The following is a 40668-nucleotide window of genomic DNA, read 5'->3' as shown; positions in this document are numbered from 1 at the left end:
CCCCCGATTTTGCATTTGCGTCCCACTCTCATTCCAGCTCACTTGTCTGAGGATTATTGAGGAATGGCGGAATTCCAAGGATTCGGAGTTCTTGTCAGTGGGACGGAAATGCAATTTCGCCGGTATTGCACTTGCGTCCCGAATTCGAGTGGGACGGAAATGCAGAATCATTGATTTTGCACTTGCGTCCCAATCCTGAGCCACCAATCCTGAGCTGCTATGGAGCCGTATCGAGGCCTCTGCGGCTCCTGATCATGCGGCGCCACGGGCACTTGACGGTCGTTGGCGGAAGAACACGTCATGTGTTCGGATCTTTGGGTATTCGGCGGGGTGGAGGTTTCGGTGCGGCATGCTGGCGAGCCCACTGGTTTTGACCGCACGCCTGCGTAGGTTGGTGGTATGAGTGAAACGCCTGATATCAATGACGCAATCAAAGATTTTCCGCGCCGCAAGGCCCGTACGCTGCGGTTCTCCTGCGGCGCCCCCCGTTCCGCACGCGTGATCGGCGACGGCTCGCGCGCCTTGTTCCTGCGCTCGGACGGCCCCGAGGATCTGGTCACCGCACTGTGGATGAGCTGGTTCGACGCCGCCGGCGAGCATCACGAGACCAAGCTCGCCGACCCGCGCGACCTGCTGGGCGCGGTCGCCGACAGCGAGGACGTGCCGGCCGAGGAGCGGGCCCGCCGCGAACGCGCCCGTGAGGGCGGCACCGGCATCGTCGGCTACTCGGTCTCCGACGCCGGCAATCGCGTGGCCTTCACCATCAACGGCCGTCTCTATCTGACCGAGATCGGCGAGCAGGCCACGGACGGCGCGCCCGTCGCCCGAACCCGCGAACTGGCCGGCGCCTGGCTGGACGAGGACCCGCAGATGTACGCGCCGGTGCTCAATCCGCGCATCTCCCCTGACGGCACGCATGTGCTGTACACCACCGGCTCCTACCTCATGCTGGTGGATATCGGCGATTGGCCTGACGACGCGGCGGATGCCGACGATGTCATCGTCGAGGAGCCGGCAGGCGAGGTGGCCGACGGCGTGGAGGTCGAATCGGATGCCGTCGAGGAGGCGCTGAGCGAGGGCCTGTACGGCGAGGATGACGAGGATGCCGACGTCGCCATTGACGCGGCGGATGACGACGCTGTGGCGCTCGACGACCGCATCACCGCGATCTATGGCGTCTCCGTGGAGGACGAGGACGGCAATCCGGCCGAAAACACCTGGAAGATCGGCCTTGCGGAGTTCGTGGCCGGCGAGGAGATGGACCGTTACGACGGTTTCTGGTGGTCCCCGGATTCCCAGCATGTGCTGTTCGAGTCGTTCGACACCGCCGACGAGCCGATCTGGTACATCAGCGATCCGGCCGATCCGGAACAGCCGGCCGTCGGCCGTCGCTACCCGCGTGCGCTGACCCGCAACGCCGACGTCTACCTCACCGTCATCGCGCTCGCGTTCGACGAGGATGACCGGTACGTCGGCATCACCGCCAACGCGGATGTGGAATGGGACCGCGAGGCTTACGAATACGTGGGCGCCGTGAGCTGGAGCCGCGGCCATGACCCGCTCGTGCTGGTGCAGAACCGCCGTCAGACCCGCGATCAGGTGTTGGAGGTGGCCGTTGCCGCCGCCGAAGCCGACGATTTCGCCGCCGCCGATGATTCCGTGGAGTCCGCTGAGTCGGCTGATTCCGCCGATTCCGTCGCCGATCAGCCAGCGGCATGGCCAGCGCTCGGCGCGACCCGCGTGCTGGAGGAACACGCCAACGACCAGTGGATCGATCTGGTCGCCGGCACCCCCGCCTTCACGCCGGACGGTCGCTTGGTCTGCGCGCTCAACGACATGGAGGCCGACACCAACCGTCTGACCGTGGACGGCCGCCCGTTCACCCCCGCCGGCTGGAACGTGCGCTCGGTGCTGCATGTGGATAACGCCGGCGTCGTCGCCGTGGTGCAGCGCGAACCCGATCTTGCCGGGCCGATGCCGGACGTCTGGCAGGCGCGCGGCGGTGAGCATGATGCCCGCAGCTTCGACGTGGTGCTCTTCGACTTCGACGACGCCGTGCCGCCTACCCCGTACACCACGCGCCCCGGCGTGTGGACCGCTTCGTGGGGCTCGCGAGGCGTGGTGCTTTCCGGCCGGGATATGGACCACATCCGTGCGCAGATGACGCACAGCGTCGGCGACGGCCTGTCCGCCGACATCGCCAATGACGCCGACACCCCCGGTTTCACGCCGAACGTGCACTTCACGCGCCTCGGCGAGCACCGCCTGTACACGGCAATCGTCGCGCCGAGCCCGTCCAGCCCGTACGCGCATGCCGAGAAACTGCCGGTGCTGATGAAGCCGTACGGCGGCCCCGGTTTCCAGCAGGTGGTGGATTCCCAGTCGTACTACTACGAGAGCCAGTGGTGGGCCGATCAGGGCTTCCTCGTGGTCACCGCGGACGGCCGCGGCACCACCGGTCGCGGCCCGGTCTGGGATCGCGCGATCTTCGAGGACATGAAGGATGTGACGCTGGCCGATCAGGTGGAGGCCGTGCAGGCGCTGCCGGATGCCGTCAAGGCGCTCAACGAGGCGGCCGATTCCGGTGATGCGGCGACCTCGACCATCCCCGCCCCAGATCTCGACAAGGTGTGCATGATCGGCTGGTCGTACGGCGGATTCCTCTCCGCACTCGCCGTGCTTGACGCGCCGGACGTGTTCAAGGCCGCGTGCGCCGGCGCCCCGCCCACCGACTGGACGCTGTACGACACCCACTACACCGAGCGGTATCTGGGCCTCGACCCCGAGGTGTACCGCCGCAACGGCATCATCCAGGACGCGCCGAAACTCAGCCGTCCCTTGATGCTCATCCACGGGTTCGCGGACGACAACGTGACCATCGCCCACAGCCTGCGCCTCTCCCAGGCGCTCATGGCCGCGGGCAGGCCCCACACCTACCTGCCGCTCACGGGCATCACCCACATGACCAACGACGAGACCGTGGCCGAGAACCTGCTCACCCTCCAGCGCGACTTCCTTAAGGACGCCTTGGCGTAGGCCGTCGCGGACGGGATGCCGTGGGACGGCCGCGACGATACACCATCGCGCGGCCTGCCCAATAATCCCCGTCATCCCGTCGTCTGCCCTAAGATGGGTGGCATGCAGGTGACGATGATCGACGAATCGAAATACGCCGAAACCATGACGAATCTGGTGCTGCCCGCCCTGGCCCAATGCCGGGAGGAAGGGTGGTTCGACCCGTCGTCGGCCGAGCGCGCGGCCGGTCTGGAGCCGTTGGCCGGCGAGGCCATCGGCGGCGGGCATCCCGGCCAGCTGCACTATCTGTGCTACGACGCCGCCAAGTTCGACGCGATTCGCGAGCAAGGGGCGACCGCCACCTTCCGCGGAGCCATCGTCATCAGCCACGGATTCACCGAGTTCGCCGACAAATACAACGAACTCATCTGGTACTTCCTGCTCGCCGGCTATTCGGTGTGCGTGCTGGACCATCGGGGCCACGGCAAGTCCGCCCGCAACGTGGACAACCACTGCATGGTGTGGATCGATGATTGGCGCCGGTATGTGGTCGATCTCGCCGCCTTCTCCCAGACTATCGGCCAGCAGTACGCGGCGGGTCTGCCGATTAATCTGTTCTGCCATTCGATGGGCGGCGGCATCGGGGCCGCGGTGCTCGAGCAGTATCCCACGCTGTTCGACAAGGCCGTGCTTTCCGCGCCGATGATCGCCCCCGCGACCGGTATGCCGCTGCCTGTGGCCCGCGTGCTGGTCAGCGCGCTATGCGGGCTTGGATTCGGCAGGAAGCGCGTATTCGGACAGAGCGACTTCACCCCCGAATTCTCGATGAAGGGCAACGAGGGCGCCTCCGAAGCCCGCGAACGCTGGTATTTCAAGCTGCGCTGCGACAATCCGGAATACCAGACGTATTGCGCGTCGTTCGAGTGGGTGCGTCAGGCGCTCAAGCTTAGCCGGGCGCTGCTCAGCCCCTCGGCATGCGCCGAAGTGGAGACGCCGGTACTGCTGTTCCAGGCGGGGAGGGACATCTGGGTGCTCAACAAGCCGCAGAACCGGTTCATCGATCTCATCAAGGACGGCGGCGACGAGGCGACCCTGGTCCGGTTCCCCGAATCGCGCCACGAGATCTTCTCGATGCCCAACAGCACCTACAAGCCCTATCTGGAGCGGATTCTCGCCTTCTTCGACGACCCGATGATCGCCAGCGCCTCGTACTGATATCGGAGGCGATGCGGCGGACGCTGTTGGGCCATAGCGGTTCCCCTCCTTGAATGGAGCCGTTTGAGTTTCGGGTTTCTCGCGTCCTTCCTGGCTAGCGGCTCCCTCCTTGAGGGGAGCCGTCGCCGCAAGCGACTGAGGGGAGAGGTAGCGAGCAAAGGAGTCAATATAGCCGTCATCGGCCCCGACTCAACTACGTAGCCGAGTGTTGCTCTTCACCTAGAGTTCACTTTGCATCCATCTTTCGGTCCAACGCATTTCAGTCGGCGGGAGAACAATGGAAGTATGGGCATCATGTCTTCTCTTCGCCGTCGCGCAGTTGCGGTCGCCGCTGTGATCGCTGCCGCCTCGTTTGCGCTTGCCGGTTGCTCTACTCAGCAGAACGAAACCAATGGTAACGGTGCCTCCGACACCAACACACAGACGTTCACCCCGGCGGATGGCAAGCCCACCGCCACCCTCTCCGTGGCCTCCGGCTCCGAGAACAAAGAGGTCGCCGCGGCGATCCAGAAGGCCGCCGACCAGTCCAAGGTGGCCATCACCATGCACTACATGGGCTCGCTCGAAATCATGAACGCGCTCAAGAAGGGTGGCGAGAACTTCGACGCCGTCTGGCCCGCCTCCTCGATGTGGATCTCGATGGGAGACACCAAGCACATCGTCAAGGATGCCACCAGCACCTCGACCACCCCGATCGTGTTCGGCATTGCCAAGTCCAAGGCCGTCGAACTCGGCTGGGCGGACGCCAACGGCACCACCAAGCCCGTGAAGACCACGGACATCATCGACGCCGTCAAATCCGGCAAACTCAAGTTCTCGATGACCTCCGCCACCCAGTCGAACTCCGGCGCCTCCGCATACCTCGCCTTCATGACCGCCCTGCGCGGCGGCGAGGGCCCGCTCACCGACGCCGACCTCGCCAACCAGACCCTGAAGGACCAGGTCAAGACGCTGCTGACGGGCGTGGACCGCTCCTCCGGCTCCTCGGATTGGCTCAAGGATATGGTCGTGGCCAACCCGGACCGCTTCGATTCGATGGTCAACTACGAGTCGCTGGTCATCCAGGCGAACAAGACCCTCGAGAAGAACGGCCATGACCCGCTGCTCGCCGTCTACCCGGCCGACGGCATCGCCATCTCCGACTCGCCGCTCGGCTACGTGGACCGCGGACAGAACCTCAAGTCCGCCTTCGACTCCTTCGCCAAGGCGCTCGCCGCCAAGGACTCCAAGCTGGAGTTCGAGCGCGCCGGCCGCCGCACCGGTCTCGGCGGCGTGCTCGCGTACGCCTTGGACAGCAAGGTCAAGGAATCCTTCCGCGCCGATTGGGGCATCAACACCGACGGCTCGGCCCTGAAGACCATCGCCCTGCCCGCCGCGTCCGTGATCAACAGCGCGCTCAACGTCTACCAGACCGCGCTGCGCAAACCCAGCTGGACCGTGTGGGTGGTGGACTACTCCGGTTCCATGTACGGCGAAGGCAAGGACGGCGTGATCAAAGGCCTCAACGCCGCGCTCGACCCGGCCCAGGCCAAGGCCTCGTACATCGAGCCCGGGGACGACGACGTGAACATCCTCATCCCCTTCGAATCCGAGGCGCACAGCCCGATCAAGGCCAACGGCCAGAACACCGGCAAACTGCTGAACGAGGCGCAGAGCACCGAAGCATCGGGCGGCACGGACATCTATCTCGGTCTTGAATCGGCCCTCGAACAGTTGCCGGATGAGTCGGAGGCCGCCAAGTACACCACGGCCATCGTGCTCATGACCGATGGCCGTTCGGAGACCGGCAGCCGTTCCCGCTTTGAAAGCGACTACAAGAACGACAATCTGGACCTGCCGATCTTCTCGATCATGTTCGGCGACGCCGATCCGAGCCAGCTCAAGGAACTTGCCACGCTCAGCAATGCGAAGGTGTTCGACGGCCGGTCCGGTGATCTGGCCTCCGTGTTCCGTCAGGTCAAGGGCTTCAACTGATGGGGCAAGCGATGGGCCGTTCGGCGGGACGGTCGCTTGACGGACCGGCCCACCCGCTGATGGGTCGCACGACAGAGGGGAGATAAGCATGCTGCAGGTGATATGCGGATTCGTGGCCGGACTGCTGTTCGCCGGATTGGGCTTCTGGCTCGCCGGCGGCGGCGTGGTGGGCCTCGTGGTGGCCGTGGTGCTCGCCGCGCTCGGATACGTGGCGGCCTCCACCCTGACCGAGCCTGAGCGCCGCATCGGCAAGATGCTCGCCTCCGCCCTGCCCAACGGCCAGAAGGCGGCGGACGCCATCGACGCGGCCAACGCGCGGCTCAACAACATCAACATGCTGACCCGTCAGGTGCGCGACCCTGTGGTGCACAAGGAAGCCAACGACTTCGTGGTGGCCACTCAGGATCTCGTCAAATACGTGACCCGTGACCCCTCCGCCTACCAGACGCTGCGCCATTACATCACCGTGTACGGCGAGCAGACCGAGAAGCTGCTGCGCTCGTACGTGGACGTTGAGAGCTCGGGCGCGCACGACCAGATCGCCAAGGCGCGTCAGGAGACCATCGAGGCGTTGCAGGTGCTCGAACAGACCGCGGCCGGCGAGCTGAGCCGGGCCGTGAGCTCCAAGACGCTCGGCATCGCCGCGGATTCCGACGCCATCCAGCGGCTCGCGCGCATGGACGGGTACGACACGGATACGGCCGTCGCCGAGAAAGCTGCATCGGCTGCATCGGCTGCATCGGCTGAAGCGTCCAAGGAGCCCAGGGAAGGGGCACAATGAAACTCTCCAAATCGAAGATCATCGGACTGATCGCGCTCTTGGCGGTCGTGGCCGTGGTGGGCGGCACGCTGGTGTGGCGGCAGGCACAGCCCAAGCCGGCGGCTCCCGTCGAGCAGGTGAAGATCACCGGATACCTCGGCGGCGAGAAGATCGGCCTGTTCGACGACCCGAAGTTCCAGGAGGCCGCCGCCAAGCAGGGCATCGACATCGACTACCGCAAGGCCGGTTCGCTGGCCATGATGGACGCCGACCGTTCCGGCATGGACTACCTGTTCCCCTCCTCGCGCGCGGCCGTCGAATACGGCAACGCCAAGGGCGTCAAGGCCGAGCAAAGCGACATCGCCTTCAACTCGCCGATCGTGCTCTACTCGCATAAGGCCGTGGTGGACGGGCTCGTCTCCGGCGGGCTCATCACCAAGGACGGTTCCGGCGCGTACCACATGGACATGGCCAAGGCCGTCGAGGCCATGAAGAGCAACAAGACATGGGCCGATGTCGGCTATCAGGCCGGCTACGGACAGTTCCGCATCGACTCCACCGACCCGGTCCAGTCGAACTCCGGCAACGAATACGCGGCGCTCATCGCCACCGTGCTCAACGGCGGACAGCCGGCCACGGTCGATTCCGTGACCCGCGACAGCGCCACCATCGCCGACATCTTCGCCAAATCAGGCTGGATGGAGACCTCCTCCGAGGACTCGTTCAACCAGTTCCTCACCTTGGGCGTCGGCTCCAAGCCGATGATGGTGGGCTATGAATCGCAGATTCTGGATCTGGCCGTGAACCAGCCGGACGCCTTCAAACAGATCAAGGACGACGTGGTCATCGTCTACCCGACGCCGACCGTCTGGAGCACGCACACGCTCATGGCGCTGGACGACAAGGGTGTGAAACTGCTCAACCTGCTCAAGACGCCCGAAATCCAGAAGCTGGCGTGGGAGCGTCACGGATTCCGCGCCGCCAACTTCGCAGGCACCGACTCGATCAGCCGTTTCGGCGTGAACGGCACGCTCGACCAGATTCCGGCCGTTTCCGAACTGCCTAACAATGACGCCATGCAGAAGCTCATCACCACACTCCAAGGCGTCCAAGCCAAGCAATAACAACAAGAAAGAAATCCAATCATGGCCAATCAAATCACCCTCGCGGACCTCGCCAAGGGCAACTCGCCCGTCACCAACCCGATGCTCGCCACCCAGTCAACTGGCGGCGATCTCGTGCCCAGCCCCTCCGAGGCGCAGGCCGTCGCCGCCCTGACCCCGGACCAGCAGATTGCCAAACTGCCGGCCGCGGACCAGCAGACGGTCAACCAGCTGGCCGGTCAGATCGACTTCACCCGCGACGGCATCGAATCCAGCTACGGCAAGGACGCCCAGCGCGCCACCTCCACGTTCGCGGACGAGATCCTCTCCGACACCCGGTCCAAGGACACCGGCGAGGCCGGCGAGCTGCTCAACACCATGCTCGTGACCATCGATGAGGCTGAGCTCGGCGGCTTCCGCAAGATCCCGATCATCGGACAGGTCGCCGTCTCCATCGACAAGTTGCGCCGCCGCTACCAGAAGGTCGACTCGCAGATCGACGAGATCATCACCAAGCTCGAGCGCGCGCAGGCCAAGCTGGTGGCCGACATCTCGATGTATGACACGATGTACGCCCAAAACGCGCAGCAGTACCGCGAGCTCAAGATCACCGTGCTGGCCGGCAAGAAGGCGCTCGCCGACTTCCGCGCCAACCAACTGCCGGCACTCGAGGCCGAGGCGGCCAAGAGCGGCGACCCGATGCAGGCCCAGCTGCTCAAGGACTTCAAGTCCAAGCTCGACCGCTTCGAGAAGCGTCTGGACGACCTCGACCGCATCTCCGTGGTGACGTTGCAGACCGCCCCGCAGATCAAGATCATCCAGAACGCGGACCAGACCATCGTGGACAAGATCGACACCACCATCTCCACCACCATCCCGGTGTGGAAGAGCCAGATGGTGATCGCGCTCGGTCTGTCCAACCAGCGCAAGGCCCTCGACCTGCAGAACAAGGCCGACGACGTGACCAACAAGTTGCTGCAGAAGAACGCCGCCGCTCTGCACAAGGGCGCCGTGGACGCCGAGAAGGCCAACCAGCGTTCCGTGGTGGAGATCGACACTTTGGAGAAGATCAACTCCGAGCTCATCGCCACCCTCAAGGAGACCGTGCAGATTCAGCGGGAAGGCAAGGCCAACCGCGAGGCCGCCCAGGTCAAGATGCGCCAGATCGAATCCGACCTCAAGCGCGCCCTGCTGGAGAACGCCCAGCAGATGTGACCTGATTCACGCGGGGCCCGTTTATGACTTCATGCATGACGGGACTGAGGGTGACAGGATCGGTGACGGAGCCGGGTTGACGGAGCCGGTCGCGATATCGAAATGCCGGACAAGGGCGATGCCTGCGTCCGGCATTTCGGCGTCTTGGAGCATGTAGAGTGGCCCCGGAACCGAGAATTGGGGAGGTGCGGCGCATGGCGAACGATGGCAGCGGGCAGAAAGGCTCATCGACGGCGGCTTCGGCTGGGACTTCGGCTCCGGCCACGACTCCAACCACGACTTCGGCCGCATCGGGCGGCCATGTGGTCTCCGCGCGCGCCACGACGATTGGGCTTATGGCCATCCTGCTGTGGAGCTTCATGGCCGGCACGGTGCGCATCGTGGCCGAGGACTTCGGCGCCACGCTCGGGTCCGCGCTGATTTACACCGTCGGCGGCATCCTGCTCCTGATCTTCCGCAGGCCCGCGCCGATCCGGCAGTTCCCGAAGAAGTACCTCATCGTCGGCGGACTGCTGTTCATCTTCTATGAATCGTCGATCTCCCTCTCGCTGGGGCTGGCTTCGACGGCCGCATCGTCGGTGGAGGTCAGTCTGGTCAACTACCTGTGGCCGACGATGATGGTGCTGCTTGCCGCCGGGGTCTCCCACCGCCGCCATACGGTGCTCAAGGTGTTGCCCGGTGCGGTGGTGGCCACGGTGGGCGTGGCGCTCGCCGTCGGCGGCAATTCCGGGCTTGACTGGCATCTGGCCGCCACGCACATCGCGGCCAACCCGCTGCCGTATGCGTTGGCGTTCATGGGAGCGTTCGCGTGGTCCATCTACGCCGTGTTCACGCCGGCCATGGCGCATGGCGTGGACGGTACATCCCTGTTCTTCCCCTGCGTGGCTGTGGCGCTGTGGATCATCCATTTCGCGTCCGGGCAGGGCATGCCGGCCACGACTCCGGGGCCTGTGGCCTGGCTGTTCGTGCTGCTGGCTGCCTGCGCGATCGGCGGCGGATACGCGTGCTGGGGGTACGGCATCCTGCACGGTTCGATGGAGCGGCTGGCCATCGCCTCCTACGCCACGCCGGTGCTGTCCACCGCGGCCAGCGCGGTGCTGTTGGGGCTGGCGTTGTCGCTGCCGTTCTGGTGCGGTGCGCTGCTGGTGGCCGCCGGCTCGGTGCTCAACTATCTCGTGAGCGCCCGCAAATAGGCCCCACGCTCGACGCAGCTACTTGATGTTTCCCGTGAAACAGGCCTGAGGGTAGTCGTTGTATCACCGCTGACCTTGCAGCGATGCGCCGGCCGGTGTTGCGACGGCCCTATTTCCCGCGTCGCTCGGACGGCCGACGCAATGGGTCCAGCAACGTATTCGGGTCGGAGATGCCCAGCATGCTGCGGCCGCCGGTCGAATCGGGGTGGCGGGCCAGAATCGCCAATGAAATCGCGCCCGGAATCATGATGATCGCCGCCATCGCGGCCAGTCCCCAGCTCACGAACGCGCCGAGGCATATCAGAATGACCGCCACGGCAACCACCGTGCCGATGATCGTCAGCCGTGCCCGGGCGGGGCTGGACTCCTTGGTCCATGTGCCCGTACGGGGCTTATCGGCCGTCGTGCGCCTATCGGCTTCCATATCGTGTCTCTGTGCGCCGCCTGCGTTCGTCCCGCGCCCGTTGCTGCCATGCGTATTGCTCATAGTCTCCAGCATATTCCCGTGGAAAGTCATGTGTCTGGAGCCGCGAGGCGTAGTAACGTTGGCCGCATGAGCGAGAACGTGAGCAACGCAGAGGCCAGCACCCAGACCGCATACTTCGCCGGCGGCTGTTTCTGGGGTCTTGAACGGTACTTCCAGAACATCGACGGCGTTACCGACACCACGGTCGGCTACGCGCAGTCGACCGTCGAGAACCCCACCTATGAGCAGGTCTGCTCCGGGGCGACTGATGCGGCCGAAACGGTGAAGGTCACGTTCGACCCGTCTCGGGTGAGTCTGCGTACGCTGACGCTGCTGTTCCTCGAGGTCATCGACCCGTTCTCCGTGGATCGTCAGGGCGCGGACGCCGGCCGTCAGTACCGTACCGGCCTGTTCTACACGGACGGCGCCGCTGGCGAGGCGCAGAAGGCCGTGTATATCGCGGCGCTTGAGCAGCTGGTGGATCGCCAGCCGCAGCGCCCGGCCGTGTTGGTCGAGCCGCTACGCAACTTCTACCCGGCCGAGGCATACCATCAGGATTATCTGGTCAACAACCCCGGCGGTTACTGCCATGTGCCGTTTGCGGCCATCGCCAACGTGAAGCGTCGCCAGAAGTATGTCGAGAAGATCTGGGATCTGACGCTTGAACAGTTCGCGGTCACACAGAACGCGGCCACCGAGCGCCCGTTCGTCAACGAGTACGACCACGAGTTCGAGCCGGGCATCTATGTGGATATCGTCAGCGGGGAACCGCTGTTTTCCTCGCGTGACAAGTTCGATTCCGGCTGCGGCTGGCCGGCGTTCTCACGGCCGTTGAGCGCCTCGCTGCTCACCGAGCATGAAGACCATCGCATTCCGGGCCGCGACCGCATCGAGGTGCGTACGTCCGAGACGCAGATTCATCTGGGCCATGTGTTCGAGGACGGCCCGGCCGATCGCGGTGGCCTGCGCTACTGCATGAACTCCGCCGCGCTGCGGTTCGTGCCGCGCTCGCGAATGGAGGCTGAAGGCTACGCCGCTTGGATTCCGGTCGTGGACGGTGAGGCTGGTGCTGTAGATGGCGGTGCTGCTGTGGAGGGCGGTGCCAAGTCGTGAGCATGGAGAACGGCACAGCCCCGATTGCCGATTCGGCCGGTTCGTCGGAGGCCCCGCGGTCGCAGAGGAAGCCGGCGAAGCGCGAGGATGAGCGTACGGTGGCGGGCGGGCATCGCATGATGCGTCGCGCCGACCGTGAGGTGACCGATCCGGAGCAGATTGCGGGGATCATCGCCGCATGCGACATCGTCGAGGTGGCGTATGCGGATGCCGAGGGTCTGACCATCGTGCCGCTCAATTTCGGATTCGACTACGAATGGGACGATGGCGGGGACCGGTCCAGCAGGGATGCCCGGCAAGCTCACGCTGTGGTTCCATTCGGCTCCGCGCGGCCGCAAGCTGGACGCGATTCATGCCGCTGTGGATGGGCGTTTGCCGGTCGCCTTCACCATGCAGACCGATTGCGAGGTGGTAGCTGGGCGCACCGCGTGCAATTGGGGTGAGGCATTCAAGTCGATTGTCGGCAACGGTGTGGCGACGCTGGTCGAGGATTTGGACGAATGCCGTCACGGCCTGCAGGCGCTGATGGCCCAGCAGGCGCACATGCCGCATGTAGAATTCACCGACGCGCAGGTGCGTAGCGTCACCGTCTGGAAGATCGAAGCCACCTATCTTACCGCCAAGGTGCGCACCAAGCCCGCGCCCGTACACGAGCATCGGCACGCGGGACAGTCCGCGCAGCCGTATGCTTGGTAGGTGTCGGCCGCGTTTGTACAGTATTTCAGCCACGATGATGATTTGGTCGGTGTTCCGTCCGTTTTCGGTCAGGAAAGGCCTACTCCTGACCATAAACGGACGCCGTGTGGCTCTTGAACGTCCGGTTGTGGTCGGAAGAGCGTCACTAATGACCGCAACCGGACGCTTGGCGGCCTTCTTTGCGCCGCGGAAATGGAATTCCGTCGGTCGCGAGGCCGCCTCACCCCGCCAGATGCCGGTATAGCTCCGGGTCAAGTGGCCGCGCGAGCCTCAACGTGGACAGCGTGACGTTCACCGTGCCGGTTCCGTCCGCGTTTGGCTTGGTGGTCAGACGTGGATTGTCGAATGCGGAGACATGACCCACGTAGTAGTACTTGCCGTCCTTCGCCTCCGCCTTGCGCATGACGAACAGCGGCACGAAATGCGTACTCTCCCATTCCATGGCGTCACCAGCGCCTTCGCGCACCCAGCGGAACTCCGGTGACTGCGGGGTACGCCCGTTCTTGCTGAAGTACTTCATCTCCTGGGCATTGAGGAATTCATCCTCGTACTGACTGGCAGCGTATTTCACGAAGATCGGCATGGTGCCGGTCTCCTTGTCCAGCAGATAGCCGCCGACGTTCTGCGGTGTGTTCTCCTTCCTCCACCCGCACAGCCGCATCACGTCAGCCAATGAATACTTGCGTTCGTAGAGGAACGCATGGTCGAACGAACGCTGCTTGTCCTGCGCCTCGCGGAACAGGTCGCGGCAGTTGACGAGCCCGACCCGCACGGTATCCGCAAGGAACACCCGGAAGGTGCGGTTTGCCGCCAACATGGCGGAGAACCGGTCGCTCAGCCGATATCGGCGTTCCCCGGAGCCATCTGTGGAAGCCGATTCCTCGATCAACGGCAGATTCCCGAAACGCTTTCGATTCGGATCGGTGAAGTACGAGTAATCCAGCACACGCAATGCGGAGTCGAACTGCGCATCGGACAGGTCAGCCTGCGGGAAGCCGCGCTGAATGGCGGCCATCAGCTCGTTCCTGCTCATCGGTTCCGATGCTTTCCAGACGGCTGTGGTACCGGAGACGTCACCGATAGAGGGCCCATCGACCCCGGTCTGCTCATCCGCAAACTGGCACAACTGCGACAGTACCACCAGCTCATGCGGCCTCAGGCCCGGCAGCAGCAGTTCCGTCGCCATCTTCAGCACCGCGTCTTCGATATCGGACACCGGCTCCAACTGGTCCAGGAAACTGCCCTTCTCCGACTGCCCGCCGCGCTTGCGCCCGCTGAAGCTTTTCTCGCGCGATCGCACGAAGTCCAGATAATTGCTGCGTTTCGACGCCAACGTGAACGGCAGGGACGGGTCGAAGCGATAGACGTCCATCAGCATGGGGATGCGTCCGAGCTCGTACCTCATCTGCCGGTACTGTTCGGACAGCCTCTTCATGTCGGACCAATCGGCCGTATCCAACGACCGCAGCACCCGCTCCTTGGCGATGGGGTCGAAGCTGATGGACGACAGTCCGATGGACCGGCGCTGCAGATTTTTCCGCGCGATGTCACGATCGCCGGTATTGCCGTACAGCGCAACGGGGATGAGGAAGTTGTTGGCGTAGTTGCCGATGAAATCGATGACCACAACGCTGTCCTTGTGCGGGAACTTGCGCAGGCCACGGCCAAGCTGTTGGGTGAAGACGATGCTTGATTGCGTGCTGCGGAGCATGACCACCTGATTCAGCGCGGGGATATCGATGCCCTCGTTGAACATGTCCACGGTGAATAGGTAGTCGAGCTCGCCGGATTTCAACTGGCGTACGTATTCCTTACGCTGCTCTGGCGAGATGGTACGGCCATCCGCATCCTTGCTGGTCACGGCTGCCGTCCGATAGAGGCGTTCATCCTGCTGATTCCACTGCTCGTTGAACAGGCGGGAGAGTTCGTGCGCCTCCTCCTGCCGGCTGCAGAACACCAGCCCGGTGACCGGAATGTTGTACTGTCCGTATTCCTGCAACTTGTCGATGATGTAGCGCACACGTTCTTTGGTGGCGAGCTGGCTGATCTCGTACTTCAACTGGGCCGCGTCCTCGGCAGTGGTCGTGCCGTTGGCGACTTGAATACGGTGGCTCTCCTGGTCTGCGTCCGCGTCCGAACCGAGATATTCCGCGACGCCATAGTAGTGGAACGGGCAGAGTATGTCTTCGTCCAAGGCCCGTTGCAGGCGGATCTCATAGGCGATGTTATGGCCGAAAAGCTCGAAGATGTTGATGCCGTCGGTGCGTTCCGGCGTGGCCGTCATGCCCAGCATGAAATCGGCGTCCTTGAAATGGTCGATGACCTTCTGATAGCCGTCGGCGCCGGCGTGATGCACCTCATCGACCAGAATGTAATCGAATTCGTCCGAAGCGAACTGGGCCAGCACCTGAGGCTGACGCATTGTCTGTACGGTGGCGAATACATAACGACGATCATGCTGTTTGCTGGTGCCGGTGTACAGGCCCAACTCCTCTTCGGAACAACCGAGAACCTTGCGGTACGATTCCATCGCCCTGGTGAGGATCTGCTGTTGCTGGGCGATATACAGCATGCGCCTGGGACGGTAGTCGCGGACATCGAATGCGGAGAGGTAGGTCTTGCCCGTACCGGTGGCCGAAACGATGATTGCGCGGTGCTCACCTTGTTTGCGCAAGGCCTTGAGGTTGGCCAGGGCCTCCCGCTGCATCGCATTGGGCTGGATGTCACGGCGGCGCTCAAGGGACTCCAGAATCGTGCGGCGTGGGGGAGCGTATCGCTTGAAATCCTCCTCGTATTGGCGTATCCATTCCTCGGTGAGCGGCACCGAGTCGCGTACCTGCGAGTCGATCTCCTGACGGAACTGGTCCACCAAGGTGCCGTCGGCCAAGGAGGAGACCTTGAGATTCCATTCGCGCTGCCGGCTCAAGGCGAATGTGGTGAGGTTCGAGCTTCCGACGTAGAGATCGTAATATGGGCGTCCGTCCTGCATATGGCGGGCGAACACGTACCCCTTGGGATGGAACGGCTGGCCTTGTGGGTTGCCGGCGGTGAGCCGGCTGGGTGTGCCGGAATCACCAGATTCGTCGGAGTCGTTATGTTCGACCCAGATGCGTACGTCGATATCGGCCGTGCGGCCTAGGTGCAGCAGTTCCCAAAAAGCCTTCGGATCGTTGAAATGATTCTTGGTGGAGGTAATGATGCGGCTGGGCGTGGCGTTGCGTGAGGGAGCGCCGTGCGATTGCGGCTGAGCGGCATTGGCTGAGGCGGTGGTTCGGGCGTTGGAGTTGACCCGATGACTGCGGAAGTCCTCGAACAGGCTGAGGATTGCCTCCGACGATACAAAGGCAACGGACATGTCAAAAGAATCGCTGGTGGCGAGCTCGCGTCTCAATTCGCCGTCCATGGTCAACCCATCCGGCCTGTTGGAGATGAGCGCCGGCGCATATGCACCGGGAGCGTCTTTGCGTGATTCGATCAGACCGGACGCCACGTCTTCGAGGATGGACTGTGTGCCGGAATCGTATGATGCATCGTGCGCGGGGCCATCGGCGACGGCTGACGTGCAAGGCATAGGGATTGGGGATGCCGGAGAAGCCGGGAAGGCCGATGCTGCTATGGCTTGGGTGCTGGACGGTTCCATGTCTCATCGCTTTCGAACGTGCGGGGAATGTAATCGGCTGGTCAGCCTTGGTCGTACGGAGTCAGTCGGAGCCGGTCGGGGTGCTGGGCGGAAGAGTCATGCCCGTCAATGTTTCACGTGAAGCATTCCTGTGGCGAGTATCGCCACGGCTTCCCGGTCAACCGGCGCCCAGTCGAGTTCGGGCATTGCGGATGGCACGAGCCAGCGGATATCCGTATGCTCGGTCAGCCTTGGGGTGCCGGAAGTCAGATGGCAGACGAACGTGGTGAGGCGTACGGTGCCGAAATCATAGTGGTACTCGCTGGTGCACACCTCATCCGCGACGTCGACTTCGCACAGCAGTTCCTCTTCGATTTCGCGGTGCAATGCCTCGCGTGCGGTTTCGTGAGCCTCGATTTTGCCGCCGGGAAACTCCCAATAGCCGCTCAGTGATTTGCCGGGGCCACGCTGGGCGCATAGTACGGTCCCGTCTTTGACGATGGCGGCTCCGACGACGTTGATGATCTTGGTTTCCGGCTTCATGCTGCCCAGGATACCTCGCCGCAAGATCCACTATCGATCCACGATCCACGGCGGTTTTGCAGGGCTGATCCTGATTCAATGAACAGCGTTGGAAATCGTTGGAATGTGGGCATTCCTGTGTATTGACCGGTGCCCGCGAATGGAATGGCAAGGAGTCGGCGATGCCGCATGAGCAAAGTGATGTGTGGAAATGCCGGGCGGACGGACAGAGGCGAGTGGGAACCTGTAGCGACGAGTTTCGGTGCAATACTGTTCCGCCGAATCGGGAGAAGATAGAGCGGCGGATGAGTGTACTGAATGGGCGACTTGACGCCAAAGCGCGCGAACAGTATGAACGCCGTGAGCTCCATCCCTGTGATGAATGCTATCAATTGGATGGTTCGACGTGTATTTCCGTCGAAGCGTTTGAGGGGATTCTCGGCAGAGAGCAAACGCACTACATGTTGTGGAAGAACATCGGTGTCGATGACCGGACGGTTGCGTATTGGGAGTCTCCGGATGTCATGAACTATCTGTTGGAATGCAGCATTGATGATGGCGATGGCGGTGAATACTGTTTCACAGATGCGCAGCCGATCGACTATGCAAGATCATGCACGTTCACGCCGGGCGAGATGTTGCGGCGCCAAAAAGCCGAGCAGGATGTGGAGCACGCTGCGGACGATGGGCTCAATTACGCGCTGTATAAGCACCCTGACGTCGATGTAATCGAATGTGCGGGACATGCTGTGTTCGTTTCATCGCGCAATCCGAGCCGGGCGGTCCGCGTCGAATATCGCGGGGATACGTGGATCATGCAGGCATTCGAGCGGTATCGCCCATGGGGAATTCCCGTTCGTTTTGATTGGCGCGACATACCGTGCGAGCGATTCGATACCGAGTATCGACAACGATTCCAAGCAGCACGGTCGGCATTTGACTACGCAATTGCGTGGGCGGATGCTGAAGTGCGGTAAACGCGGTGACCGTATCGAACATAGGTGCCGGGCGCAGCATCGTCCGCCAACGACTTTTCCGACCATACTAGTAAAAGTGCCTCAGAAGTGTGGACTTTTACTAGTATGACCGGAAAAGTCAGACACCGGAAAAGTCAGGCCACATCCCTCGAAAGTCCTTGATTGACTCAGCGATTGATGCGCAAAGCATAGCCGGACCGCACTTGGGCGGGTTTCTCCGAGTAGCATATGAGGTGAGGGCATTTTCGCGATACGCGCGGAAGACGTCAGGAGACGTCACGCCACATGCCAAGTCAAAGGAGACCGGCTATGATTCTCGTCACCACCACGCCGTCCGTGGACGGATATGTCATCACCAACTATCAGGGCATCGTGTTCGGCGAGGTGGTCGCCGGCGTGAACATGTTCAAGGACATCGGCGCAGGGTTCCGCAACATGTTCGGCGGACGCAGCCAGGGTTATGAGGAGGAGCTGACCAATGCCCGCAACGAGGCCATCGCCGAGATGCAGCAGCGCGCCGAGGCGTTGGGTGCGCACGCGGTGGTCGGCGTGGACGTCGATTACGAGGTGCTCGGCACGGACGGTTCCATGCTGATGGTCACCGCGTCCGGCACCGCCGTGCAGCTCGCGCGCAGGGGCTGATTCGTACGTTTGCCGAGGCTCGTCACCGAGGCTCGGCATGGTAACGGCGCGTACCCCGGTCTGCGCGTCGTTACCATGATGCGCGCGCCTGCTTAGACGCTTAAGATGCGCTAAGAGAAGGTCTACAACGCGCACACAATCAGATAAATCGCCACAACGTGACACGTATACCCGACTATCGTGCCCACATGGAACACCTCGTGAAACTCGAACCATCCGGGAATGGGATTCGGCTTGCGCAGTGCGAAGCATACGGCGCCGGCGATATACGCCGCGCCGCCGCAGGCGATGAGTATGGTCGCCGCCGGACCCACCGCGGGCGCCGTCCATAACTGCGGGATGAGCGTCACCGGAGCCAGTCCCAGCACCACGTAGACGGTGGTGAACACCCAGTTCGGGGCCTGAAGCCAGACGATATGCAGTATCGTGCCGATTGCGGCGGTCACCCAGATCACCGTGAGGTACGGCCTCCGGATCGCCGGACTGAGCGCGAACAGCACGGGCGTATTGGTCCCGGCGATGATGAGGAAGATGTTCGAGTAATCGATGCCGCACAGCACGCGGGTCACCTTCGCGCTGTGCCAGGATACGACGTGCAGCAGCGCGCTGTTGCCGAACAGCAGTATTGCCGAGGCGCCATACACCGCGCAGGCCGCTTTGACGGGACCGGCCGGCGCGATGCAGATCAGTACGATGGACGCCGCAATGCACAGCGGCAAAGTGATGAGGTGCAGCCATCCGCGCAGGCGGGGCTTGCGATTGCCGAACGCGTCGACGGGGACGATCTGACGCCTAGCCGCTTTCAGGGCCGCTTTGGCCTGACGGTAACGGTCGCGTGCGTCCCGGTAATGCGCTGCGGCACGCGCCAAAGCGGCGGCGTCCGTTCGCGCACGGCTCCTTTGGTTTGCGGACGCAGAAGGCGCGACCGATGTGCCGGAAGCCATTGTCCGCGTGGCCGGTGCGCTGGTGGAAACGCTCATGTTCATCACCTCGGTGTGGCCGGCGTCGCTTGGCCGGCCATTAACTTACGCTACCGTAACCAAGTATGGGCGGCCGGGGTCTCGGATGTGTGACGTTCGCGCTCGCGTGAATTGCAGCGAGAATGGTTGTGGCTAGGCTCGGCGGCATACGACGGACGATCTGGTCGGCGTGCAGACGCTGCTGTTCGAGCCGTGCGGGCATGAGATCGTGGGCGGCGGTGATCACTACCGGGATTCGGACGCTGACAGCATGGTTGCGGATTGGTGCAGACGCTGCTGTTCCGTCCAACTCAGTGGGATTGAATAGTGAGTCATAGCTGAAGCATGCTCTCGGATGCGGGAGTCTGAAAACGGCATATTTTCCGGCATATTTTTCCTGTGTCGGCATATGAAAAACCCTCGGAACCGTTGATATTTCAACGTTTCCAAGGGTTTCATCTGCGTGCGAGTGGGGGGAGTTGAACCCCCACGAGCATACACTCACTGCCACCTGAAGACAGCGCGTCTACCATTCCGCCACACTCGCAGACAATCGACTAACTTACACCCGGGTCCGAGATTGCGCAATCGTCGGCGTGTCGCGGTTTGGGTGTGTCGATGATTGTCGGCGCATGGCGATGGCGTGAGAAGCGCTGCCATCGCCATGCGCCCCTCATATTTACAGCCCCGGCTTGCGTGTGCCGTTGCCGTAGAAGTGGGCCAGCGTCTCGTCGCGGAACTCGTCGAAGTATCCGCCGTCGATCGAGGCACGGATGTCGTCCAGCAACTTCACGAAGAAGTGCTCGTTGTGAATCGTGGCCAGCGTGAACCCGTTGAACTCACGGGCGCGCAACAGGTGATCCACATAGGCGCGGGAGTAGTTGCTGCATGTGTAGCAGTCGCAGCCCTCCTCCAACGGCCCGAAGTTGAACTTGTTCTCCGCGCGCTTGATGTTGTATCGCCCGGCTCGCGTGAAAATGGCACCATTGCGAGCACAGCGCGCGGGCGCCACGCAGTCGAACGTGTCGCCGCCGTTCTCCACGCATGCGAAGATGTCATCCACCGAGGCAATGCCCAGAACGTGACGCGGGCGGCTTTCCGGCATGGCGTCGCAGATCCACGCGCAGGTGTCGCCGATGATGCGCTTCTCGATCGCGCCGCCGATGCCTACGCCGTCGAAGTCGAGTGAGGCGATCTGCGCGGCGGCTTTCCGGCGCAGATCCTCGTAGTTCGCGCCTTGCACCACGCCGTACAGCGCCTGATACGGCTTGCCCACGCGTTCCGCGGTCAGGCGCTCGTGCTCGGCCACGCAGCGCTTGGCCCAGCGGAACGTGCGCTCCACCGAATCCTCCTGATACGACCTCGTGTTCATCAGCGTGGTGAGCTCGTCGAACGCGAACATGATATCCGCGCCGAGCTTGTGCTGGATGCCCATGGAGATCTCGGCGGAGAAGCGGTGCGAATCGCCGTTCAGCGGCGACTTGAACGTCACGCCATCCTCGTCCACCCACGCCATGCGTTCCTTGCCCTTGGCGATGATGTCGTCCGACTTCATCCCGGTCACGTCCATTGCGAGCGTCTTCTTGAATCCAACACCCAGCGACATGACCTGGAAGCCGCCGGAATCGGTGAACGTCGGTCCATCCCAATGCATGAAGCGGGCGAGGCCGCCGGCGGCGTCCAGCACGTCCTCGCCGGGGCGCTCGAACAGGTGGAAGGCGTTGGCCAGCAGGCATTGCGCCCCGAGCGCCTTCATCGACTCGGGCAGTACGGCCTTCATGGCGGCCTGCGTGCCCACTGGCACGAACGCGGGGGTGTGGATGTCGCCGTGCGGCGTGTGGATGATGCCGGTGCGGCCGTACCGCGCTCCGTCGCGGCCCAGACCGTTCGCGGTGGAGGGCAGACGTGTGATGGTTTCGAAGTGGAAGGCGCCGCGATCGCCGGGCTTGCCCGGTTCGGCGCCGAGAGGATGCTCAAGAAGGCTTGTTTGGCTCGTCGTCATACGTTCACTTTAGGCAAAAGGGCGGGAAATTGTGAATAACTCGGTTGCAAGGGGTACATTTCCGCTTTCCCGGACAGCTATCTGCTTTGCAAGGGGTACCTGCCCAAGTAGCGAACCTGTCAAAACGGCGGAATGACATAGGCATTGGGCGTCTAATACCTTGGATAAGCCGTTTGAGGTACCCCTTGCAAAGCAGATAGCTGTCCGCACAGTGCGGAATGTACCCCTCGCAACGGAGAAAGGCGTTTTTGCCTGGTCGATTGTCTGAACAGGTGCCTGTCGATGGCGTAGATGGGGCGTAGATGGGGCGCGGATGAGACGCTCCCGGCGGCGTTCACGGACCGCGGAATTGAAAAAGGCCCGGAGAAGGCGCGCGCCATGCGTGGGAATACCGGCAACGTGCCGGGAACGGCCGCCCGATTCCCTGCATTGAACGCATCGTACCGCGATGCCCATAAGACTCCTCGGAGATTACTCATAGACTTTCAATGAACGTTCAGAAAACCTCCAGATTGACTGCCTTTACTACAGGGTAGAGCACGAAAGGCATCGGGCGGCCGATATGAGAGGCGCGGCCCCGAGGCCGAGAGACGTAACGAACACATCCACAAAGGAGCAGTAATGGCTGACGAATTCAACCCGCAGGGCGTCGACCAGACCCCGCACAACAATGACACGCATGAGACCTCCACGGCCTCGACCGATGAGCACACGACTCCCGTGCCCACCCCGTCCATGTCCAACATTTCCGGCACCTCCAACGCCGGCGAGCCAACCGAGCAGGAGTCTGCCCACACCGCGGTCACCGAGCCCATCCCGGACTATGCTTCCGCCAAGGGCGAGAGCACCGTGGTTTCCAACACTCCGGCCGCTCCGACCACTCCGAGCGCATCCACTACGCCGGCCGCGCCCGCCGCCGAGCAGAACACCCAGACCGCGCCTACGGCCCCGCTGTACCGTCCGGCCCCGGAATACGGCGCCTATGGCCCGGTACCCACGCAGAACGCCGCGACCCCTCAGGGTGCAAACGCCCAGAATCCCCAGTCCGGCCAGCAGAACGGCTTCCATTTCCCGTTCGGCGGCAACAACGCCGCGCAGACCCCGCAGGGCCAGCCCGGCAACCGCAACCCGTACTTCACCAACAACCCGCAGCCCAGCGGCAACGGCAATCCGTTCGCGCCGGCCGGCTCCCAGAATGGCAACAGTGGTAATGCCAACAACGCCGGCGCCAACAACGGCAACCCGTTCACCACCCCCAATGGCCAGAACCCCGGCGGCATGTTCGTGGGCAACGGTGCGCCCGGCCAGCCCAGCACCCCGAACGGCCAGAACCCGATGCAGCCGGGTCAGCCCGGCAACGGCCCGGTCGCCGCGGGCAAGCCCAAGGCCGCCGGCTACGTCCTCACCGCCGTGATCGCGGCCGTGGTGGCCTCCGCCCTGTGCCTCGGCCTCGGCTACGGTGCCCTCACCAGCGGCCTGGTCAAGGTGCCGACTACCAGCTCGCTGACCAGCGTGAACTCGAACAAGTCCGGCTCCGGCACGGCCACCGCCAAGAGCGGCGAGGCCGTCGACTGGACCTCCGTGGCCTCCAGCGTCTCCGACTCCGTGGTCTCCATCCAGACCCAGCTGAGCAACGGCACCGCCAAGGGCTCCGGCGCGATCATCGACACCGACGGCCACATCGTCACCAACAACCATGTGATTTCCGGCGCCCAGCAGATTCAGGTGACGCTCGCCAACGGCAACGTCTACAGTGCCACCCTCGTGGGCACCGACACCACCACCGACCTCGCCGTGATCAAGCTCGACAACCCGCCGAGCGACCTCAAGGCCGTGACCTTCGCCGATTCCGACAAGCTCGCGGTGGGCGAGAACGTGATGGCCATCGGCAACCCGCTCGGCTACGACGACACCGCCACCACCGGCATCGTCTCCGCCCTCAACCGCCCGGTGACCGTGACCGACGACAATAACAACCAGATCGTCACCAACGCCGTCCAGATCGACGCGGCCATTAACCCCGGCAACTCCGGCGGCCCGACCTTCAACGGCGCCGGCCAGGTGATCGGCATCAATTCGTCCATCGCCTCCACCGCCACCTCCTCCGACTCGGCCGGCTCGATCGGCATCGGCTTCGCCATCCCGTCGAACCTCGTCAAGCGTGTGGCCGATGAGATCATCAAGGACGGCACGGTCAAGCATGTGGCCCTCGGCGTCACCATCTCCTCGGCCACCGTCGAGGCCGATGGCGTGACCCGCGGCGGCGCGAAGATCACCACCCCGTCCACCGGCGGTTCGGCGGTCGTCTCCGGCAGCCCCGCGGCCAAGGCCGGTCTCAAGGCCGACGACACGATCGTGGCCTTCAACGGCAACGCTGTCAACAACAACTACTCGCTGCTCGGTTACGTGCGCGCCGCCGCCCTCGGCGACAAGGTGACCCTCACCATCGTGCGCGACGGCAAGACCATGGACGTGGACGTCACGCTTGATCAGGAGGAGGCCTCCGTGAACGGCTCGTCCAGCTCCAACTCGAACGGCAACAGCCAGAACAACCAGAATGGCAATGGCCAGAACGGTAACGGCAATGGCTCCAACGGTAACGGTAACGGCAACAGCGATGGCGGTACCGGTGACGACGGCGGCTTCTCCGACCCGTTCGGCCTCTGGTAAACCCAAGTTCCGGTAAGGCCGGGCCGAGCTGGCCGGGGTAGTGCCCGACCGATAAGCGAGCCGCGCCGGAACTTGCATAACCGAAAATACGTCACATGACGCTGGACGGTCGCCGCCGAGCGCCATGTCGGACAATCGAAGGACCGTGGAGGGTGAGCCCCCACGGTCCTTTTGTTATGGGTTGTACGGTTCGTGCGGTTGCTGCCGCGCTCTGCGCGATATGGATGATATGGACGGTATCGCGCGATATGGGCTTGCGCCGCCGCGTTTCTCCGCGCTGCCTGGCCGTTCGCCGGCAAGCACGCTGATTGCGGTTTGCGCGGCTGGGATCATCTTCCGTGCGGCTCGACTCGCGGTGCGACGAAAGTCCCGCATATCCGGCACCATAGGAGACGCAAGAATTTGCAATAACTGAATACCGATTCTTTACGCCGTGTATCGGAAGGTCGCGCGGGGCTCGCAACGAGTCCGGCACAGACGCCGATGGGTTAACAAGGCGTGACCAAAGTGCCGATCACGGCAGGCCACGCACGTATACCCGCAATGCCGCCGCGATGGGCTCCGTATACGAGTGTAAGGAGCAGTGATGAGCGATCTCATCGGTCTCTTCAGATTCTTCAGGCGAATCCTCGCCGCCGCAATCCGCGTCTGTCGGCTGGTGCCGATGCTTCCCGTGGTGGTGCTCTCGGCCATCCCGTTGGCGTTGCTCGGCGATTGGCGTCCGTGGGGCAGCATGGCCTCCCCAGGTGCCGTGGCATCGTCCGCCGGTGGGGCGGCGAACGGCGCCTTGCATATCCCGGTGCTTGGCGACCCCGGCATGGGGCAGTGGATCACCATCGTGCTCGTGCTCATCATCGTGATCGATACGGTGCGCGGCATGATCGATGACCTGCGGCACGGTCAGGTGGGCGTCGATTTGCTCGCGGTGATGGCGATGCTCTCCACCGTGGCGGTCCATGAATATTGGGCGGCGTGGGCCGTGACCCTGATGATTACGTCCGGCGAGGCCATCGAGGAGTACGCCCAAAGCAAGGCCGAGCGCAACCTGACCGCGCTGGTCGAGGCGGCGCCGCGCAGCGCCCACGTAGTGAACCTGCCCGGTGTGGGACGCGGCGCTACGGGTGGCGAGGATGATGCGCAGGGCGTGGGGGATGCCGGTGGTGACGGTACCGCCGCGCAGAGCGGATTCCGCCGCGTGTCCGCGAGCGTGGCTTCCCCGCGACGGGCGGAACGGCCTGCTGTCCGGCCGGTACCGCAGACCGGGCGACGGCTGCGCGCCGAAAACCGGCCGGACGCCTGCGCCATCACCGGCCGCAGTCCCGAAGACTGTGATTCCGTAGTCATCAAGGCGGATAAAGCCATGCGATCGGCGACCCTGGCCGCCGTTGCCACGGCCCATCATTTCGATACGTTGCCCGTAGAACAGGTCAGGCCGGGCGACGTGCTCATGGTGCTGCCCGGCGAAACCGTGCCGGTCGATGGTGAGTTGCTTTCCGGCGCGGCCACGCTGGATCTGAGCGCCATCAACGGCGAGCCGGTGCCGCGCGAGGTGTTCGCCGGCGCGCGCGTGATGTCCGGCGCGGTCAACGGTTCGACGGCGTTGACCATGCGGGCCACGCAAGCCGCCGCCGACTCGCAGTACCAGCGCATTCTGGCGCTGGTGCATTCCGCGCAGGAGTCACGCCCGGCCGTGGTACGAACCGCGGACCGGCTCGCCGTGCCGTTCACCGTGCTCTCCTTGGTGATTGCGGCCGCGGCGTGGGCCGTGTCCGGTGTGCCGACTCGCTTCGCGCAGGTGCTGGTGCTTGCCACGCCCTGCCCGCTGCTCATCGCCGCGCCCGTGGCGTACATCGCCGGAACCGGGCGGCTTGCGGCGGCCGGCGTGCTCATTAAGACCCAGGACGTGCTGGAGAACCTCGGCAAAGTCACGCAGGTGTTCTTCGACAAGACCGGCACGCTGACCGTCAAACAGCCGCAGGTGGTGCGTGTGGAGATGCTGCCCGAAGCGGTGGTCGCGCAGCCGTGCGACGGGATTTCTTCTGCCGGTTCGGTGGCCCCTGGTTCGGTTTCCCTTGATTCGGTTTCGTCCGGTTTGGTTTCTTCCGGTTCGGCCGGTGCCGTTCCGAGCGTTCCCGCGTCGCGGACCAGCGGTGCCGTGCCGGTTGACCGCCTGCGTTTGGATGAGGATCATGTGCTGATGTTCGCCGGCGTGGTGGAGAGCTATTCCGTGCATATCCTGTCCAAAGGCATCACCAAGGCCGGCGCCGCGGCGATGGAGCGGTTGCGCAAGCGCTATGAGGACGGCCAGCGGCTCTGCCCGGAACCGGAGGCCAGCTGGTCGGGCCACGGCCGCGACTATCCGGTGGTGAAGAACGTGCAGGAGGATGCGGGCAAGGGCGTGTCCGGCGAGGTCAACGGGCACATGGTGCGCGTCGGCCGACTGTCGTTTGCCGCGGCGCGGGATGATGGGTTCCTGACGGCCAACCCCCTCAGTCCGCTTCGTGGCCGGATACCCTTGCAAGGGGGCGCTGAAGAGGGTGGCGAATCGTTGCGCACGCGCTTCGGTCGGTTGCAACCGGATGAGATGGCCTCCTACGTGTCGGTGGATGGCCAGCTGATCGCGCGTATCGTGCTGCGTGACGTGCCGCGCGCCAATGCCAAGGCCGCGCTGGACTCGCTGCACCGTCTGGGCGTCGCCAAGCTGGCGATGCTCACCGGTGATAAGCGCGCGTCGGCCGAGATCATCGCGCGCGAGGTCGGCATCGACGAGGTCCACGCCGAGCTGTTCCCGGAAGACAAGGTGGCTGCGGTCAAGGCAGCGGCCGGCGGCAGCGGAACCGTCACGATGATGGTCGGCGACGGCGTGAACGATGCGCCGGTGCTCGCCGTGGCCGATCTCGGAGTGGCCATGACCGACGGCACCTCCACCGCCGCCTCGGAAAGCGCCCAAGTGGTCATCATGAACGACGACATCGCCGCCGTGCCACGCGCCATCGCCATCGCCCGCCGCACCAAGCGTGTCATGTTGCAGGCTGTGGTTGCGGGTCTCGCGCTCGCCGTGCTCGGCATGATCGCCGCCGCCTTCAACCTGATTCCGGTCGTCGCGGGCGCGTTCCTCCAGGAGGCCATCGACGTGGTGAGCATCCTCTGGGCGCTCACCGCCGTCCTCGACCGGGAGTAATGCGGGCGGTGCTATGGCGTCGTCCGTGAATCCTTGCACTGACCGACACCTGGTGCAAGGATTCACGGTGTAGCTAGGGAGGAAAACCGCAATCCTACATTAGAAAAGTCCATAATCCTACATTAGGGAAAGCCATAATCTGACATTAGCGACGCCCATAATCCTACAGTTCATCTTGTTGGGGCCGTGACTTCGCTGAGATGCGAAGGGGCCCTGTGCCAGAATCACCCATTTGGTGGATTGTCCAATCGTTTGGTAGGTGCCATGGCCGAGCGACCGCTGAAACCCCGCCATTTCAATGGGCGATTCAAGTGGGTGCCTGCCAAATGAACGCCGAATCTACCAAATGAATGAACAGAGTGGTTTGTCTCGCAATTGTTTGATTGGTATCGGCCCTCTCTGATGAGGGGGCTGTCAGCGACAGCTAACTGGGGAAGAGAAAAGCTGAAACCCTCAATTATTTAAGAGACGGACCAATAGGAGCATCAAGCGCAAGCTGCCTGTGAATTGGGTGTTCATGAGGTACTGGCTCGTATCCGTCGTCAATCGCGCCTCGTCAATCGTGCCTAACCAAGCGCGCCTTGCCAAGCACGCCGTCTATGGCCAAACACGCAGAATTCCACTACTTGCCCCCTGTTGCAACGGAAGGCTTTGCGTTACGCTAGAGCGCGTGACTGAATCTTCGAATACTGCTGCAAACACCGCGAACGAACTCCGCATCGCCGTGATCGGCGCCGGTCCGGCCGGCGTCTACTCCTCCGACATCTTCCTGCGCCAGCTCAAGAAACTGGGCGACGAGCTGGGCGTCGGCACCGAAGCCCGCATCGACCTGTTCGAAAAGCTGCCGGTGCCGTTCGGCCTGGTCCGCTACGGCGTGGCCCCGGACCACCCGTCCATCAAGTTCATCGCCTCCGCGCTCGAGAAGACGCTCGACAACCCGGACATCCACCTCTACTGCGACGTGGAGTTCGGCAAGGACGTCACCCTCGACGACCTGCTCGCTCGCTACGACGCCGTGCTCTTCGCCACCGGCGCCGTCAAGGACAAGCCGCTCAACCTGCCCGGCGCTGACCTCGATGGCGTCTACGGCGCGGCCAAGTTCGTGGAATGGTACGACGGCTATCCCACCGGCGCCCGCGAATGGCCGCTCACTGCCGAGAACGTCGCCGTGATTGGCGGCGGCAACGTGGCCATGGACGTCGCGCGCGAGCTCATGCGCAACGCCGACGACCTCAAGGCCAAGACCGACATTCCGGACAACGTGTACGAGGGCATCGGCAAGAACAAGGCCAAGGTGCTGCACTTGTTCATCCGCCGTGGCGTGGCTCAGGCCAAGTTCAGCGTGCAGGAGCTGCGCGAGATGGAGAAGCTGCCCGGCGTGCAGCTCATCATCAACGAGGACGACTTCGACCTGGACGATGAGACCATCGAGGTGGCCGGCAAGGACAAGCTCACCCGCCAGATGGTCGAGGAGCTGTTCGCCGTGCGCGAGATGGCCGAGGACATGGAAGACGACGGCGACGTGGACTTCGAAGGCAACCCGGCCGACCGCAAGTACTACATCCACTTCAACTCCGCTCCCACCGAGATCCTGGGCGAGGACGGCAAGGTCAAGGCCATCCGCGTCGAGCGCACCGAAACCGGCGCCGACGGCAAGATGCACCGCACCGGCGAGTTCACCGATTACCCGGTCGAGGCCGTCTACCACGCGATCGGATACAAGCCGGCCGAGGCGCCCGGCATCGCCTACGACGAGCACGGCGCGCACCTCGCCAACGCGAACGGCGACGGCCGCATCACCACCGAGGCTGATGGCGGCGAAGTGCGCGAACGCCTCTACGCCACCGGCTGGGCCAAGCGTGGCCCGGTCGGTCTGATCGGCTCCACCAAGTCCGACGCGCTCGCCATCGTGACCAACATGCTCGAGGATCTGGCCAAGGCCGCCGAGGGCGGTCGCGTGGCCGAGGACCGTGACCCCGAATCCATCGATCGACTGCTTGCCGAGCGCGGCATCAGGCCGATCGACTTCGCCGGTTGGAAGAAGGTGGACGCCTTCGAGCGCGCCGAGGGTGCGAAGGAAGGTCGCGAGCACAAGAAGGTCATCGAGCCAGACCAGATGCGTGAGCTCGCCCTCGCCTGATCGGGGCGTCCGGCCGGCCTCTGCCGGTCGGTTGACTGATTTATTGGCCGGTCGGTGGCCGGGCCGCGGCTGGTCTGGCCGTGTCTGGCCCGGACGGGACGAAACGTAAGTCAGCGACGAGGTCGTGTTACGTTTCGTCCCACTTTGGCATCCAAAAACGGGACGAAACGTAAGTCGGTGTCGTCTGAAACTTATGTTTCGTCCCGTTTCGCGTGTTGTGCTGTGCTGTGTGCCGTGTGCCATGTTGTGCTGTATGCCGTCTGCCGCGTCGCACCGGCCGCGATCCCCTTTTGATGCCGTAACTCTGCGGTTCCCACGGTGCATTGCGCCCGGTGTAGCCCTCGGCATACGTCCAGCTAAAACTCAGTTAGTGAATTTAGTGTGTGAACCATGGATGCCAAAGTACGGGTGCATGGCCATATGAATGGCCTGAAGACGACGTTGCTGTTCGCCCTGATGTGGGGCATCATCATGCTGATTTGGTGGGCCACCGGAGGCGGTCGCCAGACGTTGGGCATCTACATCGTCATCGGTCTGGCCACCACGTTCTTCTCCTACTGGTTCTCCGACAAACTCGCCATCGCCTCGATGGGCGCGCGCGAGGTCAGCGAGCAGGAGGCCCCCGAAATCTACCAGATCGTACGCGAACTGAGCGCCAAGGCCGGCAAGCCGATGCCGCGCATCTACATCGCGCCGACCATGAGCCCCAACGCCTTCGCCACCGGCCGCAACGAGCGCCACGCCGCCGTGTGTTGCACGCAGGGAATCCTGCAGATTCTCAACGCCCGCGAACTGCGCGGCGTGCTGGGCCACGAGCTCATGCATGTGTACAACCACGACATTCTGACCTCCGCCATCGCCTCCGCCATGGCCACCGTGATTACCTACCTCGGCTACTCGCTCATGTACTTCGGCGGCGGCAGCTCGCGCGACGACCGTGAAGGCGGCTCCGGCGGTTTGGGATTGATCGGTGTGCTGCTGAGCATGATTCTGGCGCCGATCGCCGCATCCCTGATTCAGATGGCCATCTCCCGCACGCGCGAATACGACGCCGACGAGGATGGCAGTCTGCTGACCGGCGACCCCGAAGCCCTCGCCTCCGCGCTCAACAAGATTTCCTACGGTGCGCAGACCACGCCGATGCGCAAGACCGCCGGCACCCAGTCCGTCTCCGCCATGATGATCGCCAACCCGTTCTCCGCCGCGGGATTCTCGAAGCTCTTCTCCACCCATCCGCCGACCGACCAGCGCATCGCGCGCCTGATGCAGATGGCCCAGGAGATGAATGGCGCGCCGGTTTCCGCACCTGTGTACTCCACCCGCGTGCTGCGGTAGTGTCCTGTCTCGTTAATACTCGTTAATAATTGAGGGCTTCAACTCTGTCTCTCCCCCAAGTCAGCTTCGCTGCCAGTCCCCTCGTCAGAGAGGGCCAACACTGCTCAACTATTTATCGGGACAGACCACTAGTTCCAGTGGCGGATGCGCTGCCGGGGTGGCCGGGGCGCTTATTCCGCCCGTGTGCTGCGGTGGCGCGGCCGCGGTGGTGCTTTCAGTGAGTGATAGCGGGCCGGGCGCGGCGCTTGCACGGCGCGTATGGTGCGTGATGATGAAACACGGCCGTGAGCCATGATCGCGAAACGGTCGCAGCGTTTTCGGCGGGGTCATGGTAGACTGGCCCTCTGTGCTTCGCGAAAGCGGCACATGCGGATGTAGTTCATCGGTAGAATGAAAGCTTCCCAAGCTTTAGAGGCGGGTTCGACTCCCGTCATCCGCTCTATGTGTACTTCATCACATACCTCTGAAGTCCCGAAGCCAAAGCCCGCACCCACCCTCGAACGTACGCCGCGCGACATCCTCGTTGGCGGTGCACTGGCGCTTGCCGGCGGCGTGCTGTGGGGCGTCAACGCCACGGTCTCCAAGATTCTGATGGGTACCTACCACGCCGATCCCATGTGGATCGCGTGCGTGCGCGAGCTGCTGGCCGGCCTCATTTTCCTGATTTGCTCGGCCGTGTTCACGCCGAAGCAGCTTGTGGGCGCGCTCAAGGACCGCGGCTCCTACGTCAAGCTGCTGATCTGTTCGGTCGTGTGTGTGCTCATGGTGCAGGTCTCCTACCTCAAAGCCATCGACTGGACCAATTCCGGTACCGCCACGGTGCTGCAGACCCTGAACCTGCTGTTCGTGCTGGCGTTCGTCTGCATCACGGGACGCAGGCTTCCGGGCAAACGCGAGAGCATCGGGGTGGCGCTCGCCTTCGTGGGCACGGTGCTCATCGCCACGGGCGGCGATTTGACCCAGCTCAGCCTGCCGTTGCCGGGACTTCTCTGGGGACTGGTGGACGCCGTGTGCACCTCGGTGATGTCCATCGCGCCAATCGCGCTGATGGCCAAGTGGGGCAACTTCACCGTCAACGGCATCATGTTTATCATTTCCGGCGTAATACTGCTGCCATTCGTGCGTCCGTGGGCCACCGCGCCAGCGCTGGACGGATGGGGCGTGGCGTTAATGGCGTTTACGGTGGTCGCCGGCACGTTCGGCGCGTTCTGGCTGTTCCTCGCCGGCACGCAGCGCTGCGGGGCGATGCGCGCCACGATGCTCGGCACCAGCGAACCGGTCACCGCCACCATTTCGGGGGTGCTGTTCGCCGGTGCCGTGTTCACGCCCACCGATCTGGTGGGCTTCGCGATGATCATCATCATGGTGTTTCTGGTGCGGTGAGGGTGCGTTGACTGCGGGTTTGCTGCTCGTCAGGGCTCCCCTCAGCCACTTCGCGGCAGCTCACCTCAAGGAGGAGGGGCCATGTGGGAGCCATTGCGCAATAGGGTGTTCTCAGTCAAATGGTGATTACGGGGGCGCATGTGAGCCGATTGCACATGGGCAGATGCCCTCGCCTTGTGCGCGGTGTGACCAATCGCACAGCCGGGTTCGTTCGGAATTCACTCTGGGTCCAACGCCGGCGGGCAGGGCTCGAGGGATAATGAAGCCATGACGATCGCAACACCGGAACGTTATGCCGAAATGCTCGACGCCGCCCGTCGCGGCGGATATGCCTACCCTGCCATCAATGTGACCAGCTCCCAGACCCTCAACGCGGCGCTCAAGGGCTTCGCCGATGCCGAATCGGACGGCATCATCCAGATTTCCGTGGGCGGTTCCGCATATGTGTCCGGCCAGGGCGTGAACGATCGCGTCACCGGTTCGCTGGCGTTGGCCGCCTTCGCGCATGTGGTGGCCGCGAAGTACCCGAACATCACCGTGGCCCTGCACACCGACCACTGCGCCAAGCAGTACCTTGACGAGTGGGTGCGTCCGCTGCTCGCCTACGAGGCGGACGAAGTGGCGCACGGCAAGGAGCCGACGTTCCAGTCGCACATGTGGGACGGCTCCACCGTGCCGCTCAAGGAGAATCTGGACATCGCTGAGGAACTGCTCGACAAGTCCCAGGCGTCCCACACCGTGCTCGAGATCGAGATTGGCGCGGTCGGCGGTGAGGAGGACGGCCACTCCGCCGAGATCAACGAGAAGCTGTACTCCACCCCCGAGGATGGATTGGAAGTGGCCCGTCGTCTCGGTCTGGGGGAGCGTGGCCGCTACATGGCCGCCTTCACGTTCGGCAACGTGCATGGCTCCTACAAGCCCGGCGTGGTCAAGCTGCGCCCGGCCCTGTTGGGTGAGATTCAGGCCCGCGTGGCCCAGGCCGTGGTCGACGGCGAGCTGCCCAGCGCGGCCGGTAACGTGGCCTTCCCCAACGGCAAGCCGTTCGAGCTCGTGTTCCACGGCGGCTCGGGATCGCGCCCGGAGGAGATCGCCGAGGCCGTGAGCTATGGCGTGGTCAAGATGAACATCGACACCGACACCCAGTACGCCTTCACCCGTCCGATCGCCGACCATGTCTTCGAGAACTACGACAAGGTCTTGAAGATCGATGGCGAAGTGGGCGAGAAGAAGTTCTACGACCCGCGTTCCTGGGGTCGCAAGGCCGAGGCGGGTATGACCCAGCGTGTGATCGAGGCCTGCCAACAGCTCGGCTCCGCCGGCAAGGCGCTCAAGTAGCGTCAGGAATTCGGGCGGAACGAGGATTGGGGACGAGCGAATATCGGGTGGAGCGTCATACGTGACACCATCACCCTTGGGGATTCCATCGATTCCCTTGGGGAATCCCCTCAATCCCCATTGGGAATCCCAACGATCCAAAAAGACGTGAGACCGCCCTTCCACGGGTAGAGGCCGTAAGGTAACCTTATCCCCGGCGGAAACGTACGAGCGGGGAGGCTAACATGCCGGGAATTGTTCTTATTGGCGCGCAGTGGGGCGATGAGGGTAAAGGCAAAGCGACCGATCTGATCGGCACCAAGGTCGATTACGTGGCCCGCTTCAACGGCGGCAACAACGCCGGCCATAGCGTGGTGGTGGGCAATGAGTCGTATGCGCTGCACCTGCTGCCCTCCGGCATCATCAACCCCCACCTGACCCCGGTGATCGGCAACGGCGTGGTGGTCGATCCCGAGGTGCTGTTCCAGGAGATCGACGGCCTTGAGGCCCGTGGCATCGACTGCTCCCATCTGCTGGTGAGCGAGGCCGCGCACATCATCGCCCCCTACCACCGCACGCTCGACAAGGTGACCGAGCGCTTCCTCGGCAAGCACAAGATCGGCACCACCGGCCGCGGCATCGGCCCGGCCTACGCCGACAAGATCAACCGCGTGGGCATCCGCGTGCATGATCTGTTCAACGCCCAGCATCTGCACGACAAGGTTGAGGCCAGCCTCCACCAGAAGAACCAGATGCTTGTCAAGCTGTACAACCGCCGTCCGATCGACGTGGACCAGACCACCGAGGAGCTCCTGAAGCTCGGCGAGCGTCTCAAGCCGTACGTGGCCAACACCGGCCTGATCCTCAACAAGGCGCTGGACGAGGGCAAGACCGTTCTGTTCGAGGGCGCCCAGGCCACCATGCTCGACGTGGACCACGGCACCTATCCGTTCGTCACCTCCTCCAACCCGACCGCCGGCGGCGCCTGCACCGGCACCGGCGTGGGCCCCACCAAGATCACCCGTGTGATCGGTGTCTCCAAGGCGTACGTGACCCGCGTGGGCGAGGGCCCGTTCCCCACCGAACTCTTCGACGACTCCGGCGAGTGGCTGCGTAAGCAGGGCCACGAGTACGGCGTGACCACCGGCCGTCCGCGTCGTTGCGGTTGGTTCGACGCGGTCGTCAACCGCTACGCCTCCCAGGTCAACGGCCTGACCGACATCGTGCTTACCAAGCTCGACGTGCTCACCGGTCTCAAGGAGATTCCGATCTGCGTGGCCTACGACGTGGACGGCGAGCGGTACGACGACATGCCGACTGATCAGGCCGCCTTCTCCATCGCCAAGCCGATCTACGAGACGATGCCGGGTTGGACCGAGGACATCTCCAACTGCCATTCCTTCGACGAGCTGCCGGCCACCTGCCAGGCGTACGTCAAGCGCCTCGAGGAGCTGTCGAACTGCCGCATCTCCGCCATCGGCACCGGTCCCCAGCGCGACCACATCATCTCCATCCACTCGCTGATCGACTGATTCGTCGGCAGACGAATCGGACGGTGACTGGCTGACTGGCTGATGAGCTGATTGCCCGATTCCGGTTGTCCGTGCGGGCCGAGCCCGTGCCCACGGCACGTACCCATGGATGTTACCCACGGACGCCTGGAATCGCGCCGATGAGCGAGGCTGAGCATGACCGAACACGACGATTACCGGACACCCCGGCCGACATCGGGGCAGTGGGCCGCACTGGACCGGCGGCAAGGGCCCGAACCTGCGCCCAGCACACAGGAGATCTCCGCGGCCCAAGTGCGCGCCGAATCCGTGCCGACGCCGCAAGGAGCGGCTGCGGCTGTCAAACCGCCGCAGATTCCACTCGCGCCCATCAAGCGTGTGCAGGCCCGGTTCAACCCGTTGGCCGACGGCATGATGTATCTCGTGGTGTTCCTCGGCGGCATGCTCGGCACGGCCATGCGGTACGCCCTGAGCTTCGCCCTGCCCGCCACCGCGGCTCCGGATGGGTTCTGGAGTTCGTTCCACGTGCCCACCTTCACCGCCAACATGGTGGCGTGCTTCGTCTTCGCGTGTCTGGCCTCCTATCTGTCGCAGGCCGCGTGGATTCGCAAGCGCACCCGCCAGCTCACCTCGCGCGGCATCGGCATGGGCATGTGTGGAGGCTTCTCCACGCTGTCCGCGCTGGCCATCGAGGAACTCGTCTCGCTGCAGGCCGACCGCATCGCCGCCGCGGTGACGTATCTGCTAATCAGTTTCGCCGGCGGTTTGCTCGTGGCCTATGTCGGTGCCAGGCTCGGCCTTCTGGCCGCCTCCCGCAAGACCGCCAAGGCCGCGGAGAACGCGTTGCTGCTGCAACGGGCCAAAGGCGGGGAACGGCATGTGACCGCCGGTCAGACCGTCGTCATAGCGCCGGATGCCGCCGACGCCGCCGGTGCCGGTGCCGCCGCGCCGCCCTCCTATGAGCCGGCTCCCATCACCGATGAGATTCCACTCACCGGCGACCCGACCACGGGGGAGGCCCGCTGATGACGTTCCTGCTTGTATGCCTGTGCGGCGGTCTTGGCGCGGTGGCCCGGTTCGTGCTCAACACGTCGATTCAGCGGTGGTGGAACCGGCTGTTCCCGCTCTCCACGTTCGTGATCAACGTGATCGCCACGTTCTGCGCCGGCGTGGCCGCGGCCGCATTCGCCCATCAGGTGGTGGCCGAATCCACATACCTGCTTTTCGTCACCGGGTTCCTCGGCGGTTTCTCCACGTTCTCCACCGCGATCAACGAGATGGTCTCGCTGGGGCGTAACAGGCATTTCGTCACCTTCGCCGTGTATCTCCTGCTCACCATCGTGGTGCCGGTGCTGTGCGTGGCCGCCGGCTGGATGGTCGGCTCGCTCGGGGATTAGCCGGGCATCGGCCGCGCCCAGCCGGGTGCCGGTTCAGCCGGCGATGTTATCCCCTCGTAACGAACCGGAGATCCGGTAACGCGAGGGAAACTTGGGCGCAACCGTGCGCGCCGATTGTTCTCCTAGGTTGAAAACCAATCCAGAGAGGACAGTTATATGACAGCCGTACACATTTCCATGCGGCGTCATCGACTGGGATTGTTACTGTTCACCACAGTTTTCGCCCTATTGATGGCGCTGAGCATTGCCGCACCCGGTCGCGCGTCTGCGGCCGAAGCCGTGCCCACATGTAACCCGACCGCCACGAACGGATGCGTCAACGGCATCCTGCAGGATGCGGACAAGAAACCCATCGCCAACGTGACCCTGAAGCTTTCCGGCAAGGAGGAGGCCACCGCCACCACCGATGCGGAAGGCAAATGGGCGTTCTCGGTGACCGCCGACGGCGAATACACCGTCACCATGGACGAGTCCGTGGCCAAGGAGCACGGTCTCAAGGCTTCCACCGCCACCGTCGACATCGAGAAGAACAGCTTCGACAAGGCCCGTCAGGTGGTCCGCTTCGACAAGCCGGCCGCCGCATCCACCGGTTCGGCCGGCTCGGGCTCGACCGCCGACGGCAAATCCGGCTCGCAGTCCGGCGCGTCCGCGGACACCAACGGCTCCGCAGCGACCGCCAACATCGGCAAGCGCATCTGGCAGCAGCTGTTCTCCGGCATCATCTTCGGTCTCATGCTGGGCCTGATGAGCGTAGGCATGAACCTCGTCTACGGCACCACCGGCCTGAGCTCCTTCTCACACGGCGAGCAGGTCTCCCTGGGTGGCCTGATGGCGTACGTGGGCACGCAGGTGCTGCACTGGCCGCTCATTCCCTCCGCCATCTTCGCGGTGGTGATCGGCGCGCTCACCGGCCTGATCCAGAACGAACTCGTCTGGGCGCCATTGCGCCGCAAGCGCGTGGGCACCATGCAGCAGATGATCGTGACCATCGGCCTGTCCATGGCGTTGCAGTACGTCTTCCAGTTCTTCTTCGGCGGCGAGATCAAGGGCATCACCAAGTCCGTGCCGGCCAGCTTCGAGATTGGGCCGATCACCACGGATGTGCCCACGCTCGTCTCGGCGGCAATCGCCATCCTCGTGATCGTCGGCGTATCCCTCTTCCTGTACCGGACCAGACTCGGACGCGCCACCCGCGCCGTCTCCGACAACGCGGCGCTCGCCTCCGCCTCGGGCATCAACGTCGAACAGGTGGTGCGCATCGTGTGGATTCTGTCCTGCGGCATGGCGGCGCTCTCCGGCGTGCTGCTCGGCATCTATCTCAACGGCATCTCGTGGAACACCGGCGCCACCCTGCTGCTGCTCATGTTCGCGGCGGTCACCCTCGGCGGCCTCGGCACTGCGAACGGCGCCCTCGTCGGCTCCCTGATCATCGGCATCGTCGCGGATATGAGCTCGCTCGTCATCCCCAACGACATGCGCTACGCCAGTGCGCTGGCGATTCTCATCATCGTCCTGCTGATCCGTCCGCAGGGCCTCTTCGGCAAGCAGCAAAGGGTGGGCTGAGCCATGGATTTCCTTACCATCATCTCCAATACGTTGGGCGAGCTCATCGCCCCGACCACGGCGGCGTACGTGCTGGCCGCCATCGGTCTGAACATCCACTTCGGCATGACCGGACTCATGAACATGGGCCAGGCCGGATTCATGCTGCTCGGCGCGTACGGGTTCGCCATCACCCAGTCCATGGGCGGCAACCTGTTCGCCTCGGTGTGCGCGGCCATCGCGCTCGCGGTGATCTACGCGCTGCTGCTGGGCATCCCGACCCTGAAGCTCGGCCCCGATTATCTGGCCATGGTCACGCTGGCCGCCGCCGAGATCATCCGCATCATCGGGCGTTCGACGGCCATGACCAAGATCACCGGCGGCTCGGCCGGCATCTCCCCTCAGGACTTCACCACGCAGTTCGAAGAGGCCTCGCCGCTGCCGAACGGCGCCACCACCTTCCTGCTGTGGACGTACAACAACAACATCGCAAACTCATGGTGGCTGCGCATCGTGGCCTGGGTGCTCGTGGCGGTCGCCGCGCTGCTGTGCTGGCGCTGGTTCCACTCGCCGTGGGGCCGCGTGCTCAAGGGCATCCGCGAGGACGAGAACGCCATCCGTTCGCTGGGCAAGAACGTGACCAAGTACAAGATGCAGGCCCTGATTCTCGGCGGCATCTTCGGCGCGCTCGGCGGCATCATCTTCGTACTGCCGCGTTCCGTGCAGCCCGATTCGCTCGGCCGTGCGGTCACGTTCTACGCATGGACCATCCTGCTGCTGGGCGGTGCGGCAACGATCTTCGGTCCGATTCTGGGCTCCTGCCTGCTGTGGGTGCTGCTCACCTTCGTCAAGGAGCTCATGCGCGGTACTATCCCGGACACGCTCATCTCCTCGAACCAGGTGGAGTCGCTCGGCTGGGTGATCGTGGGCGTGGCGCTCATGTGCCTGGTGATATTCAGACCGCAAGGCCTCTTGGGAGACCGAAAGGAGCTGGCGTTCAATGCCTGAGACAAAGCCATTCCAAGACATCACCAAGTGGGCCACCAAGGCCCCCGAAGGCGAGACGCTCATCTCCACCGCCTACCGCGACAAGGTCTCCTCGGACTTGAAGTTCGTGGAGAACACGCCCGGCGTCCACAAGCCCGACCCGATCCTCGTGGCCAGCAACGTCACCCGCAAATTCGGCGGCATGACCGCCGTGGACGTCAAGCACTTCGAGATCGAACGGCACGGCATCACCGCGCTCATCGGCCCGAACGGTGCCGGCAAGACCACGTTCTTCAACCTCATGACCGGCTTCGACACCCCGAACACCGGCGAGTGGCGGTTCGACGGGCACGACATGGCCCATGTGCAGCCCGAGAAGGTGGCCCGCATGGGCATGGTCCGCACCTTCCAGCTCACCAAGGTGATGAGCCGTCTGACCGTGCTCGATAACATGCTGCTCGGCGCGCCCGTACAGCCCGGCGAAGGCATGTTCCGCTCGCTGGTGCCCGCGCTGTGGAGACGTCAGGAGAAGGCCAACATCGAGAAGGCCGAGGCGCTGCTCGAACGGTTTCTGCTCATCAAGAAGAAGGACGACTTCGCCGGCTCGCTGTCCGGCGGCCAGCGCAAGTTACTCGAAATGGCCCGCGCGCTGATGAGCGACCCGCAGCTGGTCATGCTCGACGAGCCGATGGCCGGCGTGAACCCGGCGCTGAAGCAGTCGCTGCTCGACCACATCATGTCGCTGCGCGAGGAGGGCACCACCGTGCTGTTCGTCGAGCACGACATCAATATGGTCCGTCACATCGCCGACTGGGTCACCGTGATGGCCGAAGGCAAGATCGTGGCCGAAGGCCAGCCCAAGTCCGTGATGGAGGACCCCGCCGTGATCGACGCCTACCTTGGCGCCAACGCGAACATCGACCTCGGCGACGATTCCGTTCTCGATCTCAAGGAAAGCGAGGAGAACTGATGAGTGCGTATTCTGATGCCGTTGTCGCCGGCGGTGCCGTCACCACCGATGCCCGCCCACGTTCCGAAATCCACGTCGGGGAGCCGGAGGGCGAGCCGCTGCTGGACGCCATGGACCTTGTGGCCGGCTATCTGCCGGGCGTGAACATCCTCAACGGCGCGTCCCTGACCCTGCACGAGGGGGAGATCGTCGGCATCATCGGCCCGAACGGCGCCGGCAAGTCCACGCTGCTCAAATCCCTGTTCGGACTGGTCCACATCCATTCCGGCAAGCTCATCCTCAAAGGCAAGGACATCACCAACCTTCGCGCCGACAGGCTCGTCTCCATGGGCGTGGGCTTCGTGCCGCAGACCGAGAACGTGTTTCCCTCGCTGACCATCGCCGAAAACCTGCATATGGGCGCCTATCAGGCCCCGAAGCAGTTCAACGAGCGGTTCGACTACGTCTGTTCGATCTTCCCCAAACTCGGCGCCCGCAAGGATCAGCTCGCCGGCTCGCTCTCCGGCGGCGAACGGCAGATGGTGGCCATGGCCCGCGCCCTGATGATGAACCCGTCCGTGCTCCTGCTCGACGAGCCCTCCGCGGGCCTCTCCCCGATGCTCCAAGACGAGACCTTCATCCGCGTGCGTCAGGTCAACAAGGCCGGCGTCTCGGTGATCATCGTCGAGCAGAACGCCCGCCGCTGCCTGCAGATCTGCGACCGCGGCTACGTGCTCGATCAGGGACGCAACGCCTATTCCGGCCGCGGGCGCGATTTGCTGGAGGAC

Annotated in this window: 27 protein-coding genes, 2 tRNA genes and 3 pseudogenes; 26 read left to right on the top strand and 6 right to left on the bottom strand. The window is 63.7% G+C overall.

Annotated features, from left to right (window positions below; translation table 11 throughout):
- The first annotated feature begins 399 nt into the window (after positions 1-399).
- The 7 genes from BG22_RS08090 (at position 400) to yddG (ending at position 10475) form a co-directional block, all read left to right on the top strand.
- Positions 400-3036 (top strand): prolyl oligopeptidase family serine peptidase, encoded by a 2637-nt coding sequence (locus BG22_RS08090; protein WP_140494717.1) that lies wholly within the window; start codon positions 400-402, stop codon positions 3034-3036.
- 102 nt (positions 3037-3138) lie between these two features.
- Entirely contained in the window at positions 3139-4230 is a 1092-nt protein-coding gene (locus BG22_RS08085; RefSeq protein ID WP_140494715.1) for an alpha/beta fold hydrolase, read from the top strand.
- Positions 4231-4515: 285 nt separating this feature from the next.
- On the top strand, positions 4516-6204 hold the full coding sequence (locus tag BG22_RS08080) for a VWA domain-containing protein (RefSeq protein WP_140494714.1): 1689 nt from the start codon (positions 4516-4518) through the stop codon (positions 6202-6204).
- An 88-nt stretch (positions 6205-6292) separates the two neighbouring features.
- Positions 6293-6985 (top strand): 5-bromo-4-chloroindolyl phosphate hydrolysis family protein, encoded by a 693-nt coding sequence (locus BG22_RS08075; protein WP_140494712.1) that lies wholly within the window; start codon positions 6293-6295, stop codon positions 6983-6985.
- Positions 6982-8088, top strand: a complete 1107-nt coding sequence (locus BG22_RS08070; protein ID WP_140494710.1) for a substrate-binding domain-containing protein — start codon at positions 6982-6984, stop codon at positions 8086-8088. The genes BG22_RS08075 and BG22_RS08070 overlap by 4 nt, the downstream gene beginning before the upstream one ends.
- 21 nt (positions 8089-8109) lie before the next feature.
- Positions 8110-9282, top strand: coding sequence for a toxic anion resistance protein (locus BG22_RS08065; protein WP_258186283.1), 1173 nt, complete (start codon positions 8110-8112; stop codon positions 9280-9282).
- Positions 9283-9476: 194 nt separating this feature from the next.
- Positions 9477-10475 (top strand): aromatic amino acid DMT transporter YddG, encoded by a 999-nt coding sequence (gene yddG / locus BG22_RS08060; RefSeq protein ID WP_140494708.1) that lies wholly within the window; start codon positions 9477-9479, stop codon positions 10473-10475.
- Between the two features lie 109 nt (positions 10476-10584).
- Here the strand turns inward: yddG and BG22_RS11210 are convergent, their stop codons facing one another.
- Positions 10585-10962 carry a hypothetical protein gene (locus tag BG22_RS11210; RefSeq protein WP_258186282.1) on the bottom strand — a complete coding sequence of 126 codons (378 nt, stop codon included), beginning with the start codon at positions 10960-10962 and terminating at the stop codon, positions 10585-10587.
- Between the two features lie 66 nt (positions 10963-11028).
- On the opposite strand from BG22_RS11210, the gene msrB reads away from it, so the two are divergent.
- On the top strand, positions 11029-12054 hold the full coding sequence (gene msrB, locus BG22_RS08050; protein ID WP_140494705.1) for a peptide-methionine (R)-S-oxide reductase MsrB: 1026 nt from the start codon (positions 11029-11031) through the stop codon (positions 12052-12054).
- 2 nt (positions 12055-12056) lie between these two features.
- Positions 12057-12750: pseudogene (locus BG22_RS11355) on the top strand (pyridoxamine 5'-phosphate oxidase family protein).
- Positions 12751-12970: 220 nt separating this feature from the next.
- Here the strand turns inward: BG22_RS11355 and BG22_RS08040 are convergent.
- On the bottom strand, positions 12971-16321 hold the full coding sequence (locus tag BG22_RS08040; RefSeq protein WP_140494703.1) for a DUF3427 domain-containing protein: 3351 nt from the start codon (positions 16319-16321) through the stop codon (positions 12971-12973).
- A 174-nt stretch (positions 16322-16495) separates the two neighbouring features.
- Positions 16496-16912: a (deoxy)nucleoside triphosphate pyrophosphohydrolase gene (locus BG22_RS08035; RefSeq protein WP_140494701.1), complete on the bottom strand. Its 417-nt coding sequence runs from the start codon at positions 16910-16912 to the stop codon at positions 16496-16498.
- A 161-nt stretch (positions 16913-17073) separates the two neighbouring features.
- Between BG22_RS08035 and BG22_RS08030 the strand changes: the two genes are divergently transcribed.
- Both BG22_RS08030 and BG22_RS08025 read left to right on the top strand, forming a co-directional pair.
- On the top strand, positions 17074-17868 hold the full coding sequence (locus BG22_RS08030) for a hypothetical protein (protein ID WP_140494699.1): 795 nt from the start codon (positions 17074-17076) through the stop codon (positions 17866-17868).
- 309 nt (positions 17869-18177) lie between these two features.
- Positions 18178-18510 (top strand): putative heavy metal-binding protein, encoded by a 333-nt coding sequence (locus tag BG22_RS08025; protein WP_094667923.1) that lies wholly within the window; start codon positions 18178-18180, stop codon positions 18508-18510.
- A gap of 122 nt (positions 18511-18632) precedes the next feature.
- On the opposite strand, the gene BG22_RS08020 is transcribed toward BG22_RS08025, so the two are convergent.
- The 3 genes from BG22_RS08020 to tgt all read right to left on the bottom strand — a co-directional run bounded on the left by BG22_RS08020 (position 18633) and on the right by tgt (position 21471).
- The gene (locus tag BG22_RS08020; RefSeq protein ID WP_094667989.1) at positions 18633-19490 is read right to left on the bottom strand and encodes a hemolysin III family protein; all 858 of its coding nucleotides are present in this window, start codon (positions 19488-19490) and stop codon (positions 18633-18635) included.
- A 443-nt stretch (positions 19491-19933) separates the two neighbouring features.
- Positions 19934-20016: transfer RNA gene (locus BG22_RS08015), tRNA-Leu, on the bottom strand.
- A 132-nt stretch (positions 20017-20148) separates the two neighbouring features.
- On the bottom strand, positions 20149-21471 hold the full coding sequence (gene tgt / locus BG22_RS08010; RefSeq protein ID WP_140494697.1) for a tRNA guanosine(34) transglycosylase Tgt: 1323 nt from the start codon (positions 21469-21471) through the stop codon (positions 20149-20151).
- Between the two features lie 621 nt (positions 21472-22092).
- Between tgt and BG22_RS08005 the strand changes: the two genes are divergently transcribed.
- From BG22_RS08005 to BG22_RS07940, 15 genes and pseudogenes are all read left to right on the top strand, one after another.
- Complete coding sequence (locus tag BG22_RS08005; protein ID WP_140494695.1) at positions 22093-24141, top strand: S1C family serine protease; 2049 nt, start codon at positions 22093-22095, stop codon at positions 24139-24141.
- 586 nt (positions 24142-24727) lie between these two features.
- Positions 24728-25348: pseudogene (locus BG22_RS11350) on the top strand (hypothetical protein); the annotation flags it as partial.
- Positions 25349-25519: 171 nt separating this feature from the next.
- Positions 25520-27322: pseudogene (locus BG22_RS08000) on the top strand (HAD-IC family P-type ATPase); the annotation flags it as partial.
- Positions 27323-27992: 670 nt separating this feature from the next.
- Complete coding sequence (locus tag BG22_RS07995; protein WP_169834095.1) at positions 27993-29462, top strand: FAD-dependent oxidoreductase; 1470 nt, start codon at positions 27993-27995, stop codon at positions 29460-29462.
- 390 nt (positions 29463-29852) lie between these two features.
- Positions 29853-30797: a zinc metalloprotease HtpX gene (gene htpX / locus BG22_RS07990; RefSeq protein WP_140494691.1), complete on the top strand. Its 945-nt coding sequence runs from the start codon at positions 29853-29855 to the stop codon at positions 30795-30797.
- A 368-nt stretch (positions 30798-31165) separates the two neighbouring features.
- Positions 31166-31236: transfer RNA gene (locus tag BG22_RS07985), tRNA-Gly, on the top strand.
- Between the two features lie 2 nt (positions 31237-31238).
- Complete coding sequence (locus tag BG22_RS07980) at positions 31239-32180, top strand: DMT family transporter (protein WP_140494689.1); 942 nt, start codon at positions 31239-31241, stop codon at positions 32178-32180.
- A 267-nt stretch (positions 32181-32447) separates the two neighbouring features.
- Complete coding sequence (gene fbaA / locus BG22_RS07975; RefSeq protein WP_094667929.1) at positions 32448-33515, top strand: class II fructose-bisphosphate aldolase; 1068 nt, start codon at positions 32448-32450, stop codon at positions 33513-33515.
- Positions 33516-33739: 224 nt separating this feature from the next.
- Positions 33740-35026: an adenylosuccinate synthase gene (locus BG22_RS07970; RefSeq protein ID WP_140494687.1), complete on the top strand. Its 1287-nt coding sequence runs from the start codon at positions 33740-33742 to the stop codon at positions 35024-35026.
- Between the two features lie 156 nt (positions 35027-35182).
- Positions 35183-36031: a CrcB family protein gene (locus tag BG22_RS07965; protein WP_140494685.1), complete on the top strand. Its 849-nt coding sequence runs from the start codon at positions 35183-35185 to the stop codon at positions 36029-36031.
- Positions 36031-36402 (top strand): CrcB family protein, encoded by a 372-nt coding sequence (locus tag BG22_RS07960; protein WP_169834096.1) that lies wholly within the window; start codon positions 36031-36033, stop codon positions 36400-36402. Before BG22_RS07965 ends, BG22_RS07960 begins: the two co-directional genes overlap by 1 nt.
- A 177-nt stretch (positions 36403-36579) precedes the next feature.
- Positions 36580-37965 carry an SdrD B-like domain-containing protein gene (locus BG22_RS07955; RefSeq protein WP_375137712.1) on the top strand — a complete coding sequence of 462 codons (1386 nt, stop codon included), beginning with the start codon at positions 36580-36582 and terminating at the stop codon, positions 37963-37965.
- A 3-nt stretch (positions 37966-37968) separates the two neighbouring features.
- Positions 37969-38952 (top strand): branched-chain amino acid ABC transporter permease, encoded by a 984-nt coding sequence (locus BG22_RS07950; protein ID WP_140494682.1) that lies wholly within the window; start codon positions 37969-37971, stop codon positions 38950-38952.
- Positions 38945-39901: an ABC transporter ATP-binding protein gene (locus tag BG22_RS07945; protein ID WP_140494680.1), complete on the top strand. Its 957-nt coding sequence runs from the start codon at positions 38945-38947 to the stop codon at positions 39899-39901. The genes BG22_RS07950 and BG22_RS07945 overlap by 8 nt, the downstream gene beginning before the upstream one ends.
- A partial coding sequence (locus BG22_RS07940; RefSeq protein WP_140494678.1) for an ABC transporter ATP-binding protein occupies positions 39901-40668 on the top strand: 768 nt, incomplete at its 3' end. The genes BG22_RS07945 and BG22_RS07940, both read left to right, overlap by 1 nt.

The sequence above is a fragment of the Bifidobacterium sp. UTBIF-78 genome, assembly GCF_006408945.1.
GTDB lineage: Bacteria > Actinomycetota > Actinomycetes > Actinomycetales > Bifidobacteriaceae > Bifidobacterium > Bifidobacterium myosotis.
This window is presented reverse-complemented; position numbering and strand designations above follow the sequence as displayed.

Excerpts from the sequence above, each read along its gene's own strand:
- BG22_RS08090 (WP_140494717.1), top strand. The coding sequence starts at position 400 with ATGAGTGAAACGCCTGATATCAATGACGCAATCAAAGATTTTCCGCGC.
- BG22_RS08085 (WP_140494715.1), top strand. The coding sequence starts at position 3,139 with ATGCAGGTGACGATGATCGACGAATCGAAATACGCCGAAACCATGACG.
- BG22_RS08080 (WP_140494714.1), top strand. The coding sequence starts at position 4,516 with ATGGGCATCATGTCTTCTCTTCGCCGTCGCGCAGTTGCGGTCGCCGCT.
- BG22_RS08075 (WP_140494712.1), top strand. The coding sequence starts at position 6,293 with ATGCTGCAGGTGATATGCGGATTCGTGGCCGGACTGCTGTTCGCCGGA.
- BG22_RS08070 (WP_140494710.1), top strand. The coding sequence starts at position 6,982 with ATGAAACTCTCCAAATCGAAGATCATCGGACTGATCGCGCTCTTGGCG.
- BG22_RS08065 (WP_258186283.1), top strand. The coding sequence starts at position 8,110 with ATGGCCAATCAAATCACCCTCGCGGACCTCGCCAAGGGCAACTCGCCC.
- yddG (WP_140494708.1), top strand. The coding sequence starts at position 9,477 with ATGGCGAACGATGGCAGCGGGCAGAAAGGCTCATCGACGGCGGCTTCG.
- BG22_RS11210 (WP_258186282.1), bottom strand. The coding sequence starts at position 10,962 with ATGAGCAATACGCATGGCAGCAACGGGCGCGGGACGAACGCAGGCGGC.
- msrB (WP_140494705.1), top strand. The coding sequence starts at position 11,029 with ATGAGCGAGAACGTGAGCAACGCAGAGGCCAGCACCCAGACCGCATAC.
- BG22_RS08040 (WP_140494703.1), bottom strand. The coding sequence starts at position 16,321 with ATGCCTTGCACGTCAGCCGTCGCCGATGGCCCCGCGCACGATGCATCA.
- BG22_RS08035 (WP_140494701.1), bottom strand. The coding sequence starts at position 16,912 with ATGAAGCCGGAAACCAAGATCATCAACGTCGTCGGAGCCGCCATCGTC.
- BG22_RS08030 (WP_140494699.1), top strand. The coding sequence starts at position 17,074 with ATGCCGCATGAGCAAAGTGATGTGTGGAAATGCCGGGCGGACGGACAG.
- BG22_RS08025 (WP_094667923.1), top strand. The coding sequence starts at position 18,178 with ATGATTCTCGTCACCACCACGCCGTCCGTGGACGGATATGTCATCACC.
- BG22_RS08020 (WP_094667989.1), bottom strand. The coding sequence starts at position 19,490 with ATGAGCGTTTCCACCAGCGCACCGGCCACGCGGACAATGGCTTCCGGC.
- tgt (WP_140494697.1), bottom strand. The coding sequence starts at position 21,471 with ATGACGACGAGCCAAACAAGCCTTCTTGAGCATCCTCTCGGCGCCGAA.
- BG22_RS08005 (WP_140494695.1), top strand. The coding sequence starts at position 22,093 with ATGGCTGACGAATTCAACCCGCAGGGCGTCGACCAGACCCCGCACAAC.
- htpX (WP_140494691.1), top strand. The coding sequence starts at position 29,853 with ATGGATGCCAAAGTACGGGTGCATGGCCATATGAATGGCCTGAAGACG.
- BG22_RS07980 (WP_140494689.1), top strand. The coding sequence starts at position 31,239 with ATGTGTACTTCATCACATACCTCTGAAGTCCCGAAGCCAAAGCCCGCA.
- fbaA (WP_094667929.1), top strand. The coding sequence starts at position 32,448 with ATGACGATCGCAACACCGGAACGTTATGCCGAAATGCTCGACGCCGCC.
- BG22_RS07970 (WP_140494687.1), top strand. The coding sequence starts at position 33,740 with ATGCCGGGAATTGTTCTTATTGGCGCGCAGTGGGGCGATGAGGGTAAA.
- BG22_RS07965 (WP_140494685.1), top strand. The coding sequence starts at position 35,183 with ATGACCGAACACGACGATTACCGGACACCCCGGCCGACATCGGGGCAG.
- BG22_RS07960 (WP_169834096.1), top strand. The coding sequence starts at position 36,031 with ATGACGTTCCTGCTTGTATGCCTGTGCGGCGGTCTTGGCGCGGTGGCC.
- BG22_RS07955 (WP_375137712.1), top strand. The coding sequence starts at position 36,580 with ATGCGGCGTCATCGACTGGGATTGTTACTGTTCACCACAGTTTTCGCC.
- BG22_RS07950 (WP_140494682.1), top strand. The coding sequence starts at position 37,969 with ATGGATTTCCTTACCATCATCTCCAATACGTTGGGCGAGCTCATCGCC.
- BG22_RS07945 (WP_140494680.1), top strand. The coding sequence starts at position 38,945 with ATGCCTGAGACAAAGCCATTCCAAGACATCACCAAGTGGGCCACCAAG.